The sequence below is a fragment of the Stenotrophomonas sp. 1L-E-5-B-C3 genome, assembly GCF_057292075.1.
Window position 1 is genome coordinate 1 of the sequence record NZ_JBXAWS010000002.1, and the last position, 54,197, is coordinate 54,197.

General features: G+C 66.6%; 56 protein-coding genes and 4 tRNA genes (1 of these 60 running past the window's edge). 34 read left to right on the forward strand and 26 right to left on the reverse strand.

The genetic code is table 11. The features are described 5' to 3' along the window. Positions 1-446: 446 nt before the first annotated feature. The 10 genes from AC0Z6F_RS02610 to AC0Z6F_RS02655 all read right to left on the reverse strand — a co-directional run bounded on the left by AC0Z6F_RS02610 (position 447) and on the right by AC0Z6F_RS02655 (position 6,392). Positions 447-523: transfer RNA gene (locus AC0Z6F_RS02610), tRNA-Arg, on the reverse strand. Positions 524-555: 32 nt separating this feature from the next. Beyond that, a tRNA-Arg gene (locus tag AC0Z6F_RS02615) sits at positions 556-632 on the reverse strand. A 69-nt stretch (positions 633-701) separates the two neighbouring features. Then, positions 702-778: transfer RNA gene (locus AC0Z6F_RS02620), tRNA-Arg, on the reverse strand. Then, complete coding sequence (locus tag AC0Z6F_RS02625) at positions 769-1,695, reverse strand: alpha/beta hydrolase family protein (RefSeq protein ID WP_012510691.1); 927 nt, start codon at positions 1,693-1,695, stop codon at positions 769-771. The genes AC0Z6F_RS02620 and AC0Z6F_RS02625 overlap by 10 nt, the downstream gene beginning before the upstream one ends. After that, positions 1,692-2,501, reverse strand: coding sequence for a bifunctional hydroxymethylpyrimidine kinase/phosphomethylpyrimidine kinase (thiD, locus tag AC0Z6F_RS02630; protein ID WP_100434429.1), 810 nt, complete (start codon positions 2,499-2,501; stop codon positions 1,692-1,694). The genes AC0Z6F_RS02625 and thiD overlap by 4 nt, the downstream gene beginning before the upstream one ends. A 106-nt stretch (positions 2,502-2,607) precedes the next feature. Beyond that, positions 2,608-3,276: a YoaK family protein gene (locus tag AC0Z6F_RS02635; protein WP_012479756.1), complete on the reverse strand. Its 669-nt coding sequence runs from the start codon at positions 3,274-3,276 to the stop codon at positions 2,608-2,610. A gap of 12 nt (positions 3,277-3,288) precedes the next feature. Beyond that, a complete protein-coding gene (locus AC0Z6F_RS02640; RefSeq protein ID WP_065722890.1) occupies positions 3,289-3,795 on the reverse strand; it encodes a hypothetical protein in 507 nt (168 codons plus the stop codon). Beyond that, positions 3,792-5,189 (reverse strand): PhoH family protein, encoded by a 1,398-nt coding sequence (locus AC0Z6F_RS02645; protein WP_485616808.1) that lies wholly within the window; start codon positions 5,187-5,189, stop codon positions 3,792-3,794. Before AC0Z6F_RS02645 ends, AC0Z6F_RS02640 begins: the two co-directional genes overlap by 4 nt. Positions 5,190-5,273: 84 nt before the next feature. Beyond that, the gene (locus tag AC0Z6F_RS02650) at positions 5,274-5,753 is read right to left on the reverse strand and encodes a peroxiredoxin (protein ID WP_004153048.1); all 480 of its coding nucleotides are present in this window, start codon (positions 5,751-5,753) and stop codon (positions 5,274-5,276) included. Positions 5,754-5,831: 78 nt separating this feature from the next. After that, on the reverse strand, positions 5,832-6,392 hold the full coding sequence (locus tag AC0Z6F_RS02655; RefSeq protein WP_012510695.1) for a glycine cleavage system transcriptional repressor: 561 nt from the start codon (positions 6,390-6,392) through the stop codon (positions 5,832-5,834). A gap of 164 nt (positions 6,393-6,556) precedes the next feature. On the opposite strand from AC0Z6F_RS02655, the gene dapA reads away from it, so the two are divergent. Both dapA and AC0Z6F_RS02665 read left to right on the forward strand, forming a co-directional pair. Next, entirely contained in the window at positions 6,557-7,450 is an 894-nt protein-coding gene (dapA, locus tag AC0Z6F_RS02660) for a 4-hydroxy-tetrahydrodipicolinate synthase (protein WP_012510696.1), read from the forward strand. A 32-nt stretch (positions 7,451-7,482) separates the two neighbouring features. After that, the gene (locus AC0Z6F_RS02665) at positions 7,483-7,998 is read left to right on the forward strand and encodes a hypothetical protein (RefSeq protein WP_004153055.1); all 516 of its coding nucleotides are present in this window, start codon (positions 7,483-7,485) and stop codon (positions 7,996-7,998) included. Positions 7,999-8,162: 164 nt separating this feature from the next. On the opposite strand, the gene fdxA is transcribed toward AC0Z6F_RS02665, so the two are convergent. Further along, positions 8,163-8,486: a ferredoxin FdxA gene (fdxA, locus tag AC0Z6F_RS02670; protein WP_004153066.1), complete on the reverse strand. Its 324-nt coding sequence runs from the start codon at positions 8,484-8,486 to the stop codon at positions 8,163-8,165. Positions 8,487-8,677: 191 nt separating this feature from the next. On the opposite strand from fdxA, the gene AC0Z6F_RS02675 reads away from it, so the two are divergent. Next, entirely contained in the window at positions 8,678-10,102 is a 1,425-nt protein-coding gene (locus tag AC0Z6F_RS02675; RefSeq protein ID WP_100434430.1) for a sugar porter family MFS transporter, read from the forward strand. Positions 10,103-10,629: 527 nt separating this feature from the next. Here the strand turns inward: AC0Z6F_RS02675 and AC0Z6F_RS02680 are convergent. Next, a tRNA-Glu gene (locus tag AC0Z6F_RS02680) sits at positions 10,630-10,704 on the reverse strand. A 49-nt stretch (positions 10,705-10,753) separates the two neighbouring features. Here AC0Z6F_RS02680 and pcnB point away from each other — a divergent pair. From pcnB to pgi, 7 genes are all read left to right on the forward strand, one after another. Beyond that, positions 10,754-12,133: a polynucleotide adenylyltransferase PcnB gene (gene pcnB, locus AC0Z6F_RS02685; protein WP_032969634.1), complete on the forward strand. Its 1,380-nt coding sequence runs from the start codon at positions 10,754-10,756 to the stop codon at positions 12,131-12,133. A gap of 3 nt (positions 12,134-12,136) precedes the next feature. Then, positions 12,137-12,622, forward strand: a complete 486-nt coding sequence (gene folK / locus AC0Z6F_RS02690) for a 2-amino-4-hydroxy-6-hydroxymethyldihydropteridine diphosphokinase (RefSeq protein WP_485616807.1) — start codon at positions 12,137-12,139, stop codon at positions 12,620-12,622. A gap of 34 nt (positions 12,623-12,656) precedes the next feature. Beyond that, a complete protein-coding gene (gene panB, locus AC0Z6F_RS02695) occupies positions 12,657-13,472 on the forward strand; it encodes a 3-methyl-2-oxobutanoate hydroxymethyltransferase (protein ID WP_004153072.1) in 816 nt (271 codons plus the stop codon). Then, a complete protein-coding gene (gene panC / locus AC0Z6F_RS02700; protein ID WP_004153073.1) occupies positions 13,469-14,308 on the forward strand; it encodes a pantoate--beta-alanine ligase in 840 nt (279 codons plus the stop codon). The genes panB and panC overlap by 4 nt, the downstream gene beginning before the upstream one ends. Before the next feature lie 71 nt (positions 14,309-14,379). Further along, positions 14,380-14,877 (forward strand): hypothetical protein, encoded by a 498-nt coding sequence (locus AC0Z6F_RS02705; RefSeq protein WP_012510700.1) that lies wholly within the window; start codon positions 14,380-14,382, stop codon positions 14,875-14,877. Between the two features lie 87 nt (positions 14,878-14,964). Beyond that, positions 14,965-15,345 (forward strand): aspartate 1-decarboxylase, encoded by a 381-nt coding sequence (gene panD, locus AC0Z6F_RS02710; RefSeq protein WP_004153087.1) that lies wholly within the window; start codon positions 14,965-14,967, stop codon positions 15,343-15,345. Further along, positions 15,342-16,856 (forward strand): glucose-6-phosphate isomerase, encoded by a 1,515-nt coding sequence (gene pgi / locus AC0Z6F_RS02715; protein ID WP_485616806.1) that lies wholly within the window; start codon positions 15,342-15,344, stop codon positions 16,854-16,856. The genes panD and pgi overlap by 4 nt, the downstream gene beginning before the upstream one ends. 129 nt (positions 16,857-16,985) lie before the next feature. On the opposite strand, the gene AC0Z6F_RS02720 is transcribed toward pgi, so the two are convergent. Both AC0Z6F_RS02720 and AC0Z6F_RS02725 read right to left on the reverse strand, forming a co-directional pair. Further along, on the reverse strand, positions 16,986-17,555 hold the full coding sequence (locus AC0Z6F_RS02720; protein WP_012510702.1) for a response regulator transcription factor: 570 nt from the start codon (positions 17,553-17,555) through the stop codon (positions 16,986-16,988). After that, entirely contained in the window at positions 17,552-18,778 is a 1,227-nt protein-coding gene (locus AC0Z6F_RS02725) for an ATP-binding protein (RefSeq protein WP_012510703.1), read from the reverse strand. Before AC0Z6F_RS02725 ends, AC0Z6F_RS02720 begins: the two co-directional genes overlap by 4 nt. Positions 18,779-18,892: 114 nt before the next feature. On the opposite strand from AC0Z6F_RS02725, the gene ispG reads away from it, so the two are divergent. The 3 genes from ispG to AC0Z6F_RS02740 all read left to right on the forward strand — a co-directional run bounded on the left by ispG (position 18,893) and on the right by AC0Z6F_RS02740 (position 21,737). Beyond that, the gene (ispG, locus tag AC0Z6F_RS02730) at positions 18,893-20,158 is read left to right on the forward strand and encodes a flavodoxin-dependent (E)-4-hydroxy-3-methylbut-2-enyl-diphosphate synthase (protein ID WP_100434433.1); all 1,266 of its coding nucleotides are present in this window, start codon (positions 18,893-18,895) and stop codon (positions 20,156-20,158) included. Next, complete coding sequence (locus AC0Z6F_RS02735; RefSeq protein ID WP_485616805.1) at positions 20,139-20,888, forward strand: phosphatase PAP2 family protein; 750 nt, start codon at positions 20,139-20,141, stop codon at positions 20,886-20,888. Before ispG ends, AC0Z6F_RS02735 begins: the two co-directional genes overlap by 20 nt. A 201-nt stretch (positions 20,889-21,089) precedes the next feature. After that, positions 21,090-21,737: a response regulator gene (locus AC0Z6F_RS02740; RefSeq protein WP_485616804.1), complete on the forward strand. Its 648-nt coding sequence runs from the start codon at positions 21,090-21,092 to the stop codon at positions 21,735-21,737. 287 nt (positions 21,738-22,024) lie between these two features. Here the strand turns inward: AC0Z6F_RS02740 and AC0Z6F_RS02745 are convergent, their stop codons facing one another. From AC0Z6F_RS02745 to zwf, 5 genes are all read right to left on the reverse strand, one after another. Further along, positions 22,025-22,684, reverse strand: coding sequence for a bifunctional 4-hydroxy-2-oxoglutarate aldolase/2-dehydro-3-deoxy-phosphogluconate aldolase (locus AC0Z6F_RS02745; protein ID WP_004153124.1), 660 nt, complete (start codon positions 22,682-22,684; stop codon positions 22,025-22,027). Between the two features lie 236 nt (positions 22,685-22,920). Next, on the reverse strand, positions 22,921-24,837 hold the full coding sequence (gene edd, locus AC0Z6F_RS02750) for a phosphogluconate dehydratase (protein ID WP_154354688.1): 1,917 nt from the start codon (positions 24,835-24,837) through the stop codon (positions 22,921-22,923). Positions 24,838-24,895: 58 nt separating this feature from the next. Then, positions 24,896-25,621 (reverse strand): 6-phosphogluconolactonase, encoded by a 726-nt coding sequence (gene pgl, locus AC0Z6F_RS02755; protein ID WP_012510707.1) that lies wholly within the window; start codon positions 25,619-25,621, stop codon positions 24,896-24,898. Beyond that, positions 25,618-26,625: a glucokinase gene (glk, locus tag AC0Z6F_RS02760; protein ID WP_004153139.1), complete on the reverse strand. Its 1,008-nt coding sequence runs from the start codon at positions 26,623-26,625 to the stop codon at positions 25,618-25,620. Before glk ends, pgl begins: the two co-directional genes overlap by 4 nt. Further along, entirely contained in the window at positions 26,622-28,058 is a 1,437-nt protein-coding gene (zwf, locus tag AC0Z6F_RS02765) for a glucose-6-phosphate dehydrogenase (RefSeq protein ID WP_100434437.1), read from the reverse strand. The genes glk and zwf overlap by 4 nt, the downstream gene beginning before the upstream one ends. A gap of 352 nt (positions 28,059-28,410) precedes the next feature. Here zwf and AC0Z6F_RS02770 point away from each other — a divergent pair, with 352 nt between their 5' ends. Further along, on the forward strand, positions 28,411-29,493 hold the full coding sequence (locus AC0Z6F_RS02770; RefSeq protein ID WP_485616803.1) for an ABC transporter ATP-binding protein: 1,083 nt from the start codon (positions 28,411-28,413) through the stop codon (positions 29,491-29,493). 104 nt (positions 29,494-29,597) lie between these two features. Here the strand turns inward: AC0Z6F_RS02770 and ygfZ are convergent, their stop codons facing one another. Continuing rightward, a complete protein-coding gene (gene ygfZ / locus AC0Z6F_RS02775; protein ID WP_197585172.1) occupies positions 29,598-30,473 on the reverse strand; it encodes a CAF17-like 4Fe-4S cluster assembly/insertion protein YgfZ in 876 nt (291 codons plus the stop codon). A 39-nt stretch (positions 30,474-30,512) separates the two neighbouring features. Between ygfZ and AC0Z6F_RS02780 the strand changes: the two genes are divergently transcribed. From AC0Z6F_RS02780 to AC0Z6F_RS02825, 10 genes are all read left to right on the forward strand, one after another. Continuing rightward, positions 30,513-30,683 carry a DUF1674 domain-containing protein gene (locus tag AC0Z6F_RS02780; RefSeq protein WP_005409075.1) on the forward strand — a complete coding sequence of 57 codons (171 nt, stop codon included), beginning with the start codon at positions 30,513-30,515 and terminating at the stop codon, positions 30,681-30,683. A gap of 56 nt (positions 30,684-30,739) precedes the next feature. Beyond that, positions 30,740-31,132 (forward strand): succinate dehydrogenase, cytochrome b556 subunit, encoded by a 393-nt coding sequence (gene sdhC, locus AC0Z6F_RS02785; protein WP_004153151.1) that lies wholly within the window; start codon positions 30,740-30,742, stop codon positions 31,130-31,132. Further along, complete coding sequence (gene sdhD / locus AC0Z6F_RS02790; protein WP_004153152.1) at positions 31,129-31,515, forward strand: succinate dehydrogenase, hydrophobic membrane anchor protein; 387 nt, start codon at positions 31,129-31,131, stop codon at positions 31,513-31,515. Before sdhC ends, sdhD begins: the two co-directional genes overlap by 4 nt. A gap of 31 nt (positions 31,516-31,546) precedes the next feature. Next, the gene (gene sdhA / locus AC0Z6F_RS02795; protein WP_485616802.1) at positions 31,547-33,337 is read left to right on the forward strand and encodes a succinate dehydrogenase flavoprotein subunit; all 1,791 of its coding nucleotides are present in this window, start codon (positions 31,547-31,549) and stop codon (positions 33,335-33,337) included. Positions 33,338-33,403: 66 nt separating this feature from the next. Next, positions 33,404-34,189 (forward strand): succinate dehydrogenase iron-sulfur subunit, encoded by a 786-nt coding sequence (locus AC0Z6F_RS02800; RefSeq protein WP_005409079.1) that lies wholly within the window; start codon positions 33,404-33,406, stop codon positions 34,187-34,189. Positions 34,190-34,321: 132 nt separating this feature from the next. Continuing rightward, positions 34,322-34,570 (forward strand): FAD assembly factor SdhE, encoded by a 249-nt coding sequence (locus AC0Z6F_RS02805; RefSeq protein WP_065722897.1) that lies wholly within the window; start codon positions 34,322-34,324, stop codon positions 34,568-34,570. After that, positions 34,521-34,970 carry a hypothetical protein gene (locus tag AC0Z6F_RS02810; protein ID WP_004153156.1) on the forward strand — a complete coding sequence of 150 codons (450 nt, stop codon included), beginning with the start codon at positions 34,521-34,523 and terminating at the stop codon, positions 34,968-34,970. Before AC0Z6F_RS02805 ends, AC0Z6F_RS02810 begins: the two co-directional genes overlap by 50 nt. 23 nt (positions 34,971-34,993) lie before the next feature. Continuing rightward, positions 34,994-36,235: a lipoprotein-releasing ABC transporter permease subunit gene (locus AC0Z6F_RS02815; RefSeq protein WP_004153157.1), complete on the forward strand. Its 1,242-nt coding sequence runs from the start codon at positions 34,994-34,996 to the stop codon at positions 36,233-36,235. Further along, positions 36,228-36,941, forward strand: a complete 714-nt coding sequence (gene lolD / locus AC0Z6F_RS02820) for a lipoprotein-releasing ABC transporter ATP-binding protein LolD (RefSeq protein ID WP_004153158.1) — start codon at positions 36,228-36,230, stop codon at positions 36,939-36,941. Before AC0Z6F_RS02815 ends, lolD begins: the two co-directional genes overlap by 8 nt. 188 nt (positions 36,942-37,129) lie before the next feature. Next, positions 37,130-37,579 carry a DUF6491 family protein gene (locus tag AC0Z6F_RS02825; protein ID WP_012510713.1) on the forward strand — a complete coding sequence of 150 codons (450 nt, stop codon included), beginning with the start codon at positions 37,130-37,132 and terminating at the stop codon, positions 37,577-37,579. A gap of 74 nt (positions 37,580-37,653) precedes the next feature. Here AC0Z6F_RS02825 and AC0Z6F_RS02830 read toward each other — a convergent pair whose 3' ends face one another. The 3 genes from AC0Z6F_RS02830 to ftsY all read right to left on the reverse strand — a co-directional run bounded on the left by AC0Z6F_RS02830 (position 37,654) and on the right by ftsY (position 40,474). After that, positions 37,654-37,923, reverse strand: coding sequence for an oxidative damage protection protein (locus AC0Z6F_RS02830; protein WP_004153160.1), 270 nt, complete (start codon positions 37,921-37,923; stop codon positions 37,654-37,656). A gap of 5 nt (positions 37,924-37,928) precedes the next feature. Next, positions 37,929-39,053 carry an A/G-specific adenine glycosylase gene (gene mutY, locus AC0Z6F_RS02835; protein WP_012510714.1) on the reverse strand — a complete coding sequence of 375 codons (1,125 nt, stop codon included), beginning with the start codon at positions 39,051-39,053 and terminating at the stop codon, positions 37,929-37,931. An 83-nt stretch (positions 39,054-39,136) separates the two neighbouring features. Continuing rightward, positions 39,137-40,474, reverse strand: coding sequence for a signal recognition particle-docking protein FtsY (ftsY, locus tag AC0Z6F_RS02840; RefSeq protein WP_100468157.1), 1,338 nt, complete (start codon positions 40,472-40,474; stop codon positions 39,137-39,139). A gap of 129 nt (positions 40,475-40,603) precedes the next feature. Here ftsY and AC0Z6F_RS02845 point away from each other — a divergent pair, with 129 nt between their 5' ends. After that, positions 40,604-40,903, forward strand: coding sequence for a hypothetical protein (locus AC0Z6F_RS02845; protein WP_004153163.1), 300 nt, complete (start codon positions 40,604-40,606; stop codon positions 40,901-40,903). 253 nt (positions 40,904-41,156) lie between these two features. Here the strand turns inward: AC0Z6F_RS02845 and htpG are convergent, their stop codons facing one another. Continuing rightward, positions 41,157-43,049, reverse strand: a complete 1,893-nt coding sequence (gene htpG, locus AC0Z6F_RS02850; RefSeq protein ID WP_485616800.1) for a molecular chaperone HtpG — start codon at positions 43,047-43,049, stop codon at positions 41,157-41,159. Between the two features lie 798 nt (positions 43,050-43,847). Between htpG and rsmD the strand changes: the two genes are divergently transcribed. The 6 genes from rsmD to AC0Z6F_RS02880 all read left to right on the forward strand — a co-directional run bounded on the left by rsmD (position 43,848) and on the right by AC0Z6F_RS02880 (position 48,665). Next, a complete protein-coding gene (gene rsmD / locus AC0Z6F_RS02855; protein WP_012510717.1) occupies positions 43,848-44,426 on the forward strand; it encodes a 16S rRNA (guanine(966)-N(2))-methyltransferase RsmD in 579 nt (192 codons plus the stop codon). A gap of 26 nt (positions 44,427-44,452) precedes the next feature. Then, a complete protein-coding gene (coaD, locus tag AC0Z6F_RS02860; RefSeq protein ID WP_008267036.1) occupies positions 44,453-44,962 on the forward strand; it encodes a pantetheine-phosphate adenylyltransferase in 510 nt (169 codons plus the stop codon). Between the two features lie 61 nt (positions 44,963-45,023). Continuing rightward, positions 45,024-45,515, forward strand: coding sequence for a hypothetical protein (locus tag AC0Z6F_RS02865; RefSeq protein ID WP_004153167.1), 492 nt, complete (start codon positions 45,024-45,026; stop codon positions 45,513-45,515). Positions 45,516-45,647: 132 nt separating this feature from the next. Next, on the forward strand, positions 45,648-45,929 hold the full coding sequence (locus tag AC0Z6F_RS02870) for a YfhL family 4Fe-4S dicluster ferredoxin (protein ID WP_004153175.1): 282 nt from the start codon (positions 45,648-45,650) through the stop codon (positions 45,927-45,929). Then, positions 45,926-47,656 (forward strand): gamma-glutamyltransferase, encoded by a 1,731-nt coding sequence (gene ggt, locus AC0Z6F_RS02875; RefSeq protein WP_004153176.1) that lies wholly within the window; start codon positions 45,926-45,928, stop codon positions 47,654-47,656. The genes AC0Z6F_RS02870 and ggt overlap by 4 nt, the downstream gene beginning before the upstream one ends. A gap of 121 nt (positions 47,657-47,777) precedes the next feature. Beyond that, a complete protein-coding gene (locus AC0Z6F_RS02880) occupies positions 47,778-48,665 on the forward strand; it encodes an MBL fold metallo-hydrolase (RefSeq protein WP_004153182.1) in 888 nt (295 codons plus the stop codon). Between the two features lie 96 nt (positions 48,666-48,761). On the opposite strand, the gene AC0Z6F_RS02885 is transcribed toward AC0Z6F_RS02880, so the two are convergent. Then, positions 48,762-49,055 (reverse strand): PsiF family protein, encoded by a 294-nt coding sequence (locus tag AC0Z6F_RS02885; protein WP_004153183.1) that lies wholly within the window; start codon positions 49,053-49,055, stop codon positions 48,762-48,764. A gap of 143 nt (positions 49,056-49,198) precedes the next feature. Further along, positions 49,199-49,831 carry a uracil phosphoribosyltransferase gene (upp, locus tag AC0Z6F_RS02890; protein WP_065722903.1) on the reverse strand — a complete coding sequence of 211 codons (633 nt, stop codon included), beginning with the start codon at positions 49,829-49,831 and terminating at the stop codon, positions 49,199-49,201. 217 nt (positions 49,832-50,048) lie between these two features. On the opposite strand from upp, the gene AC0Z6F_RS02895 reads away from it, so the two are divergent. The 3 genes in view from AC0Z6F_RS02895 to AC0Z6F_RS02905 are tightly spaced (each overlapping or abutting the next) and all read left to right on the forward strand, a layout consistent with a single transcriptional unit that may run on beyond the window. Then, positions 50,049-52,562: a TonB-dependent receptor gene (locus AC0Z6F_RS02895; RefSeq protein WP_485616814.1), complete on the forward strand. Its 2,514-nt coding sequence runs from the start codon at positions 50,049-50,051 to the stop codon at positions 52,560-52,562. After that, a complete protein-coding gene (locus AC0Z6F_RS02900) occupies positions 52,562-53,677 on the forward strand; it encodes a phytase (protein WP_485616799.1) in 1,116 nt (371 codons plus the stop codon). Before AC0Z6F_RS02895 ends, AC0Z6F_RS02900 begins: the two co-directional genes overlap by 1 nt. Further along, on the forward strand, positions 53,674-54,197 hold the start of the coding sequence (locus AC0Z6F_RS02905) for a purple acid phosphatase family protein (RefSeq protein ID WP_485616797.1). It continues 844 nt past the right edge of the window; the window shows 524 of its 1,368 coding nt (coding positions 1-524); it begins with the start codon at positions 53,674-53,676; its stop codon lies off the right edge, out of view. Before AC0Z6F_RS02900 ends, AC0Z6F_RS02905 begins: the two co-directional genes overlap by 4 nt.

The window sequence follows — 54,197 nt, forward strand, 5'->3', positions numbered from 1 at the left end:
ACGCCGTAAACCCGTCCATGGGGGCTTGGCCGCGGCATCCATGCCGCGGACACTCCCGCAACCGGACCCACCCCGCCTTCGACAGATTTCCGCGACCTGTCGGGTATTGCTTTCTGTAGAGCCGAGCCATGCTCGGCTCAGATCTCACGGATATCGAAATATTCGATTCCGATGGAGTCATCCACGTAGGCGTGGATCCATCAGATCGCGGAAACCTGTCAGAGGTGGGGCGGTGTCGGAGTGCGGGGTGTCTGCGGCATGGATGCCGCGGCCAAGCCCCCATGGACGGGTTCACGGCGTCCCCGCACTCCGACACCGCCCCGCCACCCCACGGAATGCGTGCTGTTGCTGTTGCTCCGGCCGTTGCTTCGGCGGGTGCAGGGCGCAGCCCTGCCGAAAAACACACATAAAAAAACAGCAGGCCGAGGCCTGCTGTTTCGGTGTAATGGTGCGCCCGGAGAGATTCGAACTCCCGACCGCCTGGTTCGTAGCCAGGTACTCTATCCAACTGAGCTACGGGCGCCAATTACATAAACTTGTTGTGCTGACTGTGTGTGGTGCGCCCGGAGAGATTCGAACTCCCGACCGCCTGGTTCGTAGCCAGGTACTCTATCCAACTGAGCTACGGGCGCGCGGTACACAATCAACTTACTGCCTAATTTTACTGCATTTCCAGCGGCGGATGCTGGAAACCTGTCGAGTGGTGCGCCCGGAGAGATTCGAACTCCCGACCGCCTGGTTCGTAGCCAGGTACTCTATCCAACTGAGCTACGGGCGCCCTGCGACAGGAGCGGAATTATGCGGATCTCGGCGCGGACCGTCAACAGTTTTGTGAAAATTTTCACCCAACTGAATGAAAAAGCTGTCAGCTACGGCGTCCGGTGCCTTCAGCCAGGCGAAATGATCGGCACGCGTGCCCAGTTCCTGCGCGGAAAGCACGCGCAGCTGCGCGGCCACATTCGGCAGCTTCGCCAACAACGTCTGCATCGATCCGGTCGGTGCCAACCAGTCGTGTTCCATCAGCACCGCCTGTGCGCTGCCATGCACGCGTGCCATCTGTGCGTCGAGGTCTTCGGCCATGCCCGCGGCGGCGTAGTGATTGTTCAGGCCCACGCGCGCCCAGTCGGCGATCAGCCCACGTGCTTCGGTGCCACCGAAGCCGAGGCGACGGCCATGCAGCACGCCTTGGCGTTGTGCGATCCACGGCAGGAAGCGATAGACCAGCGGCAGCAGCCAGCCGCGTGGCGGCGGGAAGCTGCGCCAGAACGGTGAGCCACTGGCGGCCAGCCACAGCCGATTGAAGTGCTGCGGATGTCGACCGGCGTGTACGCAGGCCAGCTGCCCACCCAGGCTGTGGCCACCGATGATCCAGGGCAGGGCGCCCGTTTCGTGGTCCGCTGCGGCCAATACGCCCTGGCTGCTCGGCAGATCCTGATCGAGTACTTCGCGATAGCCCCAGTCCTTCGCGCGTGACGGACGCAGCGAGCTGCTGCCGTTGCCACGCCACTCGTGCAGGTACACCGCCACCCCCTTGGCCGCCAGCGCCTGCGCCAGCGGCAGGTAATGGCGTGCGGCCACGCCCAGCGCCGGCAGCCACAGCAGGCGTGCGATCGGCTGTGCCGGAACGCATGCGATCACTTCATAGCGATGACCATCACCACACTGCACGGCAACAATCTGCGGTGTCACGCTCATGCGTGCGGTGCCGCGCCGAAGTGGTCGAGCACCAGTACCTCGCTGCGGCCCGGCGCGTAGCCTTTCTGCAGCCCGCGTGCGACGTAGTCGATGCCGGCTTCGCAGGCGTTGGCCAGGCTCAGGCCATTGCACAGCTGCGCGGCAATGGCCGAGGCCAGCGTGCAGCCAGTGCCGTGCGCATCCAGCGGCAAGCGGGCATGGATGAACTCTTCGCTGCTGACGCCATCGAAGTAACGGTCGATCACCCGGTTGCCTTCATGCAGGTGCCCGCCCTTGAGCAGCACCGCGCCGGCGCCGAGGTCGAGCAGGGCCGAGGCGGCGCGCTCTACATCTTCGGCATTGCCGATGCGGCGGCCGATCAGCAGCTCGGCTTCCGGGGTATTGGGGGTGACCAGCGTCGCCAACGGCAGCAACCGTTCGCGCATTGCGTTCAGGGCACTTTCCTCCAGCAGGCGCGCGCCACTGGTGGCCACCATCACCGGGTCCAGCACCACATGCGGCGGGCGGTGTTTCTCCAGTGCGTCGGCAACGGCGTTGATCACTTCGGCATTGGCCAGCATGCCGAGTTTCACGGCGTGGATGTCGAAGTCGTCGAAGCAGGCTTCGATCTGTGCACGCAGGAATTCGACCGGCGGCACGTGCACGGCGGTGACGCCGCGGGTGTTCTGTGCGGTCAGCGCGGCGAACACGGCCAGACCGTGCACGCGGTGTGCGGCGAAGGCCTTGAGGTCGGCAGGAACGCCGGCGCCGCCGCCGGAATCGGAGCCGGCGATGGTGAGGGCGGAAACGGGAGTGGTCGGGCTCATCGGGTGATTGTGCCGTGGTCGCCGTAAAGGCGGTAGCGTCGATCCGGTAGACGGGGTCAGATCCCGTTTCTGCGGGAAAAGGGATCTGACCCCAAGCGCGGACGGTTCAATGTCGCCAGCGAGCCCACTGCTGGTACAGCACATAGCCCAGCCCGGTCAGGCCGGTCAGCAGGGCGGGTGCGAGCAGGGCGTCGTACTGCCAGCGCATGAACAGCCAGGCGCCGAGGATGCCGCCGGCGAGGAAGCCGCTGATGATCAGGCCGCTGAGGGTCAGCCGTCGTACCTGCAGCGGCAGCCCGCGGAGCAGGTGGCCGAGGCCGATGCCGAGGTCGGTGAACATGCCGCTGAGGTGGGTGGTGCGCACCACCGCGCCACTGAAGGTGGTGGCCATTGCGTTCTGCAGGCCGCAGGCCATGGCGGCGGCCAGTGCACCCCATATCTGATGCTGTTCGAACAGGGGGATGGCGACCAGCAGCAGTGCCGATTCCAGGGCCAGCGCCACGCCGTAGCGGCGGCCCAGCTGCAGGGCGCTGTCCTGGATCAGCAGGCCGCTGAGCATCGCGCCCAGCGAGAACGCGATCAGCAGCCCCCACAGGTGGCCGACCGCACGCCAGTCGCCCTGTGCCAGGGCCATGCCCAGCTGGCTGGTGCTGCCGGTCATGTGGCTGACGGCCTGGTGTTCGAAACCGAGGAAGCCGACCACATTGACCATGCCAGCCACGCACGAAAGCGCGACCGCTCCGATCCAGACCCAGGTGGGCAGGCGTATTCCCATCGGCGGGGCCCCTCAGGGCCCGCCGAAGCCGCCGTTGAACTGCAGCTCGCTGAAGGTGTTGCTGGCGGGATCGAACACGGCGCCCCAGAACTGCGCGCCGCCATCGCAGACGCGGATCGCTTCACGGGCCGGATTGATGCTGCCATCGTCAGGCAGGTGGAAGGCGTTGATGTAGATCAGCCGCTTGCCGGCGCTTTCGATGCCGACGTACTGGCGATCGAAATCCAGCACCTTGGGAACCTGTGCTTCCAGCGAAGGCAGCTTCGCCTCCAGCTGGTCGATCTGCTGCCGGCTGGGCGCCCAGTAGCCGCTGACCCGCCCGGCCTCGCGGCCGGGGCTGGCGCGCGAGCAGGTGTCGAGCACCTGCGCGGCGATGATCGGGCGGGTGACCACCCAGGACTGGCCGGTACGCTCGGCGGTCGGCACGCTGGCCGGGCCGCGCGTGGTGGTGCAGGCGCCGAGCACGGCTGCGAGGGTGATCGCAGCCGTGGGCAGCAGCAGGCGGGTGCAGCGGTTCACAACACCTCCGAGGCGTAGTCGGCCAGGCGCGAGCGCTCGCCACGACGCAGCGTGATGTGCGCGCTGTGCGGCCAGTTCTTGAAACGGTCCACCGCGTAGGTCAGGCCCGAGGTGGTCTCGGTCAGGTACGGGGTGTCGATCTGCTCGACGTTGCCCAGGCAGACGATCTTGGTGCCGGGGCCGGCACGGGTGATCAGCGTCTTCATCTGCTTCGGGGTGAGGTTCTGCGCCTCGTCCAGGATCAGGTAGCGCGACAGGAAGGTGCGGCCGCGCATGAAGTTCATCGAGCGGATCTTGATGCGGCTGGCGAGCAGGTCGTTGGTGGCCTGGCGGCCCCAGGTGCCGCCTTCCTGGTTGTGGGTGAGCACTTCCAGGTTGTCGGTCAACGCGCCCATCCACGGCGTCATTTTCTCTTCCTCGGTGCCGGGCAGGAAGCCGATGTCTTCGCCGACGCTGACCGTGGCGCGGGTCATGATGATCTCGCGATAGCGCTGCTGGTCCATCGTCTGCGCCAGGCCAGCCGCCAACGCGAGCAGGGTCTTGCCGGTGCCAGCGGTGCCAAGCAGCGTGACGAAGTCGATTTCCGGATCCATCAGCGCATTGAGCGCGAAGTTCTGTTCGCGGTTGCGCGCGCTGATGCCCCACACGGCGTGGCTGCCGTGGCGGAAATCATCGACCAGCGACAGCACCACCTTGCCATCGCCGACCACGCGGCTGACGCGCAGCTCGACTTCGTCTTCGCCCGGCAGGTAGACGTACTGGTTCGGGTACCACTCTTCGCCGTCCTGCGCCTGGATTTCGTAATGGGTACGGCCCTTGTCGCTCCAGCTGCGCAGGTCATCGCCGTGGCGCTTCCAGAAATCTTCCGGCAGCTCGGTGGCGCCGGTGTAGAGCAGGCTGAAATCATCCAGCGCGCGGTCGTTCTCGTAGTCCTCGGACACGATGCCGGCGATCGCTGCCTTGATCCGCAGGTTGATGTCCTTGGATACGAACACCACCGGGATCTCCGGGGTCTCTTCCTTCAGGGCCAGGATCGCGCCGAGGATGGCGTTGTCCGGGATCACCTTGCCGAAGCTCTTGCCGGCGTCGAAATGGCTGGTCTGGAAGCGCAGCAGGCCCCTCTGCTTGCCGCGCAGCTGCAGGCCCTGCGGCCGCTGTAGCGGAATGCCGTCGGCCAGGTTGTCCAGGCCCGACGCCTGCACCAGCTCGTTGAGGAAGCGGCTGACCTGGCGGGCGTTGCGGCTCGCCTCGGTGGTGCCCTTCTTGCCGTTGTCCAGCTCTTCGATCACCTGCATGGGCAGGTAGACGTCGTGCTCCTCGAATTTGAACAGCGCGGTGGGATCGTGCATCAGCACGTTGGTATCCAGCACGTAGATGCGCTTGCCTCGGGTCATCGTCGATTCCTGGTTACGGACAGGGAAAAACCATCACGGCCTGCTGCGGGGCAGGGTGATGGCAGACACAGTAGGCAGTGGGACTCACTTGGACTGGGAGGCCTTCAGTTCGGCGAGAACGGCATCGGCATGGCCGGCGACCTTGACCTTGCGCCAGGACTGCACGATGCGGCTGTCGGGGGAAATCAGGAAGGTGCTGCGCTCGATGCCACGTACCTGCTTGCCGTACATGTTCTTCATCTTGATCACGTCGAAGGCGCTGCACAGCGCTTCGTCGCCATCGCTGACCAGCGGGAAGCTGAACCCCTGCTTGGCACAGAAGTTGTCGTGCGACTTCACCGAATCGCGCGAGACGCCGAGTACGACTGCGCCTGCCTTCCTGAACTTCGGCAGCAGCGCGTTGAAGTCGATGCCTTCGGTGGTGCAGCCGGGGGTGCTGTCTTTCGGGTAGAAGTACAGCACCAGCCATTGGCCGGCGTAGTCGCCGAGGGTGGCCTGTTCGCCGCCGGACAGTGCCAGCGGCAGGGAAAGAGTGGTGCTGTCCAGGGTGTCGCCGTTGTTCATGAGGTCCTTCTGTCGAGCCTGGGTTCTTTCCAAGACAATTGCATGAAACGCCACGCGCCTGTGAGAGGCGCGCGAAATTCAGAACTTCATCGGGTCCATGATCGCGTCCAGGTTCAAGTGGTCGCAGAACTCGAGGAAATCGTCGCGCAGTGCGGCGATGTGCATGTTGGCCGGCACGCCGATGGTGACCTGCGCGCTGAACATTTCCGCACCGGTCTGCATGGCGCGGTAACGCGTGCTCTGCAGGCTCTCGATGGTGATGCCCTGGCGGTCGAAGAAGTCGGCCAGCTGGAACAGAATGCCCGGCTTGTCGGCGGCGATCACCTCCACGATGTACGGCAGCAGGTTGGACTGCGCCTGCTTGGCCGCGGTGCGGTACCAGACCAGCTTCAGGCCTTCTTCGCGCTCGAGCCGGGTCAGCATCGCTTCCAGCTTGGCCACCGAATCCCAGGAGCCAGTGGCCAGGGCGGTGACCGAGACATCGCGGCCGACCGTGGCCAGGCGTGCGTCCACCAGATTGCAGCCGCTGTCGGCAATGCGGCGGGTGACGGACAGCAGGGGGGACTCCGGATGCGTCGTATAGGCGTTGATCAGGAGGTGGTTTTCGCTCGGCGCGGGGCGCGGGGTGGTGTCGGTCAAGGCGATTCCGGGTAATGCATGCGTTAGTCTGAATGCCCGCCAGAGGCGGGGATCCACCGGTGTCCAGCATACTTGCCCGTGGTTTCGCGCCGCAAGTAACATTCAGGTCGCCCCCGGCCTTTCGTGGCGGGCGTTTTCCCTTTCCAGCCAAGAGCAGCACGTCCTTGTCCCTTTCCGGCCTCATCACCGCGCTGGCGACCCCGTTCCGGGCCGACGGCGCCCTCGACCCCGACGGTTGGCAGCGCCTGCTGCATCTGCAACTGGAAGGTGGTGTCCATGGCGTTGTCGTTGCCGGCTCGACCGGTGAAGCGGCAACCCTCACCGATGCCGAGTACGACCAGCTGCTGGCCAGCGCGGTCGAGCGCATCGGCGGCCGCATCCCGGTCATGGCCGGTACCGGCCTGTCGGGTACCGCCAAAACCATCGAACAGACCCGCCGCGCCGCCGCGCTCGGTGCCAGCCACGCGCTGGTGGTCACCCCGCCGTATGTACGGCCGACCCAGGCCGGCCTGATCGCGCACTACCGCGCCGTCGCCGACCAGGGCGGGCTGCCGGTCGTGCTGTACAACGTGCCCGGACGTACCGGTTGCGACATGCAGCCGGAGACCGTGGCCGAGCTGGCCAGCCATCCCAACATCGTCGGCATCAAGGAAGCGGTGGGTGACACCGGCCGGGTGCAGGCGCTGCTGGCGTTGCGCAGCGCGCAGTTCGCCGTGCTCAGCGGCGATGACGGTACCGCTGCGCGTTCGATCCGGGCTGGCATCGATGGCCTGATCTCGGTCGGTTCCAACGTGCTGCCGGGCGCCTACCGCCGGATGTGCGAGCTGGCGGCCGCCCACGACCACGAAGCCACCGAATCATGGGATGGGCGCCTGCAGCCGTTCCATGAGTTCTGTGGCGTCGAACCGAACCCGATTCCGGTCAAGGCGCTGCTGCGCCGCATCGGCATCGGCCACGACCTGCGCCTGCCGCTGCTGCCGTTGTCGGCAGTGCATCATCCGGCTGCCGATCACCTTGCCGGCGACATCGCCGCCCTCGAAGCCCTTTCCAGCCACTGACCTTTCGTCTTGGTCTGACCCAGGAGATTCACATGCGTCAATCCGTTTCCACTGTCCGCGTGCTGTCCTACGCCCTGCTTGCTGTGGCCGTCGCCGCCGGCACCACCGGTTGCTTCAAGCGTGGCGTCAAGGGCGACTACGCCTTGGCGCCGGAAATGCGTCCGCTGGAAGTGCCGCCGGACCTGAACCTGCCGGCCACCACCGGTGACAACAAGCTGCCGGCTGCGGCTTCGGTGACCAAGCCGGCTGCGCCGGTTGCGGCGGCTCCGGCCGTGGGCAACACCGGCTTCACCATTGCCGGAGGCAAGGATGAAGCCTTTGCCAAGGTGGGTACCGCGCTGGAAGGCGTGGAAGGCGTGACCATCGCCAGCCGCGCGCAGCTGCTGGGCTCGTACGACGTGGCCTACGAAGGCAGCAACTTCCTGGTGCGTGTGGTTGCCGTCGACGCCGGTGCTTACATCTCCGCGGTCGACCCGCGTGGCCTGCCGGCCACCGCCGAGGCCCCGGTGAAGCTGATTGCCGCGCTGAAGGCGAAGCTGGCGCAGTAAGCGCGGGTCGGGTGGGGGCGGGCCCAGGTCCGCACCTGCCTTGGGTAGCGCCGGGCCATGCCCGGCGAGCGTGAAGCGCGGCCCAGGATCCGCCGGGCATGGCCCGGCGCTATCGAAAAAAAGGGCGCCGATGGCGCCCTTTTCCTTGCCGCAACAAGCGCTTCTCAGCGCTCCAGCAGCTTCAGCTTGTCCGGCTTGCCGTCCCATTCGCCGGCGTCGGCAGGTGGGTCCTTGCGCACGGTCAGCACCGGCCATTCTTTGGCCAGTTCGGCATTGAGGGCGACGAAGCTTTCCTGGCCGGCGGGGACATCGTCCTCCGGGAAGATCGCATTGACCGGGCACTCCGGTTCGCAGAGGGTGCAGTCGATGCACTCATCCGGGTCGATCACCAGGAAGTTCGGGCCTTCGTGGAAACAATCCACGGGGCACACTTCCACGCAATCGGTGTGTTTGCACTTGATGCAGTTTTCGGTGACGACAAAGGGCATGGGCTGGGGGTGGATCGATTCCTGAACCCGACAATTCTAGAACAGGTTGGCCCCCGGTGTCGGCGCAGGGCGGAAAACGGGCGTCTGGCAGGCCCGGCCATGGCTGGTTGGCGGCAGGGCAACGCCCATGCGACGCTGTGGCGCAGCCGGTCATCCGCGATGGCCGGCGCCCCTTCCCAGCAGGAACGTCCATGTCCCAGATCCAGACCGGATCCGCCTTGCACCGCGGTGAGAACACCGCGTTCATCGTCCTGATCAGCTGCGTGGCCACCCTCGGTGGATTCCTGTTCGGCTTCGACAGTGGTGTCATCAACGGCACGGTTGATGGCCTGCGCCAGGCCTTCAATTCCAGTGAGGCGGCGCTGGGCTTCGAAGTCGCCTCGATGCTGCTGGGCTGCGCGATCGGTGCATTCCTGGCCGGTTGGCTGGGCGACCGCCTGGGCCGTCGCGGCGTGCTGATCGTGTCCGCGCTGTTGTTCCTGGTCTCGGCGCTGGGTGCCGGTGCTGCGCATGCCTCCTGGCTGTTCATCGCCGCACGCGTGCTCGGCGGATTCGCAGTGGGCGCTGCCAGTGTGATGTCGCCGGCCTACATTGCCGAAGTGGCGTCGGCACGCTATCGCGGTCGCCTGGCCACGGTGCAGCAGATGGCGATCATCTGCGGCCTGTTTGCCGCCTTCCTCAGCAATTACCTGCTGGCCCGTGCCGCCGGGGCCTCCACCGAGCCATTGTGGCTGGGGCATGAGGCCTGGCGCTGGATGTTCTGGATGCAGGCGCTGCCGTCGGGCCTGTTCCTGCTGCTGTTGCTGGTGATCCCGGAGAGCCCGCGCTTCCTGGTGCTGAAGGGTCGGCAGGCGCAGGCGAGGGCGGTGCTGGCACGGTTGTATGGCGAGGACGCGGCGGTGGCCAAGCAGGCCGAGATCGAGGCCAGCCTGGCCCAGGACCAGCACAAGCCTCGCTTCGGCGATCTGCTCGACAAGGCCACCGGCAAACTGCGCCCGATCCTCTGGGTGGGCATCGGCCTGGCGATGTTCCAGCAGCTGGTTGGCATCAACGTGGTGTTCTACTACGGCGCGGTGCTGTGGCAGGCGGTGGGCTTCTCGGAAAGCGACGCGCTGCTGATCAATGTGTTGTCCGGTGGGCTGAGCATCGGTGCCTGCCTGCTGACCGTGCTGCTGATCGACCGCATCGGGCGCAAGCCGCTGCTGTGGATCGGCTCGGTCGGCATGTCGGTGGCGCTGGTGCTGATGGTGGTCGCCTTCGCCAGCGGCAGCCTGGTCGACGGTCGCCTGCAGCTGTCCGATGGCATGGGCCGGCTGGCCCTGGTTGCGGCCAATGCCTACGTGGTGTTCTTCAACATGTCCTGGGGCCCGGTGATGTGGGTGATGCTGGGTGAGATGTTCCCCAACCAGATCCGCGGCCCGGCGCTGGCGGTGGCCGGCGCGGCGCAATGGACCTCGAACTTCGCCATCACCGTGACCTTCCCGATGCTGCTGGCTGGCATCGGCCTGGCCGGTGCCTACGGCATCTATATGGTCGTGGCGATCCTTTCGATCTTCTTCGTGGTCCGCTACGTGCGGGAGACCAAGGGCAAGGAACTGGAGCAGATGGAAGGCTGACGAGTTACAGCTTCGGTTGCATCCAGTTGGCGCCTGGTTGTCCCGAGTTTGAGGGGGCAGGCCGCCCTCTCCAGGACACGCAAAAGCCCATCCATGGTGTTCGATGGCGCCATCCATGGCGCCAACGGTCCTGGAGAGAGCGGCCTGCCCCCTCCTGACAGTTTCATGGTGCGTGCGGACGCGGCGAAGCGCTGGTCGGTTGTTGCCGGGGTTCGCGGGAAACCGTCCAGAGCCGGTGGGGTCACCCAGGGCGGGACCGTTGGCGCCATGGGTTGGGCGCATGCGCCCGACGGGTTGGGCAGGAGCCCAACCCCGGTCTTGCGGTGTGCGCAGGACAGCGCACGCGAGCAAGGCGCCATCGAGCCCCCATGGATGGGTTCACGGCGTGTCCTGCCCTGGGTGACCCCACCGGCTCAAGCCGATTGCAGGGAAGCGCCGATGCGACCAACCCGACCGCAGTCACTGCAATCCCGGAAAACAGAAAAGCCCGCACAAGAGCGGGCTTTTTCGGTTCCTGCTGCGGCGACTGGTGCTCCCTAGGGGACTCGAACCCCTGTTTTAGCCTTGAGAGGGCCACGTCCTAACCACTAGACGAAGGGAGCAGTGTGTCGCTGCCGATGCAGGAGCGCTAGTATATGCACCTCGATGCCATTGGGCAATCCCGAAACTTCAACCGGAAGCGCCAACATCATTTCCTCTGCTCCATCACCGTTCAGCCTGCGCGTCATCCCGCGCGACCAGCACACGATCTCCCGCAAGGACATCAGCCCGAACGCCCTGCGCGTGCTTTATCGCCTGCGCGATGCCGGCTTCGGCGCCTACCTTGTGGGTGGCGCGGTGCGCGATCTGCTGGTCAATGGCCAACCCAAGGATTTCGACGTGGCCACCGATGCCACGCCCGAGCAGGTCAAGCAGTTGTTCCGCAACTGCCGCCTGATCGGCCGCCGATTCCGCCTGGCCCATGTTGTGTTCGGCCGCGAGATCATCGAAGTGGCCACGTTCCGTGCCAACAGCGATGACGGCAGCGGCGACCGCGAGATGGAAAACGGCATGCTCGTGCGCGACAACGTGTACGGCACCATCGAAGACGACGCCATCCGCCGCGACTTCACCTGCAACGCCCTGTATTACGCCATCGAGGACTTCTCGGTGCGTGACTACACCGGCGGCTTCGAAGACGTGCAGGCACGCCTGATGAAGTTGATTGGCGACCCGGTGCAGCGCTACCAGGAAGATCCGGTGCGCATGCTGCGTGCGGTGCGCCTGGCGGCCAAGCTTGGTTTCCAGATCGAAGAGGGCACCGCCGCACCGATCCCGCAGTTGGCCAGCCTGCTCAACGAGGCCGCGCCGGCGCGTCTGTTCGAGGAAGTGCTCAAGCTGTTCCTGTCCGGGCACGGCGTGGCCAGCTTCGAAGGCCTGGAGCGTTACGGCCTGCTGGACGTGCTGTTCCCGGAAAGCGCCAAGGCCCTCAAGTCCAACCGCACCGGCGCGCTGCGCCGCATGCTGGTGGAAGGCCTGGCCAATACCGATGCGCGCGTGGCCAATGACGAGCCGGTCTCGCCGGCGTTCCTGTTCGCGCTGCTGCTGTGGCCGGCGTACTGCCGTGCACAGGCGACCCTGCTCAAGCAGGGCGTGGCGCCGGAAGAAGCGCAGCGTCGCGCCGCCGACCGCGTCACCGTGCAGCAGCTGAGCACCATCGCATTGCCGCGCCGCTTCTCGCTGCCGATGCAGGAGATCTGGCTGCTGCAGTCGCGCTTCGGTTCGCGCCAGCGCAAGCGCGTGTTCCGCACCCTGACCCACCCACGCTTCCGCGCCGCGTTCGACTTCCTGGCCCTGCGCCAGGTGGCCTCGGCCGAGCACGAGGCCGATGTCGCGTTCTGGCGCGAAGCGCAGGCGCAATCCGGGCATGAGCTGGAATCGTCGCTGGATTCGCTGCACCACGAGGGCGTTGACGAAGAGGGTGGGGTGCCGCGCAAGCGCCGCCGTCGCCGTCGCCGTCCGGGTGCCCCGGCTGGTGCTGCGGGCGAGTAAGCGATGACCCTTGCCTGGATCGGCCTCGGCGCCAACCTTGGCGACGCGGCTGCAACCGTCCGCGCAGCGATTGCTGCGCTGGATGGCCTGCCCTGCACCCGCGTGGACAGGGCGTCGCGCCTGTACGCCACGCCGGCCTGGGGCAATGAAGACCAGCCGCCGTTCGTCAACGCGGTGGCTGCGGTCGAAACCGATCTGCCGGCCGACGAACTGCTGCAGGCGATGCTGTCGCTGGAGCGGCACTTCGGCCGCGTACGCGATCCGCAGGTGCACTGGGGGCCGCGCGCGCTGGATCTCGACCTGCTGCTGCATGGCGCGCAGGTGATCGATCAGCCCGGCCTGCAGGTGCCGCATCCCTATATGCACGAACGCGCCTTCGTATTGGTGCCGCTGGCCGAAATCGCGCCGGATCTGGCCATTCCCGGCCACGGCCGCGTGCAGGATGCAGTGATGCGGGTGGATGCCTGCGGGATCGCGCCGATAGGGTGATAATGCCCGGGTTATCTCCCCCGGTTATCAGCACATGAGCACCCACGCAGACAGCAAGCCCTGGACCGTTCCCGCACTGGCCGAGGCCAAGCGCAATGGCCAGAAGCTGGTCATGTTGACCGCCTACGACGCCGGCTTCGCCCGCACTTTCGATGCCAACGGCGTCGACCTGATCCTGATCGGCGATTCGCTGGGCATGGTCGTGCAGGGTCATGACTCCACCTTGCCGGTGACCGTGGCCGACATGGTCTACCACACCCGCGCCGTGGCCCGCGTGCTGCAGCGCGCGCTGCTGGTGGCCGACCTGCCGTTCGGCGCCGATGCCACCCCGGAGCGCGCGCTGGATGCCTCGCTGCAGCTGCTGCAGGCCGGCGCGGAGATGGTCAAGATCGAAGGTGCCGGCTTCAAGGTCGACATCATCCGCTACCTGGTCGAACGCGAGATTCCGGTCTGCGCGCATCTGGGCCTGACCCCGCAGTCGGTGCTGCGCCTGGGCGGCTTCAAGATCCAGGGCCGTGGCGATGCTGCGCGCCAGCTGGTGGAAGATGCCAGGGCCGTGGCTGCTGCCGGCGCCAGCATCATGGTGCTCGAATGCGTGCCGACTCCGGTCGCCGCCGAAGTCACCGCTGCGGTGGACGTGCCGACCATCGGCATCGGTGCCGGCCCGCAGTGCGATGGCCAGGTACTGGTGCTGCACGATTTCCTCGGCCTGGACAGCGGCCATCGCCGTCCGAAGTTCGTCAAGGACTTCCTCGCCGAAGGCGGTTCGGTGGCCGGTGCCACCCGCGCCTATGCCGACGCCGTGCGCGACGGCAGCTTCCCCGACGAACAGCACGCCTACGCCCAATGATCCAGACCTTCAACGAGCTCGGCGCACTGCGCGGGCAGATCGCCGAGTGGAAGCGCGAAGGCCTTCGCGTTGCGCTGGTGCCGACCATGGGCAACCTGCACGGGGGCCACCACTCGCTGGTGACCCTGGCCCGCCAGTACGCCGACAAGGTGGTGGCAAGCATCTTCGTGAACCCGACCCAGTTCGGCCCCAACGAGGATTTCAGCCGCTACCCGCGCACGCCCGAGGCCGACGTGGCCGGGTTGGAGCAGGCCGGCTGCGATGCGGTGTGGCTGCCCAGCGTCGAGGCGATGTACCCGCTGGGCGTGGACAAGACCACGCGCATGCACGCGCCGGGTGTCAGTGAAGTGCTGGAGGGCGCCAGCCGCCCGGGTCACTTCGATGGCGTCTGCACGGTGGTCGCGCGCCTGTTCCTGCAGGTGCAGCCGGACGTGGCCGTGTTTGGTCGCAAGGACTACCAGCAGCTGGCCGTCATCAAGCAGATGGTGGCCGAGCTGTCGTTCCCGATCCAGATCGTCGGCGCGGACATCGTGCGTGACGACGATGGCCTGGCCAAGAGCTCGCGCAACCAGTACCTGAGCGCCGAACAGCGCCCGGTCGCGACCAGCATCCACCGCACCCTGCTGGGCATGCGCGAGGGCTACGTGGCTGGCCAGTCGCGCGCGCAGATCGAGGCCGACGCAACGGCCGCGCTGCAGGCGGATGGTTTCCAGGTCGACTACGCCGTGTTGCGCACACCGGAACTGGCCGAGCCGACCTTCGATGGCGGCGGCCGTGTAGCGCTGATCGCCGCGCGCCTGGGTACGACCCGGTTGATCGACAACCTGGAATTCTGAGCCGCCAAGCGCAGCATGGGAGGGCGCCCACAACGGGCGCCTTTCACCTTCCCACGGACGGGAGATCGGAAATGAAGACCCCCACCACTGATACCGGCCGCCTTGCCCAGGCCTCGATCCTGGCGGTGCTGGCGGCCGGCATGCTGCCGGCCCAGCTGTTTGGCGGCCTGTTGTTCGCGCTCGAATTCCGGCGCACGCCGGTGCCCGCGCTCACCGGGGCTGGGCTGATGTTCGTGCTGGCCGCCTGCAACGCGATCGCCGTGCTGCTGCCGATGGCGCTGATCCTGCAGTCTCAGCAGCGCCTGCGCCGGATCGGGTTCGTCCTGGTCGGGTTTGGGCTGGGCGCGTTGGCCATGGCCACGTGCGCCTGGCCGGGCGCGGACAACGGCCCGCTGCTGCAGCGCCTGCGCTATGTCGACACCTTCGACGTGATCAGCTACGGCCTGACGGTGCTGGCCGCAGGGGGCTTCGGCGTGGTCGCCGGGCTGGCCTTCCACACGGTCTTCCGCCTGTCGCTGCACGGCACTTCCGGCGCTGTCCCGGCAGTCCCGCCGGGCGAGGGCGCCTGAACGGCCTTCAGCGTCCTGCCGCAGGCCCCTGACGACAGCCAAGCGGGTGCTAGAATCCGCTCTTTCCTTTGCCGTTGCAGCGCCCCCATGCACCTGTCCCTGCTCAAGACCAAGATCCACCGCGCCACCGTCACCCATTCCGAGCTGAACTACGAAGGCTCGATCGCCATCGATGACAACCTGCTGGCTGCCACCGGCATCCGCGAGTTCGAGCAGGTGCACATCTGGGACGTGACCAACGGTGCGCGCTTCTCGACCTATGCCATCCGCGCCGAAGCCGGCAGCGGCGTTGTCTCGCTCAACGGTGGCGCCGCGCGCCATGTGCAGGTCGGTGACATCATCATCATCGCCGCGTTCGCCAGCATGACCGAGCAGGAAGCTGACAGCTTCAAGCCGAAGCTGGTGTACGTTGATGGCAACAACCAGATATCCCACACCAACGACACGATCCCGACACAGGCCGCATGACAACGAACAACGGATTCGACTCGCTGCATTCCCACGCCCAGCGCCTGAAGGGCGCAAGCATTCCCAGCCTGCTCGCCGCCGAACCCGGCCGCGTCCAGGAGCTGGCGCTGCGGGTCGGTCCGTTGTATGTCAGTTTCGCCCGGCAGACGTACGATGCCGCGGCGCTGCAGGCGTTGCTGGCGCTGGCTGCCGAGCGTGATGTCGGTGCTGCCATCACCCGTCTGTTCCGTGGCGAACAGGTCAACCTGACCGAAGGCCGCGCCGCACTGCATACCGCGCTGCGTGGCGATGTGGTCGATGCGCCGGTGGCGGCCGAGGCCTATGCCACTGCGCGCGACATCCGCCAGCGCATGGGCGTGCTGGTACGTGCGCTGGAAGACAGCGGCGTCACCGACGTGGTCAGCGTTGGCATCGGTGGTTCCGATCTCGGTCCGCGGCTGGTCGCCGATGCACTGCGCCCGGTCACCGGTGCGCGCCTGCGCGTGCATTTCGTGTCGAACGTGGACGGCGCCGCCATGCAGCGCACGCTGGCTACGCTGGATCCGGCGAAGACTGCCGGCATCCTGATCTCCAAGACCTTCGGCACGCAGGAAACCCTGCTCAACGGCCAGATCCTGCACGACTGGCTGGGTGGCAGCGAACGCCTGTACGCGGTCAGCGCCAATCCGGAACGTGCCGCCAAGGCCTTCGCCATCGCCGCCGATCGCGTGCTGCCGATGTGGGACTGGGTCGGTGGCCGCTATTCGCTGTGGTCGGCGGTCGGTTTCCCGATCGCGCTGGCAATCGGCTTCGAGCGCTTCGAACAGCTGCTGGAAGGTGCCGCGCAGATGGACGCGCACGCACTGGACGCGCCGCTGGAGCGCAACCTGCCGGTGCTGCATGGCCTGACCGATATCTGGAACCGCAACCTGCTGGGCTATGCCACGCATGCGGTGATGACCTACGACCAGCGCCTGGCGCTGCTGCCGGCCTACCTGCAGCAGCTGGTGATGGAAAGCCTGGGCAAGCGCGTTCAGCGCGACGGCCAGCCGGTTACCACCGATACCGTGCCGGTGTGGTGGGGTGGGGCAGGCACCGACGTGCAGCACAGTTTCTTCCAGGCGCTGCACCAGGGCACCAGCATCATCCCGGCCGATTTCATCGGCTGCGTGCACAACGATGATCCGTACACGATCAATCACCAGGCACTGCTGGCCAACCTGCTGGCGCAGACCGAGGCGCTGGCCAATGGCCAGGGCAGCGACGACCCGCATCGCGATTACCCGGGCGGTCGCCCGAGCACGCTGATCCTGCTGGATGCGCTGACTCCGCAGGCGCTGGGCGCGCTGATCGCGATGTACGAACACGCGGTGTACGTGCAGTCGGTGATCTGGAACATCAATGCCTTCGACCAGTTTGGCGTCGAGCTGGGCAAGCAGCTGGCCAGCGGCCTGCTGCCGGCGTTGCAGGGCGAGGACGTGGCGGTTGCCGATCCGATGACCCGCGAGATCCTGGCGCAGCTGAAGCGCTGAGGTTCTGGTGCCGGCCAGCGGCCGGCACTACCGGTGGTCCTGCCTTCTGGTAGTGCCGGCCGCTGGCCGGCATTCTGGCGATGCCTTCACCGTTCATGAGGTTGCCGGCCAGCGGCCGGCACTACCACGTCACCGGCTCGGATCGCGCTCCGGGCTCGGCCGCTTGGCCAGCTTGCGCTGCAGCGAACGCCGGTGCATGCCGAGCAGGCGCGCGGCCGCTGACACATTGCCGCCGGTCTCGTGCATCGCCTGCTGGATGTGTTCCCACTGCAGCCGGCTGATCGGCGTCATCGCGTCGGGCACTTCCATTTCGCCATCGTCAGCCGGACCATCGTCTTCCTCGCCGAGTGCGCGCAGGATCATCGGCACTGTGGCCGGCTTCGGCAGGTAGTCATCCGCACCCAGCTTGATCGCCTCCACGGCGGTGGCGATGCTGGCGTAGCCGGTTACCAGCAGGATCCGCATGTCCGCGCGCAGGGCACGCAGCGGCTGGATCAGTGCCAGGCCGGAATCGCTGCCCAGTTTCAGGTCGATCAGCGCGAACGCCGGCGGGTGCTGGCGAGCCAGTGCAAGCGCGCTGGCGGCATCCTGTGCGGTCTGCGTTTCCAGCCCCTTGCGGGCCAGGCTGCGCTGCAGCGTGCGCAGGTACAGTTCGTCATCGTCGACCAGCAGGCCGAGGGTGGAGTGGTGAAGGCTCATGGGGTGTCCTCGCGTGGGGCCAGCGGCAGGCGGAAGCCGACGCGGCTGCCGGCCCCCTGGGCCGGGCGCATCCACATCTCGCCGTCGAGGCGTTCGATGGTGGCATGGGACAGGGCCAGGCCGACGCCCATGCCCTCGCTCTTGCTGCTGCCGAACAGCTTGCCCGGCAGGACGGCGGCACGGGCGTCGAAGCCATGGCCGTAGTCGCGTACTTCGCCGATCAGGTCGTCGCCTTCGATGCGCAGGTCCAGGTCCACGCGCGGCCGGCCGGCCTGTTCGCCGGCATCGGCGGCATTGTTGAGCAGGACCATCAGCAGATGGCCCACGCCCGGATCCAGCGGCAGCCGCAACGGCGCATCGTCGTTGCGGTGCAGGTCGATGGTCGGACGCACCAAACGCCACTGCTCCAGCACCTGCTGGGCGCTGGAATGGCTGCGCCCCGGTGCATCAGCCGAGGCCGGCGCGGCCAGCGCCAGCACCCGTTCACGGCATTGCACCAGCAGCTCGCGCAGGGTTTCCATGTCTTCGCGTACTTCCGGCTCTTCGCTGCGCTCGGCGACGTCATCGGCGAGCAGGGTCATGGTCGCCAGCGGCGTGTTCAGTTCGTGCGCCACCGAGGCCGCATGGGTGGCCAGGGCGACAATGCCCTCGTTGCGGGCGAAGCGCTCGCGCAGTGCCGACAGTTCAAGCTCACGCTGGCGCAGCGCCAACGCCAGGCGGGTGGAGAAGGTCAGCACGACCGCAGCGGAAATCAGGAAATTGGCGACCACGCCCCAGCGGTTGAGGTCCTGCGCGCGGAAATAGCCGTCCGGCAACGGCTGCCCGAAAATGCCGCTGGCGGCGTAGCCGAGCAGGCAGGCCAGTGCCACCGCCAGCGCCCAGCGCAGGGGCAGGGCGAACGCGGCCAGCGCGATCAGGATCAGGAACAGCGAGCTGAACGGGTTGGCCATGCCGCCGCTCCAGCCCACCATCCAGGTCAGGATGATCACGTCCACCAGGATGTGACCGAATGCGGTCAGCGGTGCTGTGTCAGCCGCTTCCGGGCGCAGCTGGGTGTAGATGTTGAACAGGGTCAGTACGGCCACGCCGGCCCACAGCGGCAGCTGCGGCAACGGCAAGCCCAGCACCCAGGTGGCGACCAGGATGGTGGCGGCCTGGCCGCCTACGGCAAGCCAGCGCAGGCTGCACAGGGTTCGGAGAAACGGGGCGTCGGGACCGGTCATTCACGCTCATCGTATGCGTTCACGCGTGGACGTGCCTGCGACAATCGGCCGCAGCCGTGCCGGCGGCTGAATGCGAGTCACCCGGAATGCGGGGGCGGGCGGTAGAATGCGCCCATGCACGACGCCGTCACCCGCCCGACTCCGCCCTCCGATGCCACTGCCTGGCCGCGCCGCCAGACCCATGCCGTCCAGATCGGCGGGGTTACCGTAGGCGGTGGCAAGCCGGTGGTGGTGCAGTCGATGACCAATACCGACACCAGCGATGTGGCCTCCAGCGTGAAGCAGGTGGCCGAGCTGTGGCGGGCTGGCTCGGAGATGGTGCGGTTGACCGTCAACACCGTTGAAGCGGCCGCCGCGATCCCGCGCATTGTCGACAAGCTGGCGATGATGGGCATCGACGTGCCGCTGATCGGCGACTTCCATTACAACGGCCACCAGCTGCTCACCGCCGAACCAGCGTGTGCCGAAGCGCTGGCCAAGTACCGCATCAACCCGGGCAACGTCGGCTTCGGCAAGAAGAAGGACCTGCAGTTCGCCCAGCTGATCGAGTTCGCGATCCGCTACAACAAGCCGGTGCGCATCGGCGCCAACTGGGGCTCGCTGGACCAGGCCCTGGCGGCGAAGCTGATGGACGAGAACAACCACCGCGAACAGCCCTGGGACGCCGGCCGCGTGCTGCGCGAGGCGCTGATCCGTTCGGCGCTGGACTCGGCCGAGCAGGCAGTGGAGATCGGCCTGCCGCGCGACCGCATCGTGCTGTCGGCCAAGGTCAGTGGCGTGCAGGAACTGATTGCGGTGTACCGGGACCTGGCCCAGCGTTCGGATTTCGCCCTGCATCTGGGCCTGACCGAGGCCGGCATCGGCAGCAAGGGCATCGTCGCCTCGTCGGCCGCGCTGAGCGTGCTGCTGCAGGAAGGTATCGGCGACACCATCCGCATTTCGCTGACCCCGGAGCCGGGCCAGTCGCGTACGCAGGAAGTGATCGTCGCCCAGGAACTGCTGCAGACCACCGGCCAGCGCGCCTTCACGCCATTGGTCACGGCCTGCCCGGGCTGTGGTCGTACCACCTCTGAGTTCTTCCAGGAACTGGCCAAGGTGGTGCAGAGCCATGTGCGCGAAAAGATGCCGATGTGGAAGATCCAGCACCCGGGTGCGGAGAACATGACCCTGGCGGTGATGGGCTGCATCGTCAACGGGCCGGGCGAGTCGCGGCACGCCAACATCGGTATTTCGTTGCCGGGCACCGGCGAAACCCCGGCTGCGCCCGTATTCGTCGATGGCGAAAAGAAGGTGACCCTGCGCGGTGAGAACATCGCCCAGGACTTCGTCGCCCTGATCGACGACTACGTCGAACGCACCTATGTCCGAAACGCCGGATAAGCCTGCGATCCTCGCTGCACCGGAGTCTGCCTCCGGGTTCCGCCACTGGATGGCGAGCAATGCCTGGCGCCTGCTCCTGCTGTTCGGTGGCGTGCTGCTGCCGTTGGCAGGCTTCGTCGCCCTGGCCGACGAGGTGCACGAGTTTGAATCGTTCCATTTCGACGCACCCCTGCTGTGGCAGATGCATGGCCTGCATTCGCCTCTGCTGGACCGCTTCTTCGTGCTCATCTCCAAGCTGGGCTACGAGTGGTTCCTGATTCCGGCCGACGTGCTGATCATCGGTGTGCTGCTGGGCTACCAGCGATGGCGCGAAGCCACCTTCGTGGCGGTCAGCTTCGTGGGCTCGGCGCTGTTGAACATGGGCAGCAAGCACTTCTTCCAGCGCCAGCGGCCCAGCCTGTGGGAATCGATCGCGCCGGAATCGACGTTCAGCTTCCCCAGCGGCCATGCGATGGGCTCGATGACCCTGGCGGTGACCCTGGTGCTGCTGGCCTGGAACACCCGCTGGCGCTGGCCGGTGCTGCTGCTGGCACCGGCGTTCAGCCTGCTGGTCAGCGTGTCCCGGGTCTACCTGGGGGTGCATTACCCCTCCGACATCCTGGCCGGATGGTGTGCCGCGCTGGTTTGGGTGGTAGGGTGCTATCTGGTCATGTTCAGTCGCCGGCACCCATGGCGACGTCACGGCTCGCCGCCAGCGAAGGCCAGCGAAGCATCATCACAGGGGGATTGACGTGGATGGCCCCTCCGGGACGTCTACGTAATAGATCAGTTGTTTCGTTGCAGCAGGTTCTGCAAGACAGGGGGCAAGCACAACGCGCGGTAGTGTGATGCGCAAGGCAGATTGCCGGGGTCGCATTCCGAACGCGCTTGCAGGGGTATCGGCACCCTGCCTAGCTTGACCTGCAATGGCCGCATTCGAAGAGGTACGTGAATGACGAATCGAGTCTACCTGGTGGATGACCACGCGCTGGTCCGCACCGGGATGAAGATGATTCTGTCGGGGGAAACCGACATCGAGGTGGTGGGCGAAGCCGAGACCGGCGAAGACGCGCTGCGTGAAGTCCGCCAGCTGCTGCCCGATGTGGTGCTGTGTGACCTGCACCTGCCGGGTGTGAGCGGCATGGAAGTGACCGAGCGCATCGTGCGCAGCCACCGCAATACCCGCGTGGTGATCGTGTCGGTGCTGGAAGATGGCCCGCTGCCGAAGCGGCTGCTCGAGGCTGGCGCCGCCGGTTACATCGGCAAGGGCTGCGATGCGCAGGAGCTGTTGCGCGCGGTGCGTGACGTGGCCGGTGGCCGCCGTTACCTGGGCACCAGCATCGCGCAGAACCTGGCGCTGTCGACGGTGGAAGGCAACGGTTCGCCGTTCGACAGCCTGTCACCGCGCGAGCTGGAAGTGGCACTGCTGCTGACCCAGGGCCTGCGCCAGGAAGACATCGCGCGGCGGCTGAGCCTGAGTGCGAAGACGGTGAACACGCACAAGGCGCGGTTGTTCGAGAAGATGGGGATCCACGACAACATCGCGCTGGCGCGGATGGCCAGCCAGTATGGGCTGGTGGATCCGGCACGGCCGCTGTAAGGGATTCGGCCAACGGCTGAGCCCCTCGCGGTGGAGTGCGGTTGGATTCTGGGGGATGGCCGGGCGGATGGGCTGTGCAGGGGGCGCTGCAAGTACGTCCATGTAAGCTCGGTCGCCGCATCCATGCGGCTCACGCCCCTGCACAACCCATCCGCCCGTCCACGGATAGGTTCCGTGCGCGTCCACCGCGGAATGAAGAAGGAAGAGCAGGAGCGGGTCGCGCGCTGTGCGCGCTCGTTACCCGGGGTCGGAGCCGAGCGTGGGCTCGGCTCTACACCTTGATCTGCTCAGTGACCGCGCACGCGCTTGATGATCTTGGCGGCGTCGGCGGCGCTGGCGCGCACCTTGTCCCATTCGCCGTTGGCGATCCAGTTGCCCGGCACCATCCACGAACCGCCGATGCAGACCACGTTCTTCTGCTCGAGATATTCGGCGGCGGTGTTTTCGGTGATGCCACCGGTCGGGCACAGCTTGAGGTCGGCGACCGGGCCGGCCAGGCCCTTGATCATCGCCAGCCCACCCACGGCGGTGGCCGGGAACAGCTTGCACACACGGAAGCCACGCGCATACAGCGACAGCAGCTCGGTCGGCGTCGCCGCACCCGGCACTACCGGCAGCGGTGCCGCCGCCAGTGCATCGGCCAGCGCCGGTGGCGTACCCGGCGTCACGAGGAAGTCCGCACCCGCATCGATCGACTGCTGCATCTGCTCCACGGTCAGCACCGTACCGGCACCCACCACCACGTCCGGCAGCTCACGCTTGAGCATCGCCAGCGCTTCCATCGCCACCGGCGTACGCAGCGTCAACTCGATCGCCGGCAGGCCACCTTCCAGCAACGCCGCGCTGACCGCACGCGCCTGGTCCAGCGTATGAATCGTCACCACCGGCAGGATGCCCGCCGCACGCAACAGCTCCGCCGCCTTCACCTGATGTTGTTCGATACCCATAGCTCTGCTTCTGCCTTTGCTTCTGCTTTTGAATTTGATTTTCAGTGATCACTTCGCGGCGTCGATGCGCCGCAGAGTGTCAGGAGGGCGCGGGTAGCCCCAGCCGGGACCGTGAGCGGCATGGATGCCGCGACCGAGCCCCCATGGAAGGGTTTACGGCGTGTCCCGGCTGGGGCTACCCGCGCCCTCAACCAGGAAACTCACCGCCACATAGAACCCGCAACGCTCCTCAACCCTCAGGCGTCTTTCGCCTCATGCGGCGCCGCCGCCGCCGCGGCATCGTGCCCCAGCTCGTACTCCGCATCGTAGTCCCACGGCCCACCATCAGCAGCTGCCGGCCCGCACGAAATCGAAATCGCACCCTGGTCCGCCGGCCCCACCACGCGACGGTTGATCGCGAACAGGTTGCGGCCCAGGTCGTGCGCTGCCGGCGCGGTGTTCGGCGCCAGCGGACGTGCAGCCCATTCGGCTGCGTCCACCAGCACTTCCAGCGTGCCGGCCTCGCCATCGAGGCGGATCATGTCGCCCTCGCGAACCTTGGCCAGCGGACCACCCCGCGCCGCTTCCGGCGTCACATGGATCGCCGCAGGAATCTTGCCCGAGGCGCCGGACAGGCGGCCGTCGGTGACCAGCGCCACGCGCCGGCCCTGGTTCTGCAGCAGGCCCAGCAGCGGCGCCAGCGAATGCAGTTCCGGCATGCCGTTCGCACGCGGGCCCTGGTAACGCACCACCGCCACGAAATGCTCGGGCAACAGGCCGCCGGCATGCAGCTTGTTCAACACCTGCGGCGCATCGACCACCACCGCCGGTGCTTCGATCGTGCGGTATTGCGGCTTCACCGCCGACAGTTTGATCAGCGACTTGCCGAGGTTGCCGCGCAGCAGGCGCAGGCCACCCTGGTGTTCGAATGGATTGTCTACGCCACGCACCACCTCTTCGTCGGCGCTGCGTTCCAGACCCGGCAGGTAGACCAGCTTGCCGTCGCGCAGCTGTGGTTCGCGTGCGTAGTCGGCCATGCCGCCACGCGCCACGCTGACCAGGTCGCCATGCATCAGGCCGGCCTTGATCAGTTCGCCGAACACGAAGGCCGGGCCGCCGGCAGCTGCAAAGCGGTTCACGTCGGCGTCGCCGTTCGGATAGACGCGGGCCAGCAGCGGGATCAGCTGCGACAGTTCGTCGAAGTCGTCCCAGGTCAGCACGATGCCGGCCGCACGCGCCACCGCGATCCAGTGGATGGTGTGGTTGGTCGAGCCGCCGGTCGCCATCAGCGCAATGACCGCGTTGATGATCGCGCGCTCGTCGATGATCCGGCCGAGCGGACGGAAATCGTCGCCCAGTGCGGTGATGTCCAGCGCGCGTTCGGTGGCTTCGCGGGTCAGGGCATCGCGCAGCGGCGTGTCCGGGTTGACGAACGAGGCGCCCGGCAGCTGCACGCCCATCGCTTCCAGCAGCACCTGGTTGGAATTGGCGGTGCCGTAGAAGGTACAGGTGCCCGCACCGTGGTAAGAGGCCGATTCCGCTTCCAGCAGTTCCTCGCGGGTGGCCTCGCCGGCGGCGTAGCGCTCGCGCACTTCGGCCTTCTGCTTGTTCGGAATGCCCGGCGTCATCGGGCCGGCCGGCACGAACACCGCCGGCAGGTGGCCGAAGGCCAGCGCACCGATCAGCAGGCCGGGCACGATCTTGTCGCACACACCGAGATGGATGGTGGTGTCGAACATGTCGTGGCTGAGGCCGATGGCGGTCGCCTGGGCGATCACATCGCGCGAGAACAGCGACAGCTCCATGCCGCCGCGGCCCTGGGTGACGCCGTCACACATCGCCGGTACCGCGCCGGCCACCTGTGCCGTTGCGCCCAGCTCACGGGCCATCGCGCGGATCTGATCGGGATAGGTTTCGAACGGCTGGTGCGCCGACAGCATGTCGTTGTAGGCGGTGATGATGCCGAGGTTCGGCGTCACGCCACCGCGCAGGCGGCTTTTGTCAGTGCCACCGCAGGCGGCGAAACCGTGGGCGAGGTTGCCGCAGCTCAGGCGGCTGCGGAACGGGCCATCGCGCAGTGCGGCGTCGATCGCGGCCAGATAGGCGGCGCGCGAGGCGGCGCTGCGGCGGATGACACGTTCGGTGATGGCTTGCAGTTGCGGATGGAGGCTCATTGGCTACCGGCGTTCGTGGTGGCGAGAGGCAAGCGGCGGCACGGTGCCGCCGCCAACATCAATCAGCCCAGTGGACGCGCAGGCGCGCGCCTTCCAGGTTGATCGCATTGAGGATCGGGTACTGCTGGGCATCGTTGCTGTCCAGCGCCTGGCGCAGCACCTGCAGCTTCTGCTTGCCGCGCAGCAGCAGCAGGCGCTGGCGGCACTGGCGCAGGCCATGCGGGGTCAGGGTGATGCGCAGCGGCCACTGGTTGGCACCCGGGCAGCCGGTGGCGTCCAGCGCGGCATAGGGCAGGGTGCTTTCCAGTGCACGGGCCAGGTCCTTCGAGCCGGGGAACAGCGAGGCGGTGTGGCCGTCGTTGCCCATGCCCAGCGCCACCAGGCTCGGCGGCTGGCTGTGCTGCGCCTGCAGGTTGGCGGTGTACACGCATTCCGGAAGCGGCTTGCCGATCCGCACCAGCGGATCGAAATGCGCACCTTCGGCGCGCTTGAGCAGATTCTCGCGCACCAGCCAGGCATTGCTGTCGCGATCCTGCGGCGACAGCCAGCGCTCATCGGCCAGGCTCACTTCCACCCGGTCCCAGTGCACGTCCAGCTCGGCCAGTGCCTGGTATACCGGTGCCGGCGTGGTGCCGCCAGACAACAGGATGCGGGCGCGGCCCACTTCGTTGATGTCGTGGTTGAGGGTCTGCGCCATCTCGGCGGCCACCGCCTCGATCCAGCCATCGGCATCGCCGTGCTGGATGAACTCGATGCGGTCGTCGTGGAAGGTGGTGGGGCTCATGCGGCAACTCCAGGTGCGTCACGTTCGGCGTCGGCGGCATAGGCGGCGGCGCCCAGCAGTCCGGCGTGGGGGTGCATCACGGCCAACGAGGGAACCCGCGCCATGATCGAGGAGAAGCGGCCCTTGTGTTCGAAGCGCTGGCGGAAACCGGAGTGCTGCAGCGAATCGAGCATCTTCGGGGTCAGCCCGCCGGTCAGGAACACGCCGTCCCACGCGCCCTGGGTCAGCACCAGGTCGCCGGCGATGGCGCCGAACACCGCGCAGAACACGTCCACGGTGCGCATCGCCTGCGGATCGCCGTGCAGGGCACGCGCGGTCACGTCCACCGGCTGCAGCTGGCCCGGATCGATGCCGGCCATCTCGCACACGGCACGATGGATGTTGACCAGGCCAGGGCCACAGATCAGGCGCTCGTTGGAGACGCGGCCGAACTGTTCGGACAGGATCTCCAGGATGCGGATTTCCTCCGGGGTTCCCGGCGGGAAGCTGACATGGCCACCCTCGGTCTCCAACGGATAGCAGCGGCCATGGCGCAGGATCAGGCCGCCGACACCGAGCCCGGTGCCCGGCCCGATCACCGCGTAGTTGCGCGGCTGACCGGGCTTGCCCGGCACCCATGCAGCGCCGCCGACCTGGACCACGTCATCGGGCTGCAGCAGTGAAATCGCCATCGCCTGCGCGGCGAAGTCGTTGATCAGGTGCAGTTCGTCGAAACCGAGCATGGCCGCGGTGCGGCTGCGCGAGATCACCCACGGATGGTTGGTGATGCGTGCTTCGTCACCGTCGACGCGACCAGCGACCGCGAACACGCCGCGGCTGGCGGTAGCGCCGATCTGTTCCAGATGGTGGCGCGCGGCATCACCCAGCGACGGGAACTCCGCCACCGCGTACTCACGGATGCTGTCCTGCTGCAGCGGTGCATCGAGCGAGGTGTCGGCCAGGGCGAAGCGGGCGTTGGTGCCACCGATGTCGGCGACCAGCACCGGCTGCGAGCTGGCACTCATGCCGACGCCTCGCTGTCCGGCGCATCCACGCCCTGCGGCAGGAAGCCGGTCGCGTTGTCCGGGCCCCACTGGCCGGCGGGGTAGGGTTCCAGCGGCAGCTTTGCTTCCTTCCAGGCATCGGCCACGCTGTCGATCCACGCCCAGGCCGCGCGCACTTCGTCGTCGCGCACGAACAGCGTGTGGTTGCCGTTGAAGGCGTCCAGGAACAGGCGCTCGTAGGCGATGCGGCGATGCAGGCCGGTCGGCACCGACAGTTCCAGTTCCAGCGGGTGAAGTTCCAGCGCGCCCCATTCGGGGCCGGCCAGGCTGCTCATCAGGCCCAGTTCGATGTTTTCCTGCGGCTGCAGCTGGAACACCAGGCGGTTCGGTGCGGCCTGCGCACGCTGCGGGCGCTCGAACAGCCAGTGGGTGACCGGCTTCAGCGTGACCACCACGCGGGTGGTGCGCTCGGGCAGGCGCTTGCCGGTGACCAGGTGGAACGGCACGCCGCTCCAGCGCCAGTTGTCGATATGTGCGGTGACACCGGCGAAGGTCTCCACGTCGCTGCCTTCCGGCGGCTGGTAGGCCTGTGCCGGCTGGCCATTGATGGTGCCGGCGGTGTAGCGGCCGCGGATGCTGTCACGTGCGGCGTGCTTCGCATCGAGCGGGCGCAGGGCGCGCAGCACCTTGACCTTCTCATCGCGGATGCGGTCGGCTTCCAGCGAGGCCGGCGGTTCCATCGCCACCATGCACAGCAGCTGCAGGATGTGGCTCTGCACCATGTCGCGCAGCGCACCGGAGCGCGCGTAGTAGGCGTCACGGCCGTCCACGCCTTCGCTCTCGGCCACCAGGATGTGGACCGACTCGATGTAGTTTCGGTTCCACACCGCTTCCAGCAGCGTGTTGCCGAAGCGCAGCGCGATCAGGTTCTGCACCGCCGCCTTGCCCAGGTAGTGGTCGAGGCGGAACACACGATCCTCGTCGATCCACTGGCCGATGGTGCTGATGATTTCCTCGGCGCTTTCGCTGTCGCTGCCGATCGGCTTCTCAAGCATCAGCCGTGCCGGCGCGGCAAGGGCGCCGCCCTTGGCCAGGCCTTCGCAGGTGGAGATGTACAGGCCTGGCGGGATGGCCAGGTAGCTGACGCACTTGCGGTCCACCAGGTCGGAGACCGCGGCGGCGACCGAGTCGACGTCGCGCAGGTCGACCGAACGGTAGTCGATGCGGCGCAGCAGCGCGGCGATGTCGTCCTGGCTGGCCATCGGCATGGCCTGCTGCAGGCGCGGCCGCAGGATGTCATGGAAGGCTTCGGTGTCATGCCCGGACAACGCCAGTGCGCGGATGCGGAAGTCCTCCGGCAGCAGGCCGTCGCCAAGCAGGCGAAGCAGCGAAGGGAACAGATAGCGCTGGGCCAGATCACCTGTGGCACCGAACAGGAAGAGGGTGTCGTGCATCGCTCGAGTTTCAGATCCGGGTGACATCGTTGTCAATCGCTTCATGGCTGGGTTCGGGGGACATCCGCGCAACTGCCTGTCCGAGGTTCGTCCGGGGCGTTCTCCGGAGCTCCGGAAGACCGTTCCATTCGAAACCACTGCTTCGGCAGAACCTTCGTTCAACCGCCGACGCAGATCGGTGCGCACCGATCATCGGATAGTGCCACGTGAAAACGTTTACATGGCAGAATGGGCAACTGTATTCGATTGCAGTGCTCGCCGTCATGCGGCAGGCGCGCAATCATCACTGCCATCGGGAGGGCCGAGGCAGTCCCAAAAGACAGCCCGGCTTCGGGCGGACCGGATAGGTGATATGGCAAAAGTGCAGTTGCAGGGTGTGCGCAAGGTCTACGACAACGGCCAGGTCGCGGTGAAGGACGCCACCTTCGAGGTCGCCGATGGCGAACTGATGGTGCTGGTCGGTCCCTCCGGCTGCGGCAAGTCGACCCTGTTGCGGATGGTTGCCGGCCTGGAAGAGATCAGTGGCGGCACGCTCACCATCGGCGACCGTGTGGTCAATGATGTGGCGCCGAAGGACCGCGACATCGCCATGGTGTTCCAGAGCTACGCGCTGTACCCGCACATGACCGTGGCCGAGAACCTGGCCTTCGGCCTGAAGCTGCGTGGCCATGACAAAGCCACGATCGACAAGCGCATCAGCGAGGCGGCGCAGACGCTGGGCCTGACCGAGATGATGGACAAGCTGCCCAAGGCGATGTCCGGTGGCCAGCGCCAGCGTGTCGCGCTGGGCCGTGCGCTGGTGCGCGAGCCGGCGGTATTCCTGCTTGACGAGCCGCTGTCCAACCTCGATGCCAAGCTGCGCCACAGTGTGCGTACCGAGATCGCGCAGCTGCATCGCAAGCTGGGCACCACCATGATCTACGTGACGCATGATCAGGTCGAAGCGATGACCCTGGGCCAGCGCATCGTGGTGCTGAAGGACGGCATCATCCAGCAGATCGATACACCGATGGCGCTGTATGATCGCCCGGCCAACCTGTTCGTGGCCGGTTTCCTCGGCAGCCCGGCGATGAATGTGCTGCGTGGCACCCTTGAGGGCGATGCCGGCGGGGTGACCGTGGTCGATGGCGAATGGCGTGCTCCGCTGGGCCAGGCCACGATCGATCCGGCCTGGCTGCAGAAGCCGATCGCGGTGGGTGTGCGTCCGGAACACCTGCAGCCGGCCAGTGCCGATGATGCGCATGCATTCACCGCGCGTATCGAGGGCATCGAACCGGTCGGCAACGAGATCTTCGTCAACCTGAGCAGTGGCCAGCACGCGCTGACCATGCGCGTGGCGCCGCAGTCGCTACCGCGCGTGGGCGAGGACATCCGCGTGGCGATCCACCCGCAGGGCCTGCATTTCTTTAACCCGGAAACCGGCGAGCGCCTGTAAGGGGCGGTAGCGCCGGCGTCATGCCCGGCGTCATGACCGCCGTGCGGACCAACGGTCCGCACCCACCAGGGTGGTGGTAGCGCCGGGCCATGCCCGGCGGGCGCCTAACGCGCCAGCCCATCCAGCAGCGGTATCCGCTGCGCAACCGCATCACCCACCTGCAGATCAGCGTCGCTGGCCTCCAGCGGCAGTACCGCCAGTGCCAGATCGCCGGCCACGCTGGCAATGGTGCCCAGCGCCGTACCGTCCTGCTGCACGCCATCGCCAGCCTTCGCCGGTGCCGCGGTATGCAGCAGCTGCACCGCGCGCTTGGCCTTGCCGAGGAAGTGGGTGCGGGCGACGATTTCCTGTCCCGGGTAGCAGCCTTTCTTCACGCTGTAGCCATTCAGGCGGTCCAGGCCCAGCTGCTGCGGGGTCCACACTTCGCGCTGGCTTTCTTCCAGCCGCGGCAGGCCATGGCGCAGGTCGGCCTGGCGCCAGGCAAGCGCGAAAGCGGCCTCATCGGCCTCGCTGCCGGCGTCGAAGGCCTCGGTGGCGCCGATGCGCAGGGTGCGCGGCAGCGCGTCGCTGCCCAGGTCCAGCTCCCAGCCGTCACCTGTGGTCTGCGCAATGGCGGCGCCGCTGGCGGCCTCGGGCGCAGTGAACGCGCCGGCCACGGCCAGATCGCTGCGCACCAGTACCTTCACCTTGCGGCGGAACACGAAGCGCTGCAGTTGCGACGCAATCGCATCGGCATCACCGTCGGCCAGCACCAGCATCACATGGTCTTCGGCCAGCCGAAGCAGCTGGAACACCGTCAGGGTGCGGCCCTTGGCGCTCAGCCAGGCGCTCCACTGCCAGTGCAGCAGGGGCAGGGCAGTGACATCGCCACTGAACTGGGCATGGGCGAATACGGCCGCATCCGGGCCCTGCAGGCTCAGCAACTGGTGGCCGGGCAGGCGCGGATATCCGACGAAAGCAGGGGGCAGGTTGTCAGGCACGTGAACGAGGTCTAAAATTTGTGCGTTGCGAGACCAACAATGATAGGCCAAACAACCCCCACTCCCGACGACGAATCTGAAGCCCCGCTGGTCCCCGCGGCACCCGTGCCCGTGGAACAGGAAAAAGCAGAGGAATTCGGCGGCCGCGGCGGACTTGATCCGGTGCGGTATGGCGATTGGGAGAAAAACGGACGCTGCATCGATTTCTGATCAGCATTGAGCCAACGCGGCCGTGTGCCGCCCAGCCGAGACAACGAGCCCAGCGAATGGCGACCAGACAACGCCCACTTTCCCCGCACCTTCAGGTGTATCGCTGGCAGATTCAGATGGCCACCTCGATCCTGCATCGAGCCACTGGCGTCTTTCTGTCTGTTGGTGCCCTCATCATCGCCGCCGGCCTGCTGGCACTGATGATGGGGCCCGATTCCTGGAACTGCTTCACCGGCCATGCCGGGGCCTGGTATGGCCGCGTGTTCCTGTTCGCGTGGACATGGTCGTTCGCCTATCACCTGTGCAATGGCATCCGCCATGTGGTGCAGGACTTCGCCATCGGCTTCAGCATCCCCGCCTTCATCCGCAGCAGCTGGCTGTCGGTCATCGGCAGCCTGGTGATCACCCTGCTGGTGTGGGCCTATGTGATGTTCGGAGGTGCCGCGTGAGCAAGTTCCGTACTCCGCTGAAGGGTGTGCGCGGCCTTGGTTCGGCCAAGACCGGCACCGAGCACTTCGTGCACCAGCGCCTGACCGCCGCCGCCCTGGTGGCGCTGGGCATCTGGTTCCTGGTCTTCGTGCTGGGCCTGCTGGGCTCGGACTACGCGACCGCCGCCGCCGCCGTGGCCAAGCCGTGGAACGCAGTGCCGCTGATCGGCCTGCTGATCGCCATGTTCTGGCACGCGCAGCTCGGCATGCAGGTCGTGCTGGAAGACTACATCCACGAATCGCTGCTGGCCCTGGTGCTGCAGACCGCGGTGAAGTTCGTCGCCGTGCTCGGCATGATCGTCAGTGTGTTTGCGGTGGGCCGCATCGCCCTCGGCGTTGCCTGAGCCCAGGCACCTACACAGGAATCCAGATTAGATGTCCGCTTACAAGATCACCGAACACAAGTACGACATGGTCGTGGTGGGCGCCGGCGGCGCCGGCCTGCGCGCCACGTTCGGCCTGGCCGCCAAGGGCCTGCAGACCGTGTGCCTGACCAAGGTCTTCCCGACCCGTTCGCACACCGTTGCCGCCCAGGGCGGTATCTCGGCCGCGCTCGCCAACATGGGCGAGGACGACTGGCGTTACCACTTCTTCGACACCATCAAGGGCTCGGACTGGCTGGGCGACCAGGACGCCATCGAGTACATGTGCCGTGAGGCCATCCCGGCCATCATCGAGCTCGAACACTACGGCGTGCCGTTCTCGCGTACGGCCGAAGGCAAGATCTACCAGCGTCCGTTCGGTGGCATGACCACCAAGTACGGCGAAGGCCCGGCGGCGCAGCGTACCTGCGCGGCGGCCGACCGTACCGGCCACGCGATGCTGCACACCCTGTACCAGCAGTCGCTGAAGCACGACGCGCGCTTCATGATCGAGTACTTCGCACTCGACCTGATCTTCGATGATGAAGGTGCCTGCCGAGGCGTGCTGGCGTTGGACATGTCCGACGGCACCCTGCACCTGTTCCGCGCCCAGGGCGTGGTGCTGGCCACCGGCGGCTACGGCCGTGCCTACTTCAGCGCCACCTCGGCGCACACCTGCACCGGCGACGGTGGCGGCCTGGCCATGCGTGCCGGCATCGCCATGCAGGACATGGAGTTCGTGCAGTTCCACCCGACCGGCATCTACGGCGCCGGCTGCCTGATCACCGAGGGTGTCCGCGGTGAAGGCGGCATCCTGCGCAACAGCAGCGGCGAGCGCTTCATGGAGCGTTACGCACCGCACTACAAGGATCTGGCCTCGCGCGACGTGGTCAGCCGTTCGATGACCATCGAGATCCGCGAAGGCCGCGGCGTCGGCGAGCACAAGGACCACATCCTGCTCGACCTGACCCACCTTGGCCCGGGCGTGATCGACGAGAAGCTGCCGGGCATCGCCGAGAGCGCCCGCATCTTCGCCGGCGTCGACGTGCACAAGCAGCCGATCCCGGTGATCCCGACCGTGCACTACAACATGGGCGGCATTCCGACCAACTACCACGGCGAAGTGGTGCGCAAGGATGGCGACAACCCCGATGCGGTGATCCCGGGCCTGTACGCGATCGGCGAAGCCGCCTGCGTGTCGGTGCACGGTGCCAACCGCCTCGGCTCGAACTCGCTGCTGGACCTGGTGGTGTTCGGTCGTGCGGTGGCCAACCGTTGCGCCGAGACCATCAAGCCGGGCGCGTCGCACAAGCCGCTGGTGGCCGATGCCTGCGACAAGGCACTGGGCCTGCTGGACAAGCTGCGCCACGCCAACGGCGACACCCCGACCTCGGTCATCCGCGATCGCATGCAGCGCACCATGCAGGCCGACGCCGCCGTCTTCCGCACCAGCCAGACGCTGAAGGAAGGCTGCGAGAAGATGGACAAGATCTTCGACTCGTTCCAGGACGTGAAGGTCTCCGACCGTTCGCTGGTATGGAACTCGGACCTGATCGAGACCTACGAGCTGAACAACCTGCTGCTGAACGCGGTGGCGACGATCAACTCGGCCGAACAGCGCAAGGAAAGCCGCGGCGCGCATGCGCACGAGGACTTCCCGGACCGCGACGACGTCAACTGGCAGAAGCACACCCTGGTCAGCGTCGACGAGAAGGGCAAGTGCAGCTTCGACTACCGTCCGGTGCACATGTACACGTTGACCGACGACGTGTCCGTAGTGCCGCCGAAGCCGCGCGTGTACTGATCCGACCCCGCCTACCATGCAATCCGCGCCCAAGGGCGCGGGCCGCCTGAGCCAACGAGAGCAGCCATGGCCGAGTTTTCACTCCCCAAGAATTCCAAGATCACGAAGGGCAAGCACTTCCCCGTCAAGAACGGCGGCAAGAACGTGCGCACCTTCAAGATCTACCGCTGGAGTCCGGACGACGACAGCAACCCGCGCACCGACACCTATGAAGTCGATCTGGACGCCTGTGGCCCGATGGTCCTGGACGCCCTGATCAAGATCAAGAACGAGATCGACCCGACCCTGACCTTCCGTCGCTCCTGCCGCGAAGGTATCTGTGGTTCGTGCGCGATGAACATCGACGGCACCAACACCCTGGCCTGCACCCGAGCCATCTCGGACTGCGGCAAGAAGGAAGTGCCGATCTACCCGCTGCCGCACATGAACGTGGTCAAGGATCTGGTTCCGGACCTGACCCACTTCTACGCGCAGTACGCCTCGATCAAGCCGTGGATCCGCACCCAGACCCCGGCACCGCCGGACCGTGAGCGCCTGCAGTCGCCGGAAGACCGCAAGAAGCTGGACGGCCTGTACGAGTGCATCCTGTGCGCCTGCTGCTCGACCAGCTGCCCGAGCTACTGGTGGAACGGCGAGCGTTACCTGGGCCCGGCGATCCTGCTGCAGGCCTACCGCTGGATCATCGACTCGCGCGATGAGGACACCGGTGCGCGCCTGGACGATCTGGAAGATCCGTTCAAGCTGTACCGCTGCCACACCATCATGAACTGCGCCCGCACCTGCCCGAAGGGCCTGAACCCGGCGCTGGCGATCGCCGAGATCAAGAAGCTGATGATGGAACGCCGCGCCTGATCGGGCCTGGCTGTACCTGGTAGAGCCACGCCATGCGTGGCTGTGCCACCCCAGTAGAGCCACGCCATGCGTGGCTGTGCCACCCCAGTAGAGCCACGCCATGCGTGGCTTTGCTGTATCTGGAGAAACACGATGGATGAAGAAACCCTGCTGAAGAAGCTGCGCTGGCGCTGCCGCCGCGGCATGCGCGAGCTGGACCAGCTGTTCGGTCGCTATCTGGACCACGAATGGAGCACTGCGCCGACCGAAGAGCGCGAGGTTTTCCTGTTCCTGCTCGACTGCGAGGACGATAAATTGTGGCGCTGGTTCATGGGCTATGAGGCCTGCCCGCATGCGCACGCGATCCCCCTCATGCAGAAGATCCTCGCCCTCAAGCCTTGAGTGGCGCCCCTCGCGGCTGCAGGCCGCCGCCCAGTTGGCGGTGCTGCTGGCCGCGCCCTGGCTGCTGCGCGCGACGGAGTTGCCGCCGCGCCTGCTGATGCCGGCCGTGCTGCTGGCCTGGGCCATGGGACTGGCGGAGCTGGCCTGGCGCTTTCGCCGGCCACGCGTTGCCCTGTGCCTGCCAGCGCCGCCCGACCCGATGCAGGTTGCCGGTCAGGACATCGAAAGCCCGCAGCTGGTCGTGCGTGGGCCTTGGCTGCTGTTGCTGTGGCGTGAGGATCGGCGCCGCCGGCGCCTGTTGTTCTGGCCCGATGTGCTCGATCCCGGGCAGCGACGTGAACTGCGACTGGCCGTGGCCGCACGTGCCGTTTCCCGTAGGCCCCGTACGATGGCACCATAAGCTGAATTGACTGGCGTGCCTGCATGTTCAAACCCCTTCCCGTGGCGATCGGCCTGCGCTACCTGCGCGCCAAGCGCCGCAACGGCTTCATCTCCTTCATCTCGATGGCATCGATCCTGGGCATCGCGCTCGGCGTCACCGTGCTGATCACCACCCTGGCGGTGATGAGCGGTTTCCAGAAGGAAATCCGCAGTCGCCTGCTGCAGATGACCGCGCACACCACCATCAGCCGCGACGGCGAGCCGATGCCGGACTGGATGCGCGTGGTCGACGTGGCCCGCAAGGACCCGCGCGTGGCCGGTGCCGCGCCTTACATCGAGATCCAGTCGATGATCAGCGGCCCGCGCGTGCAGGGCGCGATCATCCAGGGCATCGACCCGGCGCTTGAGCCGAAGGTGTCGGTGATCGACAAGAAGGTCACCAAGGGCAGCTACGACAGCCTCAAGCCAGGCAGCTTCAACCTGCTGCTGGGCAAGGAACTGGCGATCTGGCTGGGCGTGGATGTCGGCGATCAGGTGCTGGTGACCTTCGCCGAAGTGCAGGGCACGCCTGCCGGTGCGGTGCCACGGATGAAACGCTTTACCGTGAGCGGCCTCTTCGAGGCCGGCTACAACGAGGTCGACCGAGGTGTCGGCTTCGCCAACATGAAGGACCTGGAGCGCGTGCTGCGTTCCGATGGTGCTACCGGCGTGCGGCTGAAACTGCACGACATGGACCGCTCGCTGGAAGTGGGCGTGGACCTGGCGCAGAACCTCGGTGGTGCGTACCGGGTGAGTGACTGGACCCAGCAGAACGCCAACCTCTACCACTCGCTGCGCATGGAGAAGGTGGTGATGGGCATCCTGCTGTCGTTGATCATCGCCATGGGCGCGTTCAACCTGGTGTCCTCGCAGGTGATGCTGGTCACCGACAAGCAGGCCGACATCGCCATCCTGCGCACGCTCGGCCTGACCCCGGGCGGGGTGATGCAGGTGTTCATGGTGCAGGGTTCGCTGATCGGCATCTTCGGCACGCTGGCCGGCTTGATCGGCGGCATCACCCTGACCCTCAATCTGGAACGCATCCTCGGCGCCATCGAGAGCGTGTTCAACGTCAAGCTGATGCCGGAGGATGTCTACTACATCACCGGCCTGCCGACCGACATGCAGACCGGCGACGTGGTGGCGATCACCGTGGTCGCGCTGCTGATGAGTTTCCTGGCCACCCTGTATCCCGCCTGGCGGGCAGCACGCACCCAGCCGGCGGAGGCCCTGCGTTATGAATAAGGTCTTCAACCGCGGTGATGAAGTGATCCGCGCCGAGGCACTGGGCAAAACCTATGCCGAGGGACGCATGCAGACCCCGGTGTTCGATGGCCTGGGCCTGACCGTGACCGCAGGCGAGACGGTGGCGATCATCGGCGCCTCCGGCGCCGGCAAGAGCACGCTGCTGCACCTGCTGGGCGGGCTGGATACTCCGACCGCCGGTGAGGTGTACGTGACCGGCCAGCGCATGTCGGCGCTGTCTGATACCGCGCGCGGCCTGCTGCGTAACCAGGCGCTGGGCTTCGTGTACCAGTTCCACCACCTGCTGCCGGAATTCACCGCGTTGGAAAACGTGATGATGCCGGTGCTGCTGGCCGGCACCGCGGTGGCCGAAGCGAGCAGTCGTGCAACGACCCTGCTGGAGGCGGTCGGCCTTGGCCATCGTCTGGACCACAAGCCGGGCGAACTGTCCGGTGGTGAGCGCCAGCGCGCGGCCGTGGCGCGTGCGCTGGTCAACCATCCGGCCTGCGTGCTCGGCGACGAGCCGACCGGCAACCTCGATGACCGCACCGCGGCGACGGTGTTCGAGCTGATGCTGGAGCTCAACCGGGCGCGGCATACCAGCCTGGTGCTGGTGACCCACGACCGCAGTCTGGCGCGGCGCCTGGACCGGGTGCTGGAGCTGCGCGAAGGGCGCCTGCACGCACTGGCCCACGCCGACGTCTGAGGCACTGGGCACGCTTTGGTAGAAGCCGACCTTGGTCGGCTGCTCTTGCAGGGCAAGCGCCAACCAAGGTTGGCGACTACCGTGGTCCGGCCAGCAGCCGCCGACCGGCTGCTGAATGGGGCTCCGGCTGTCGCGCCAGCCGCACGTGGCTGGGCGCATGATGGCGGCAGTTCCCCGAGGAGATCGCCATGAAGACCCCGATCCTGATGGCCGGACTCTGCCTGGCGCTGGCCGCCTGCGCGACCACCGGCCGGCTCAGCTCTGCCGAGAAACTTGACCTGTACCGTGCCCATGCCGGCGCGGCGCAGAACGACATGCAGTTCTTCGGCAGCCTCAATGGCTGGACCGAGCTGGGCGACAGCGCGCTGGCAGTGTGGACCCGTCCCAGCGAAGCCTACCTGCTGGAATTGAGAGGTCCCTGCCAGGACCTGCCGTATGCCACCGCCATCGGCCTGACCAGCCAGATGAACCGTGTTTCGGCGCGTTTTGACAAAGTGCTGGTGCGCGACCCGACGGGCGGCCCGCGCATGCCGTGCTTCATCGACAGCATCCGCAAACTGGACGTGAAGGCGCTGCGTGCCTCCGAACAGGAGCTGCGCCAGGCGCAGGTGCAGGAGCGCGAGGAAAGCACGAAATAGCGTGATAGTGCCGGCCGCTGGCCGGCATCGCGCGGATGCCAGGTTGCCGGCCAGCGGCCGGCACTACCTGTGTGTCAGGCTTCCGGGGTGAAGCCGGCCGGCTTTTCCGCGTCCTTCTCGAACAGGAACTTGACCAGTTCGCCTTCAAGGAACGCGCGATGCTCCGGCGTGCGCGGCGACAGGCGGTTTTCGTTGATCAGCATGGTCTGGTGCGCCAGCCATGCGGCCCAGGCCTGCTTGCCGATGTTGTTGAAGATGCGCTGGCCCAGCTCGCCGGGGTAGGGCACGAAGTCCAGGCCCTCGGCATCGCGTTGTTCGTACTGGCAGAAGACGGTTCGGGACATGGCATTCACTCGTGGTTGCGGGGTTTCTTGGAATTTCGTTTTGGCGTCTTGATCGTTGCGCCGTCGAGCAGTTTGCGGATCGGTGCCGGCAGGCCCAGCGCGGGCAGTTCGTCGGCGGCCACCCAGCGCAGCGTCGGTTCTTCCACGCGCAGGCCGTGCACCTGTCGCGACAGTACCTGCAGATGCAGCTTGTAGTGACTGAAGGTGTGCTGCAGCACTGGCAGCTCTTCGGCCTCTTCCAGCGAGCCGTCGACGTGCAGGTCGAACCAGTCCTGCAGCACGCTGCCGGCCTCGGCCTGTGGCAGCGTCCACAGCTGCGCCCAGATGCCGGTATCCGGCCGCTTCTGCAGCAGCACGCGCTGCTGGGCGTCGCGCAGCAGCAGCGCAACGGCCTCGCGCTCGGGCAGGGTCTTGCTGGGCTTGGGGGTCGGCAGTTCGGCGCTGCGGCCTTCGCGCCGTGCCACGCAGTCATCCTGCAGCGGGCAGATCACGCAGGCCGGTTTGGCGCGGCTGCACACCGTCGCGCCCAGATCCATCTGCGCCTGGGTGTAGTCGGCCATGCGCCCGGCCGGCACCTGCGCCACGTGCGTCTCGGCGATCGCCCACAACTGCTTCTCGATCGCGGGCAGGCCGGGGAAACCCTCGATGCCGTGGTAGCGGCTGAGCACGCGCTTGACGTTGCCATCGAGGATCGCGAACGGGTCGTTCCAGGCCTGGCTGAGGATCGCGCCGGCGGTGCTGCGGCCGATGCCGGGCAGGGCATGCAATGCATCGAAGTCGCGCGGCAGTTCGCCGTCGTGCAGTTCCACGCACCGTTTGGCTGCGGCATGCAGGTTGCGTGCGCGGGCGTAGTAGCCGAGCCCGGCCCACTGCGCCATCACCGCGTCGTTGCTGGCGGCGGCAAGGTCGGGCAGGGTCGGGAAGTGCTGCAGGAACCGCTGGAAATACGGGATGACCGTACTCACCTGGGTCTGCTGCAGCATGATTTCCGACAGCCAGACCCGGTAGGGACTGCGCGGGTGCTGCCAGGGCAGGTCGTGGCGGCCGTGGTCGTCGAACCAATGCAGCAGGTGGGCGACGAAGCCGTCTTCCTGGGCAGTCTTGGCGCTGGCGTGCGGCTGGCGGGGCATCGGTGTTCCGGAGGTGGGCAGCCACCCATGGGGTGGCTCTACCGGTTTCAGTAGAGCCACGCGACGCGTGGCTGCACGGTGTATCAGGCGCCCAGCGCCTCAGGCAGCAGGGCGTCGACGAAGGCTTCCGGATCGAACACGCGCAGGTCTTCCGGGCGCTCGCCGATGCCGGCGAAACGGATCGGAATGCCGAACTCGCGGGCTAGCGCGAACACCACGCCGCCCTTGGCGGTGCCGTCCAGCTTGGTCACCACCAGGCCGGTCACGTTCACGGCGGCGTTGAACTGGCGCAGCTGCGACAGCGCGTTCTGGCCAGTGGTGCCGTCGATCACCATCAGCACTTCGTGCGGTGCAGTGGGGTCGATCTTGCCGAGCACGCGGCGGATCTTGCCCAGCTCGTTCATCAGGCCGGACTGGGTATGCAGGCGGCCGGCGGTATCGGCGATCAGTACCGAGGTGCCGCGAGCCTTGCCGGCCTGCAGCGCGTCGAATGCCACTGAAGCGGCATCAGCGTTCTGACCCTGCGCGACCACGGCCACGCCGTTGCGCTCGCCCCAGGCCTGCAGCTGGGCCACGGCAGCGGCGCGGAAGGTGTCACCGGCGGCCAGCATCAGGCTGTGGCCTTCGTCCTTGAAGCGCTTGGCCAGCTTGCCGATGGTGGTGGTCTTGCCGACGCCGTTGACGCCGACGGTCAGCACCACGAAGGGCTTGGCGGTGCGGTCGATCACCAGCGGCTTGGCCACCGGCTGCAGGATCGCGATCAGTTCGGCACGCAGCGCGGCAAGCAAAGCGTTGGCATCGACGAATTCACGCGCCTTCATGCGCTTGCGCAGGCCCTCCACCAGGTCGGTGGTGGCACCAACGCCGACATCAGCAGTGATCAGTGCGGTTTCCAGCTCGTCCAGCAGGTCGTCGTCGAGCTTGGGATTGCGCGAGAACAGGCCGCCGAAGCTGCGCGCGATGACGCTGTTGCGCAGGCGCTCCCGCCAGCCGGGCTTGCCAGCCGTAGCCGGCACGGCGTCGACGGAGGCTGCCGCAGGCAGATCGTCGGTGATCGGTGCCGGGGTCGGCGCAGGCGTGGGCTCCGGCAGCGGTGCAGGCACCGGCTCGATGGCCTGGGTCGCAACAGGGGCGACGTCGATCTGCGCAATCGGGCTCGAAGCGGTGGGAGCCGGGACTGCCGGGACCACCGGCGCTGTAGCCACCGGGGAGGCCTCGATCGTTACCGGTGCGACCGCTGCCGGGGGCGGCTCGACGGGGGCGGGTGCGGTTGGCGCAGCTACCGGTGCCGGTTCCTTGTCCTCGGCGGGCGCGGCCGACGGGAACGCCGCCGCCAGCTCTTCAGCCGAGTAGTGCTGGGTCTTGGGAGCCTCCGTTGCGGGGGCATCCTGGGGCTTCTTGCGGCGGAAAAAACTGAGCATTGGCAAAAGGCGCTGAAATCAGAGGGATATGCTACCACTCGGGCCTGTCGGGCCGATGTGGACTCAAGGTCGCGACCCGTCGGCCGTTAACCGGTCCGGAGGGCTGCGCAGGGCGGCCCGGAGACCGCCATGAACAACGTGATGGGAATCGCCCTCAGCGGGATGCGCGTGGCCCAGCAGGGCGTGCAGGTAGCCGCGCACAACGTGGCCAACCTGGCGACCCCGGATGCCCAGCGCCTGCAGCTGCAGCGCGGTGCTGCGGAGCAGGGCGGGGTGCAGGCCGCGGTGGTCCCTGCCGACGCCGATCCTGGTGCGCCATTGGGGGATCTGCTGGCGGCAAAGGCCGAGGTGGTGGCCTTCGCTGCCAATGCTGCAGTGATCCGCCGCCAGGACCAGATGCTGGGCTCGCTGCTGGATCGGGACGCCTGAGCAACACCGCTTTGGCAGGTGCCAACCGCCGCCCCTGGTGGGTGCCAACCTTGGTCGGCACGCTTCGACCCAGCCTGGTAGGTGCCAACCTTGGTTGGCACGCTCGATCCGCCCTGGTAGGTGCCAACCTTGGTTGGCACGCTTTTTGGGGCGCCAACCAAGGTTGGCCTCTACCAGGGCAGCAGTGCCAACCAAGGTTGGCATCCACCAGCACCCGGTAGCGCCGGGCCATGCCCGGCGACCACCGCATCGATCAGGCCGACAACTCCAGCAGCAGCTTGTTCAGGCGTGCCACGTAAGCACCCGGGTCCTTCAGGCTGTCGCCGGCGGCCAGCGCGGCCTGGTCGAACAGCACCCTGCCCAGGTCGTCGAAACGTGCGCCATCGGCTTCCGCATCCAGCTTCGCGATCAACGGGTGGCCCGGATTGATCTCCAGCACCGGCTTGCTGTCCGGCACCTTCTGCCCGCTGGCTTCCAGGATCTGGCGCATCTGCAGGCCCAGGTCCTGCTCGCCGATGGCCAGCACCGCCGGCGAATCGGTCAGGCGGTGCGAGACGCGCACTTCGGCCACGTCATCGCCCAGCACGCTCTTCAAGCGCTCGACCAGGCCCTGCTTGTCCTTGGCTGCCGCTTCCTGCTCCTGCTTGTCGGCTTCGCTTTCCAGCGCACCCAGGTCGAGGTCTCCCCGCGCGATATCGACGAAGCCCTTGCCATCGAAATCGGTCAGGTAGCCCATCAGCCACTCATCGATGCGGTCGGTCAGCAGCAGCACTTCCACGCCCTTCTTGCGGAACACTTCCAGGTGCGGGCTGTTGCGCACCTGGCTGTAGCTCTCGCCGGTCAGGTAGTAGATCTTGTCCTGGCCTTCGGCCATGCGGCCGATGTAGTCGGCCAGCGACACGCTCTGTGCATCGCCGTCGCCACGGGTGGAGGCAAAGCGCAGCAGGCCAGCGACCTTCTCGCGGTTGTTGTAGTCCTCGGCCGGACCTTCCTTCAGCACCTGGCCGAACTCCTTCCAGAACGTGGCGTACTGCTCAGGCTTGTCGTTGGCCAGTTTCTCCAGCATGTCCAGCGAGCGCTTGGTCAGCGCGGCCTTCATCGAATCGATGACCGGGCCGGACTGCAGGATCTCGCGCGAAACGTTCAGCGACAGATCATTGGAATCAACCACGCCCTTGATGAAGCGCAGGTACAGCGGCAGGAACTGCTCGGCCTGGTCCATCACGAACACGCGCTGCACATACAGCTTCAGGCCCTTGGGCGCGTCGCGGTGGTACAGGTCGAAGGGCGCGCGACCGGGCACGTACAGCAGCGAGGTGTACTCGAGCTTGCCTTCGACCTTGTTGTGGCTCCACGCCAGCGGGTCGCTGTGGTCGTGCGCCACGTGCTTGTAGAACTCCGTGTATTCCGAATCGCTGATCTCGGTGCGCGGGCGGGTCCACAGCGCGCTGGCGCGGTTGACGGTCTCCCACTCGACGGCCGCGCCTTCTTCGGCGTCTTCCTTCGGCATCTGGATCGGCAGGCCGATATGGTCCGAGTACTTCTTGAGGATGCTGCGCAGGCGCCAACCGTCGGCGAAGTCATGCTCGCCATCCTTCAGGTGCAGCATGATCTGGGTGCCGCGCTCGGCCTTGTCGACGGTGGCGACGTCGAAATCGCCTTCGCCACGCGAGGTCCAGCGCACACCTTCGCCTGCAGCCAAGCCGGCACGGCGCGAGGTGACTTCCACTTTGTCGGCGACGATGAAAGCGCTGTAGAAGCCGACGCCGAACTGGCCGATCAGCTGCGAATCCTTCTTCTGGTCGCCGGACAGCTGGCGCAGGAAGTCGCCGGTGCCGGACTTTGCAATCGTGCCCAGGTGGGCAATCGCTTCGGCGCGGCTCATGCCGATGCCGTTGTCTTCGATGGTGATGGTGTGGGCGGCGGGGTCGAAGCTGACGCGCACGCGCAGTTCGCTGTCGCCTTCCAGCAGGGCGGGCTGGGTCAGGGCCTCGAAGCGCAGCTTGTCGGCGGCATCGGCGGCGTTGGAGACCAGCTCGCGCAGGAAGATCTCCTTGTTGGAGTACAGCGAGTGGATCATCAGCTGCAGCAGCTGCTTGACTTCGGTCTGGAAGCCAAGGGTTTCGGTCTGGGTGGTCTCGGTCATCGATAAGGCTCCGTGTGCAATGCCGCGCCAGCGCGTGCGGCCTCGCCAAGGGGTATGGCTGATTGTCCCGAAATCAAGGGGTTGTTCTGGCAGGGCTGCGCCCTGCACCCGCCGAGGCAACAGCAACAGCAACAGCGGGCATTCCGTGGGATGGCGGGGCGGTGTGGGTTGGCAGGACACGCCGTAAACCCCCCTCCGGGGTCCGGCCCAGCCGCTGGCGGCTGTGCGTTCGGGCGCTTGCGAGGCATGCCTCGCAGGCAAAGCGCCCTCACCCATGGGGGCTCGATGGCGCCTTGCTCGTGTGCGCTGTCCTGCGCACACGGCAAGACCGGGGTTGGGCGTCCTGCCCAACCCGCCCGAGGCATGCCTCGGGCCCATGGCGCCAACGGTCCTGCCAACCCACACCGCCCCGCCTTCGACAGGTTCACTCGGCTGTTGGTAGGTGTCGACCTTGGTCGACACATCTCTCAGATATCGAAATCCAAACCAGGGTCAGATCCGTTTTCCGCAGGAAAACGGATCTGACCCCAAGAGACGTTCCGACAGTTCGCAGGAAACTGTCGAAGGCGGGGTGGGTCGGGTTGTGGGGGTGTCCGCGGCATGGATGCCGCGGCCAAGCCCCCATGGACGGGTTCACGGCGTCCCCCACAACCTGACCCACCCCGCCAACCCACAGGAAACCGGCTTTTGAAGTTGCTTCGGCCGTTGCTTCGGCCTCTGCGGGTGCCGGCCGCGGGCCGGCCGAACTACAATCCCGCTCATGCTGAAATTCTCGAATACCTCCCGCCGGGGGCGCCGATGAGCGGCCGTGGCGGCAATGACGGCCAGGTCCGCATCATCGGTGGTCGCTGGCGCAATACCCGCCTGCCGGTGCCGACCCTGCCGGGCCTGCGGCCCAGCAGCGACCGCGTGCGCGAGACCCTTTTCAACTGGTTGATGCCCAGGTTGGGCGGTGCGCGGGTGCTCGATCTGTTCGCCGGCAGTGGTGCGCTGGGCCTGGAGGCGGTCTCGCGCGGTGCCGCCCACGCCACTATGGTCGAGCGCGACGCGCAGCTGGGACGCAATCTGACCACCGCCGTGGCCAAGCTGCAGGCCACCGACCAGATCACGGTCGTGCAGTCCGATGCCGTGCGCTGGCTGCAGGGTGCGCCCGCGCAGCAGGCCGACCTGGTCTTCATCGACCCGCCGTTCGCCGACGGCCTGTGGCAGGACGTGCTGGCCCAGCTGCCGCGGCACCTGGCCGCCGATGCCTGGCTGTACCTGGAGTCGCCGGCCGGCCACGTGCCGGTGCTGCCGCCGGAATGGCTGCTGCACCGCGAGGGCAGTACCCGCGAGGTGCGCTTTGCCCTGTACCGCCGCGCCACTGCTACACTTTGACCTCATCTGAACATCTGCAACCGCCCATGACCGTGGCCAACCGCCGCATCGCCGTCTATCCCGGCACGTTCGACCCCATCACCAATGGTCATATCGACCTGGTGAGCCGGGCCGCGCCGCTGTTTGAAAAGGTCGTGGTCGGTGTGGCGCAGAGCCCGTCCAAGGGCCCGGCGCTGCCGCTGGAGCAGCGCGTGCAGCTGGCGCGTGGCGCATTGGGCCACCACAGCAATGTCGAGGTGATCGGTTTCGATACGCTGCTGGCGCATTTCGTACGTTCGGTGCAGGGGGGGGTCCTGCTGCGCGGCCTGCGCGCGGTGTCCGACTTCGAGTACGAATTCCAGATGGCCAGCATGAACCGCCATCTGATTCCCGAAGTCGAGACCCTGTTCCTGACCCCGGCCGAGCAGCACAGCTTCATTTCGTCATCGCTGGTCCGCGAGATCGCGCGCCTGGGCGGCGACGTGTCCGGTTTCGTGCCGGCCGCGGTGCTGGAAGCCCTGCGCAAGGTCCGCGAGGCGAAGTCGGCGCAGTCGTAAGCCCCGCGGTACCCGCACCCCCTTTACGTACAACACCACGCACCATTCCGGGAGGAAACCCATGAACACCACCATGCGCGCGATGCTGATCGCTTCGTTGGCCCTGGCCTTCACCGCCTGCAAGAAGGAAGAGGCCGCTCCGGTCGACGAGGCCAAGCAGGCCTTGGTCGCTCCGTCCAAGGACGACGATGCAGGCTGGAAGAAGTACCTGCAGGAAGTGGCGATCCAGAACATGGGCAACATCACCAACAGCCCGTTCCTGTACTACCTCTCGCCGGAATCGGACCCGGACTTCCAGGCCAAGTACGAGCGCCAGACCGAGAGCGCGACCCAGGCAGTGGCCCGTGGCGTGCAGCCGGGCAACATGCTGGCCTTCGGTTCGTCGGCCTCGGGCAAGATGGCTGACATGATCCAGGCTGTGTTCAAGGACGTGTCGCCGGATTCGATGAAGGGCGTGCGCGTCGTCTTCATCGGCCAGTCGGCCGACAACGCCCGTGTGCAGGCTGCGATCCAGCCGACCGGTGCCGAGTACATTTTCGTCGAAGCCAAGTAATACCGAGCCATGGCGGCCATGCTCCGGCATGGCCCGGGCGGCGTCCTGCAAGGGCGCCGCTGATGACCTGACCGGCCCGCGCGCCCGCGTTGGCCGGTCCTTTGTCCCAGGGCGCGGGCGAGGAGTATCGCCGTGTCGCTGAAAATCAACGAGCTCTGCGTCAACTGCGACGTATGCGAGCCGGCCTGCCCGAACCAGGCCATTGCGATGGGTGAAACCATCTACGTGATCGACCCTGCGCGCTGCACCGAATGCGTGGGTCATTTCGACGAGCCACAGTGCGTGGTCGTCTGCCCGGTCGAATGCATCGACCCGGACCCGGAGATCGTGGAAACGGAAGACCAGCTGCTGGCCAAGCTGCGCCAGCTGCAGCACGATCACCCTGAACTCTATGCGGAGCCCCCATCCGAATGAAGACGCTGATCGTCCGCCCCCTGTTGCTGCTCGGCCTGCTGCTGAGCCCGATGGCTTGGGCCGACAGCCCGGTCCGTGCCGAGCGCCCCGATGGTGCGGCCATCGCCAGTGGCCACCGGCTGGCCACCCAGGCCGGCATCGACATCCTGGCGCAGGGCGGCAACGCTTTCGACGCTGCGGTGGCGGTGTCGTCCACGCTGGCGGTGGTCGAGCCGATCAGCTCGGGCCTTGGCGGCGGCGGTTTCTTCCTGCTGCATGATGCGGCCACTGGCAAGGACGTGATGCTGGACGCGCGCGAGACCGCGCCGGCCGCTGCGACTCCGCAGGCCTACCTGGACAAGAAGGGCGACCTCGACCGTGACCGCTCGGTCAACGGGCCGTGGTCGGCCGGCATTCCCGGCCTGCCGGCGGCGCTGGTCGAACTCTCGGCCAAGCACGGCAAGCTGCCGCTGTCGGCCTCGCTGCAGCCGGCGATCCGCATCGCGCGCGAAGGCTTCCCGGTGTACGACCGCATGGCCAAGGGCTATGCCTCGCGCCGTGAAGTGATGGAGCGCTACCCGGGGACACGCGAGGTCTACCTGCGCAACGGCAAGCCGATCGCCACCGGCGACCTGTTCCAGCAGCCGGAACTGGCGCAGACCCTGGAACGCCTCGCCGCTGACGGCTTCGATGGTTTCTACAAGGGCCAGACCGGCAAGCTGCTGCTGGCCGGCGTGAAGCAGGCCGGTGGCAAATGGACCGCCGAGGAGCTGTCGGGCTACCGCGTGAAGCTGCGCGAGCCGATCGTCTTCAACTACCGCGACTGGAAGATCACCACGGCGTCGCCGCCGTCTTCCGGTGGCATCGCGCTCGCGTCGATGCTGCAGATCCTGGAAGGCTGGGACCTGAAGTCGATGGATGAGGCCCACCGCACCCACCTGGTGGTGGAAGCGATGCGCCGTGCCTACCGTGACCGCACTTTCTTCCTCGGCGATCCGGACTTCGTGCAGATCCCGCAGAAGGTGCTGGTCAGCAAGGACTACGCACAGGGCCTGCGCGCCACCATCCATCCTGAGAAGGCCACGCCCAGCGACCTGCTGTCGGGCAACCCGACCCCGCTGGAGGACGACGAGACCACCCATTTCTCGATCATCGACCGCGACGGCAACCGCGTCGGTGCCACCCAGACCGTCAACCTGCTGTATGGCTCGGGCCTGATTCCGAAGGGCACCGGCGTGCTGCTGAACAACGAGATGGACGACTTCGCACTGAAGCCGGGTACGCCCAACGCGTTCGGCGTGATGGGCTATGAGGCCAATGCGCCGAAGCCGGGCAAGCGCATGCTCAGCTCGATGACGCCGACCTTCATGGAGAACGCCGACAAGGTGGTGGTACTGGGCACGCCGGGTGGCAGCCGCATCATCACCATGGTGCTGCTGGGCATCCTTGGCTACGACGCGGGCCTGGACGCGCAGCAGGTCGCTGCGCTGCCGCGCTACCACCACCAGTGGCTGCCGGACCTGATCGAAGCCGAGAACGATGCGTTCGACGCCGACACGGTAAAGCAGCTGCAGGCGATGGGCCACAAGATCGACCTGCCGGGCAATGTCGCCGCCGGTGGCCGTGGCTCCAGCCACGTCTGGGGCAACCTGCAGACCGTGGAATGGGACCGCAAGGCGAACAAACTGTTCGGTGGCAGCGACCCGCGTAACCCGGTGGGCAGTGCCCAGGTTGTACCGGCACGCTGATGCTCCGGTAGCGCCGGGCCATGCCCGGCGGACGGAGAGCCTGAAGACCCCGCCTTTACCGGCGGGGTTTTCCGTTTCCAATCTAGCGATTATTTAACGAGCCGACGCCGATAATTGGCGCATGAAACTCTGGTCGATTCGTGGAAACTCGCAGCGCCTTGATGGCGGTGCGATGTTTGGTAACGCGCCGCGCGCGTTGTGGGAAAAATGGGCGGCACCGGACGAGCTCAATCGCATCGAGCTGGCCTGCCGTGCGCTGCTTGCCAGCCCGCTGGAAGGCAAGACGGTGCTGTTTGAAACCGGTATTGGTGCCTTCTTCGATCCACGCATGCGCGAACGCTACGGCGTGCAGGAAAGCCAGCACGTGCTGATCGATTCGCTGCGCGAAGCCGGTTTCGAGCACGAGGATATCGACGTGGTGGTTCTCAGCCACCTGCACTTCGATCACGCCGGGGGCCTGCTCGCGGCCTGGAGCGAAGGGCGTGAGCCGGAGCTGCTGTTCCCCAACGCGACCTATGTGGTCGGTGCGCAGCACTGGCAGCGTGCGCTGCAGCCGCACCCGCGTGACCGTGCCAGCTTCATTCCGGAACTGCCGGGCCTGCTGCAGGCCAGTGGCCGTCTGGAAGTGGTGGACGGCGAATATTCGAAGGCGCTGGGGCGCACCGTGCGTTTCAGTTACAGCGACGGCCACACGCCGGGGCTGATGCTGGCCGAAATCGTCGGCCACGCGCGCGCCGATGAATCACCGAAGGGCGGCGTGGTGTTCTGCGCCGATCTGATTCCGGGCCGCTCGTGGGTGCACGTGCCGATCACCATGGGCTACGACCGCAACGCCGAGCTGCTGATCGACGAGAAACGGCAGTTCCTCGAAGACAAGCTGGCGCGCAACGTGCATCTGTTCTTCACCCACGACCCGCAGGTGGCGCTGGCGCAGCTGGGCCGCGATGACAAGGGCCGTTTCGTGACCCTGCACGAGCAGGGCGAGCTGAAGGCGCGCGCCCTGGGGTAAGGGTAGAGCCGAGCCTACGCTCGGCTGCTCCCCTGAACGGTCATGCACGTTACGGATTCCTGAGCCGAGCATGGGCTCGGCTCTACGTCACTGCCATTACGACGCCTTCAGGCAGCTGCTCATGAAGGTCTTGCGTGCATCACCGGCCAGCTTCTTCGTACCCGCATCGGCGTTGCACTTGCGCATGCGTTCCTGCGGCGTGGTCGCAGCCTTGCTGTCGGTAGCGTGGCCGCTGAGGCAGGAGCTCTGCGCGGTCTTGTAGGCGTCGCCCTTGAGCCCCTTGTTCTTGGCCGAGCAGTCGGCCATGCGCTGCTGCTGCGGAGTGGTGGCGTTGGCAGCCAAGGGCAGGCCGACCAGCAGGACGGCGGCCAGCAGGAAAGAGGCTTTCATCGGGAGCTCCAAGGGTGGCGGGTGCGCGGAGCATTCGCCTCCCGGCGCCAAGAGCACGTGAAGAATCGCAACGCGGCCGCGACGCCACGCGCTGTTGGGGTCAGAACCCTTTCGGCACGAAAGGGCTCTGACCCCGCTGGAATTCAGCCGACGCGGGTGCCGAAGATGCGATCACCGGCATCGCCCAGACCGGGCAGGATGTAACCCTTTTCGTTGAGCTGGGCATCGATGGCCGCGGTGTAGATCTCCACGTCCGGGTGCACGGCCTTGACCGCCTCGATGCCTTCCGGCGCGGCGACCAGGAAGATGCCCTTGATGCGGCGGGCACCGGCACGCTTGAGCATGTCGATGGTGGCGATCAGGGTGCCGCCGGTAGCCAGCATCGGATCCAGGATCAGCGCATCGCGCTCTTCCAGGCGACCGGTCAGGCGCTCGAAGTAGGGTACCGGCTGCAGGGTTTCCTCATCGCGCTGCAGGCCGACCACGCTGACGCGGGCCGCCGGGATCAGCGACAGCACGCCGCTCAGCATGCCCAGGCCGGCGCGCAGGATCGGCACCACGGTGATCTTGGCCCCGGCAATGCGCTGTACGGTGACCGGGCCGGCCCAGCCGGGCAGGGTGTGCGGTTCAGTCTCCAGGTCAGCGGTGGCCTCGTAGGCCAACAGCGTGCCCAGCTCGTTTGCCAGTTCGCGGAAATCCTTGGTGCTGAGCGCGGCGTTGCGCATCAGGCCGATCTTGTGCTGCACCAGCGGGTGGCGCACTTCGACGATCTTCATGGTCGGGAAGGGGGAAGAAGGAGAGAGGACGCCATTTTGCCGGATCGGCGGGCCGAACCCAAACCTGGCCCGGAGCGGCCTTACATGAAATGTGCAGGCGCATGTCACGGCCATGCAACCTTGCGGACATACCGTGCAGACCCATTCTTAACAGGAATGGGGATTCCCAGTGCATATCAAGACTCCGTTGGCCGTTGCCATCACCCTGACCCTGGCGATGGGGGCCGCAGCTCCGCTGCAGGCGGCCGGGCAACAGGCGGTTGCCGCCACCGGCGCCGTGGCCACTGATGCGGTCGACCTGGACCGAATCGAAGTGCGCGCCCAGCTCGAATCACAGATCCGCGCGGTTGACCTCAAGCGCAGCAGTGATGCGATCGAAGATGCCGTGTCCTCCGATGCACTGGGCCAGTACCCGGACAAGAATGTCGCCGAATCGCTGCAGCGACTGCCGGGCATCAGCGTGACCCGCGACCAGGGCGAAGGGCGCTTTGTGGTCATCCGCGGCCTGGATGCCAACCTCAACAGCGTCAGCGTCGATGGCATTGCCATCGGTACGCCGGAAGATTCCAGCCGCGCCGCACCGCTGGATGTGATTCCGTCCGATTCCACCGAGCGCCTGCGCGTGGTGAAGTCGCCGACCCCGGACATGCCGGGTGATGCCATCGGTGGCGCCGTGCTCGTGGAGTCGGCCTCGGCCTTCGACCGCGACGGTCGCAGCCTGCGTGGCAAGATCGAAGGCAGCCATCAGCAGCTCTCGGGTGAGACCAGCCCCAAGGCTGCCTTCAACTACAGCGAAGTGTTCAACGACACCTTCGGTGTGGCGCTGGGCGTGAACTACCAGAAGCGCAAGTTCGAGTCGGACAACACCGAAGTGGAGTATGACGGCGAGGACGATGCCGTCCCCGGCGATGTCACCGCGATCAACCTGCAGCACCGCAAGTACGAGATCGAGCGCAAGCGCATCGGTGCCAACCTCAACCTTGACTGGCGCCCGAATGAAGACAGCAAATACTACCTGCGCACGCTGTACAGCCAGTTCGACGATGCGGAGACCCGCCAGCGCGTGATCTTCAACTTCGACGATGCGAAGATGGTCAAGACCGGCACCGACCAGTATCGGCTGGATGGCATGCCGAAGGATTCCATCGACAAGCGCATGCGCTACCGCACCAAGAAGGAAAACACCTTCGCGGCAAGTCTCGGTGGCGAGAACAAGCTGACCAACGCCGTGGTCGATTACCGGATCGGCTACACCCGTACCGAAGAGCGGGTGAACGACGAGATGGAGGCCCGTTTCAAGCTCGATGGCAAGGCCTTCAATGGCACCCTCGACCAGCGCAGCCGCCTGCCCAGCTACAGCTTCGACAACCCGCAGTGGCTGGACAACGGCAACTACGCGTTCGACCGCTTCGTGCTCTCGCCCAAGCAGGTCAACGACAAGGAACACAGCGCGCAGATCAACGTACGCTTTGACGGCGACAGCAGCAGCATCAAATTCGGCCTGCTGGGCCGCTGGCGCGACCGCGACGTGAATGTGGATGAGCGCGAACTGCGCGTCGGCCCGAAGGTGGCGCTGTCGAGCTGGAGCACCTCCTCGCCGGAGCACCGCCACGGCAATCTGGGTGACGGCATGGATTCGGCCGCAATGCGTGCTTTCTGGGCGGCCAATGGCGGCCAGTACAGCGCCCGTCCCCAGGATGCCGGTGGCAACGCGATGACATCGCTGGAAGAGGACTACGTGGCCAGTGAAGACATCTTCGCCAGCTACGCCATGGGTACCTGGGATGTGGGCGCACTGCGCATCATCGGCGGTGTGCGCGTGGAGAACACCCAGTTCAAGGCGACCGGCAACCAGGTGGACGTGGCCGCCAACGGGCGCAGCTTCACGGTTACCCCGCGCGTGGCCAACAGCAGCTACACCAACGTGCTGCCGGGCCTGCACCTGCGCTACGACGCGGCCGATGACTGGGTACTGCGCGCCTCGGCCAACAAGACCGTATCGCGTCCTTCCTTCGGCGATGTCTCGCCACGCGTGGGCTACAGTCGCGGCGACGAGGAAGTGCGCCTGGGTAATCCGGAACTGGATCCGTACGAGTCGAAGAACATCGACCTGTCGGTGGAGAAGTACATCGGCAGCACCGGTATCGTTTCACTTGGCCTGTTCCACAAGTCGATCGATGGCTACATCGTGCAAACGGTGCGGACCAATGACCCCGCTTATGGCGGCTTCGACGTGACCCAGCCGATCAATGGCCGCAAGGCCACCGTGCGCGGTGCGGAATTCAACTGGCAGCAGCAGCTGGCGTTCCTGCCAGCGGGCCTGGACGGCCTGCTGGTCGGTGCCAGCGGTACCTGGCTGGATACCAAGTTCGATGCCGGCATCAAGGACCGTGCCGGGGAGGATTTCACCCTGCCGCGCGCCTCCAAGCATGTCTATAGCGCACACATCGGCTATGAAAAGTACGGTGTGAGCACACGCCTGGCGGCGGTATACCGTAGCGAGTACCTGGACAGCATCGGCAAGGGGCGTGCGTTCGACATCTATGTGGCACCCAACACCCAGCTCGATTTCTCGCTGGACTACAAGTTCACCCCGCGCGTGAGCGTGTATTTCGAAGCGCAGAACCTGCTGGACAAGCCGCTGGAGCTGTACCAGGGCACGCGTTCGCGCACTCTGCAGATGGAAGAGTATGGTCGTACCTACGCGCTCGGCCTGAAGGTGGCACTGTGATGGGGCGCCGCATCCCGGTCCTTGCCGCGGCATTGGCGGCTGCTCTGCTGGCAGGCTGCACGCCGGCCACCGGCAATGATCCGGCCGTCGCCGCCACGGCAGCGAAGCCCGCGGCGCAGCGGGCGGTGGTGACCATCGCCGAGGCATTTGTCACTCCACTGACCCCGGCCGACAACATCGATTCGCCGGCGGCGTGGCGTGCGCCGGATGGCAAGCTGTGGCTGATTGCCACCGCCAAGGCCACCGACAAGCTGGTGGTCTACGATGGCAGCACCGGCCAGCACCTGCGTGACGTTGGCAGCAGCGGCACCGGGCCAGGGCAGTTCGATCGCCCAAACGGCATCGCGGTGACCGACGACCTGCTGTGGATCGTTGAGCGCGACAATTATCGCGTGCAGGTGCTGAGCCTGCCGGACTTCATCCCGCTGGCAACGTTCGCTGCCGAGGATCTGCGCAAACCGTACGGGCTGTGGGTCGACCGCCGTGCCGATGGCTACAGCGTCTACGTCACCGACTCCTGGGACAACGGCGAGGATGCGCAGGGGCGTGACATCCTGCCGCCGCTGGCCGAACTCGACAAACGCGTGCGCCAGTACCACGTGACCCGCGACGGTGCCAGGGTTGAAGCGAAGCGCGTGGCGGACATCGGGGATACCAGCGAGGCTGGCGCATTGCGTGTGGTGGAATCGATCTGGGGCGATCCGGAGAACGATCGCCTGTTGATCGCCGAAGAGGATGAAAGCTACGCCAGCGAGTTCAAGGTCTACACCCTGGCCGGGCGTTTCACCGGCACCACCTTCGGCCGCGATGTGTTCAAGGCGCAGGCTGAAGGCGTGACCCTGCGCACCTGTGGCAAGGACGGCTGGTGGATCACCACCGAACAGGGCAAGCAGCGCAGCGTGTTCCATCTGTTCGACCGGCATACGCTGAAGCCGGTGGGCGCGTTCCAGGGCAATACGGTAGCCAACACCGATGGCATCTGGTTGATGCAGCCGGCCAGCCCGCGCTTCCCGCACGGTGCGCTGTACGCAGTGCATGACGACCAGGGCGTGGTCGCGTTCGACTGGGAGAGCATCGCCAAGCAGCTCGCGCTGCCGCTGGAGTGTGGCGCATGAACGGCCGGTGCGTGATGCGTTCGCTGGTGCTTGGCCTGCTGCTGGCATTGCCGTCGCTGGCGTCTGCCGCGGCCGAGCCGAATACCCAGCTGCCGGCGGGCAGCCGCTACTACGCCGCATCCACGGTGCCGGACCGCATCGTCGCCTCGCCGGCGGTCGATCCCAGTCGTGGCTTCGCCGTGGCCTGGCGCACTGATGGCAGCGTGCACGCGCCGCTGCTGGAGATTGCCGTGGCCGGAGACTCACCGGCCATCGAGGGCATCCGCCAGGTGCGTGCGACGACCCGCGCGCTGCAGACCGAGAACGGGCTGTCGCATCATCATCGCGCGGACATCAGCGGCCTGCAGCCGGATACCCAGTACGTCTACCGCGTACAGGGCAATGGCAGCTGGAGCGCCTGGAACCAGCTGCGTACGCTGGCCGCCGCCGACCAGCCGTTGACGCTGCTGTACTTCGGCGATACCCAGAACAAGAACGTCAGCCATGTCAGCCGCGTGATCCGTGCCGCGCAGAAGGCCGC

What these genes read in the sequence shown, in the direction of transcription:
- panD (WP_004153087.1), top strand. Translation starts at nt 14,965, where the DNA reads ATGCACCTGTCCCTGCTCAAGACCAAGATCCACCGCGCCACCGTCACC.
- rsmD (WP_012510717.1), top strand. Translation starts at nt 43,848, where the DNA reads ATGAGCGGCCGTGGCGGCAATGACGGCCAGGTCCGCATCATCGGTGGT.
- AC0Z6F_RS02770 (WP_485616803.1), top strand. Translation starts at nt 28,411, where the DNA reads ATGGCAAAAGTGCAGTTGCAGGGTGTGCGCAAGGTCTACGACAACGGC.
- mutY (WP_012510714.1), bottom strand. Translation starts at nt 39,053, where the DNA reads ATGCCCCGCCAGCCGCACGCCAGCGCCAAGACTGCCCAGGAAGACGGC.
- AC0Z6F_RS02720 (WP_012510702.1), bottom strand. Translation starts at nt 17,555, where the DNA reads ATGAGCCTTCACCACTCCACCCTCGGCCTGCTGGTCGACGATGACGAA.
- AC0Z6F_RS02900 (WP_485616799.1), top strand. Translation starts at nt 52,562, where the DNA reads ATGGGGCGCCGCATCCCGGTCCTTGCCGCGGCATTGGCGGCTGCTCTG.
- AC0Z6F_RS02725 (WP_012510703.1), bottom strand. Translation starts at nt 18,778, where the DNA reads ATGACCGGTCCCGACGCCCCGTTTCTCCGAACCCTGTGCAGCCTGCGC.
- AC0Z6F_RS02885 (WP_004153183.1), bottom strand. Translation starts at nt 49,055, where the DNA reads ATGAAAGCCTCTTTCCTGCTGGCCGCCGTCCTGCTGGTCGGCCTGCCC.
- AC0Z6F_RS02780 (WP_005409075.1), top strand. Translation starts at nt 30,513, where the DNA reads ATGATAGGCCAAACAACCCCCACTCCCGACGACGAATCTGAAGCCCCG.
- AC0Z6F_RS02675 (WP_100434430.1), top strand. Translation starts at nt 8,678, where the DNA reads ATGTCCCAGATCCAGACCGGATCCGCCTTGCACCGCGGTGAGAACACC.
- AC0Z6F_RS02830 (WP_004153160.1), bottom strand. Translation starts at nt 37,923, where the DNA reads ATGTCCCGAACCGTCTTCTGCCAGTACGAACAACGCGATGCCGAGGGC.
- folK (WP_485616807.1), top strand. Translation starts at nt 12,137, where the DNA reads ATGACCCTTGCCTGGATCGGCCTCGGCGCCAACCTTGGCGACGCGGCT.
- AC0Z6F_RS02635 (WP_012479756.1), bottom strand. Translation starts at nt 3,276, where the DNA reads ATGGGAATACGCCTGCCCACCTGGGTCTGGATCGGAGCGGTCGCGCTT.
- AC0Z6F_RS02810 (WP_004153156.1), top strand. Translation starts at nt 34,521, where the DNA reads ATGCGCACGCGATCCCCCTCATGCAGAAGATCCTCGCCCTCAAGCCTT.
- sdhA (WP_485616802.1), top strand. Translation starts at nt 31,547, where the DNA reads ATGTCCGCTTACAAGATCACCGAACACAAGTACGACATGGTCGTGGTG.
- glk (WP_004153139.1), bottom strand. Translation starts at nt 26,625, where the DNA reads ATGAGTGCCAGCTCGCAGCCGGTGCTGGTCGCCGACATCGGTGGCACC.
- AC0Z6F_RS02845 (WP_004153163.1), top strand. Translation starts at nt 40,604, where the DNA reads ATGAACAACGTGATGGGAATCGCCCTCAGCGGGATGCGCGTGGCCCAG.
- panB (WP_004153072.1), top strand. Translation starts at nt 12,657, where the DNA reads ATGAGCACCCACGCAGACAGCAAGCCCTGGACCGTTCCCGCACTGGCC.
- AC0Z6F_RS02805 (WP_065722897.1), top strand. Translation starts at nt 34,322, where the DNA reads ATGGATGAAGAAACCCTGCTGAAGAAGCTGCGCTGGCGCTGCCGCCGC.
- AC0Z6F_RS02895 (WP_485616814.1), top strand. Translation starts at nt 50,049, where the DNA reads ATGGGGGCCGCAGCTCCGCTGCAGGCGGCCGGGCAACAGGCGGTTGCC.
- ispG (WP_100434433.1), top strand. Translation starts at nt 18,893, where the DNA reads ATGCACGACGCCGTCACCCGCCCGACTCCGCCCTCCGATGCCACTGCC.
- thiD (WP_100434429.1), bottom strand. Translation starts at nt 2,501, where the DNA reads ATGAGCCCGACCACTCCCGTTTCCGCCCTCACCATCGCCGGCTCCGAT.
- zwf (WP_100434437.1), bottom strand. Translation starts at nt 28,058, where the DNA reads ATGCACGACACCCTCTTCCTGTTCGGTGCCACAGGTGATCTGGCCCAG.
- AC0Z6F_RS02825 (WP_012510713.1), top strand. Translation starts at nt 37,130, where the DNA reads ATGAAGACCCCGATCCTGATGGCCGGACTCTGCCTGGCGCTGGCCGCC.
- AC0Z6F_RS02705 (WP_012510700.1), top strand. Translation starts at nt 14,380, where the DNA reads ATGAAGACCCCCACCACTGATACCGGCCGCCTTGCCCAGGCCTCGATC.
- AC0Z6F_RS02735 (WP_485616805.1), top strand. Translation starts at nt 20,139, where the DNA reads ATGTCCGAAACGCCGGATAAGCCTGCGATCCTCGCTGCACCGGAGTCT.
- htpG (WP_485616800.1), bottom strand. Translation starts at nt 43,049, where the DNA reads ATGACCGAGACCACCCAGACCGAAACCCTTGGCTTCCAGACCGAAGTC.
- lolD (WP_004153158.1), top strand. Translation starts at nt 36,228, where the DNA reads ATGAATAAGGTCTTCAACCGCGGTGATGAAGTGATCCGCGCCGAGGCA.
- AC0Z6F_RS02745 (WP_004153124.1), bottom strand. Translation starts at nt 22,684, where the DNA reads ATGGGTATCGAACAACATCAGGTGAAGGCGGCGGAGCTGTTGCGTGCG.
- fdxA (WP_004153066.1), bottom strand. Translation starts at nt 8,486, where the DNA reads ATGCCCTTTGTCGTCACCGAAAACTGCATCAAGTGCAAACACACCGAT.
- AC0Z6F_RS02880 (WP_004153182.1), top strand. Translation starts at nt 47,778, where the DNA reads ATGAAACTCTGGTCGATTCGTGGAAACTCGCAGCGCCTTGATGGCGGT.
- AC0Z6F_RS02665 (WP_004153055.1), top strand. Translation starts at nt 7,483, where the DNA reads ATGCGTCAATCCGTTTCCACTGTCCGCGTGCTGTCCTACGCCCTGCTT.
- AC0Z6F_RS02625 (WP_012510691.1), bottom strand. Translation starts at nt 1,695, where the DNA reads ATGAGCGTGACACCGCAGATTGTTGCCGTGCAGTGTGGTGATGGTCAT.
- coaD (WP_008267036.1), top strand. Translation starts at nt 44,453, where the DNA reads ATGACCGTGGCCAACCGCCGCATCGCCGTCTATCCCGGCACGTTCGAC.
- AC0Z6F_RS02645 (WP_485616808.1), bottom strand. Translation starts at nt 5,189, where the DNA reads ATGACCCGAGGCAAGCGCATCTACGTGCTGGATACCAACGTGCTGATG.
- ftsY (WP_100468157.1), bottom strand. Translation starts at nt 40,474, where the DNA reads ATGCTCAGTTTTTTCCGCCGCAAGAAGCCCCAGGATGCCCCCGCAACG.
- AC0Z6F_RS02800 (WP_005409079.1), top strand. Translation starts at nt 33,404, where the DNA reads ATGGCCGAGTTTTCACTCCCCAAGAATTCCAAGATCACGAAGGGCAAG.
- AC0Z6F_RS02815 (WP_004153157.1), top strand. Translation starts at nt 34,994, where the DNA reads ATGTTCAAACCCCTTCCCGTGGCGATCGGCCTGCGCTACCTGCGCGCC.
- AC0Z6F_RS02650 (WP_004153048.1), bottom strand. Translation starts at nt 5,753, where the DNA reads ATGAACAACGGCGACACCCTGGACAGCACCACTCTTTCCCTGCCGCTG.
- sdhC (WP_004153151.1), top strand. Translation starts at nt 30,740, where the DNA reads ATGGCGACCAGACAACGCCCACTTTCCCCGCACCTTCAGGTGTATCGC.
- AC0Z6F_RS02865 (WP_004153167.1), top strand. Translation starts at nt 45,024, where the DNA reads ATGAACACCACCATGCGCGCGATGCTGATCGCTTCGTTGGCCCTGGCC.
- AC0Z6F_RS02740 (WP_485616804.1), top strand. Translation starts at nt 21,090, where the DNA reads ATGACGAATCGAGTCTACCTGGTGGATGACCACGCGCTGGTCCGCACC.
- ggt (WP_004153176.1), top strand. Translation starts at nt 45,926, where the DNA reads ATGAAGACGCTGATCGTCCGCCCCCTGTTGCTGCTCGGCCTGCTGCTG.
- pgi (WP_485616806.1), top strand. Translation starts at nt 15,342, where the DNA reads ATGACAACGAACAACGGATTCGACTCGCTGCATTCCCACGCCCAGCGC.
- upp (WP_065722903.1), bottom strand. Translation starts at nt 49,831, where the DNA reads ATGAAGATCGTCGAAGTGCGCCACCCGCTGGTGCAGCACAAGATCGGC.
- pgl (WP_012510707.1), bottom strand. Translation starts at nt 25,621, where the DNA reads ATGAGCCCCACCACCTTCCACGACGACCGCATCGAGTTCATCCAGCAC.
- panC (WP_004153073.1), top strand. Translation starts at nt 13,469, where the DNA reads ATGATCCAGACCTTCAACGAGCTCGGCGCACTGCGCGGGCAGATCGCC.
- edd (WP_154354688.1), bottom strand. Translation starts at nt 24,837, where the DNA reads ATGAGCCTCCATCCGCAACTGCAAGCCATCACCGAACGTGTCATCCGC.